At 72.6% G+C, this 55,514-nt stretch carries 56 protein-coding genes (2 of these 56 running past the window's edge); 22 read left to right on the plus strand and 34 right to left on the minus strand.

Annotated features, from left to right (window positions below):
* The 5 genes from QSK21_RS00520 to QSK21_RS00540 all read right to left on the minus strand — a co-directional run.
* Positions 1–225, minus strand: the beginning of a protein-coding gene (locus QSK21_RS00520; RefSeq protein WP_285692654.1) for an oxidoreductase. 900 nt of this gene lie to the left of the window's left edge; only the first 225 of its 1,125 coding nucleotides appear in the window; the start codon lies at positions 223–225; its stop codon lies beyond the left edge, outside the window.
* A gap of 1 nt (position 226) precedes the next feature.
* Positions 227–820: a DUF1989 domain-containing protein gene (locus tag QSK21_RS00525; protein WP_285692655.1), complete on the minus strand. Its 594-nt coding sequence runs from the start codon at positions 818–820 to the stop codon at positions 227–229.
* A gap of 331 nt (positions 821–1,151) precedes the next feature.
* Positions 1,152–2,363 carry a DUF6745 domain-containing protein gene (locus QSK21_RS00530; RefSeq protein WP_285692656.1) on the minus strand — a complete coding sequence of 404 codons (1,212 nt, stop codon included), beginning with the start codon at positions 2,361–2,363 and terminating at the stop codon, positions 1,152–1,154.
* A 16-nt stretch (positions 2,364–2,379) separates the two neighbouring features.
* The gene (locus QSK21_RS00535; protein ID WP_285692658.1) at positions 2,380–2,943 is read right to left on the minus strand and encodes a DUF8820 family protein; all 564 of its coding nucleotides are present in this window, start codon (positions 2,941–2,943) and stop codon (positions 2,380–2,382) included.
* Positions 2,944–3,030: 87 nt separating this feature from the next.
* The gene (locus QSK21_RS00540) at positions 3,031–3,861 is read right to left on the minus strand and encodes a mycofactocin-coupled SDR family oxidoreductase (protein WP_285692659.1); all 831 of its coding nucleotides are present in this window, start codon (positions 3,859–3,861) and stop codon (positions 3,031–3,033) included.
* A 297-nt stretch (positions 3,862–4,158) separates the two neighbouring features.
* Between QSK21_RS00540 and QSK21_RS00545 the strand changes: the two genes are divergently transcribed.
* From QSK21_RS00545 to QSK21_RS00555, 3 genes are read left to right on the plus strand one after another with little or no spacing between them, the layout of a single operon-like run.
* Positions 4,159–4,959, plus strand: a complete 801-nt coding sequence (locus QSK21_RS00545) for a hypothetical protein (protein WP_285692661.1) — start codon at positions 4,159–4,161, stop codon at positions 4,957–4,959.
* Between the two features lie 56 nt (positions 4,960–5,015).
* Positions 5,016–5,147 carry a hypothetical protein gene (locus QSK21_RS00550; RefSeq protein WP_285692662.1) on the plus strand — a complete coding sequence of 44 codons (132 nt, stop codon included), beginning with the start codon at positions 5,016–5,018 and terminating at the stop codon, positions 5,145–5,147.
* A complete protein-coding gene (locus QSK21_RS00555; RefSeq protein ID WP_285692664.1) occupies positions 5,144–5,764 on the plus strand; it encodes a hypothetical protein in 621 nt (206 codons plus the stop codon). Before QSK21_RS00550 ends, QSK21_RS00555 begins: the two co-directional genes overlap by 4 nt.
* A 12-nt stretch (positions 5,765–5,776) precedes the next feature.
* On the opposite strand, the gene QSK21_RS00560 is transcribed toward QSK21_RS00555, so the two are convergent.
* Entirely contained in the window at positions 5,777–6,844 is a 1,068-nt protein-coding gene (locus tag QSK21_RS00560) for a S1C family serine protease (RefSeq protein ID WP_285692665.1), read from the minus strand.
* Between the two features lie 111 nt (positions 6,845–6,955).
* On the opposite strand from QSK21_RS00560, the gene QSK21_RS00565 reads away from it, so the two are divergent.
* Positions 6,956–7,279: a hypothetical protein gene (locus QSK21_RS00565; protein ID WP_285692667.1), complete on the plus strand. Its 324-nt coding sequence runs from the start codon at positions 6,956–6,958 to the stop codon at positions 7,277–7,279.
* A gap of 315 nt (positions 7,280–7,594) precedes the next feature.
* Here the strand turns inward: QSK21_RS00565 and ligM are convergent, their stop codons facing one another.
* On the minus strand, positions 7,595–8,998 hold the full coding sequence (gene ligM / locus QSK21_RS00570; protein WP_285692668.1) for a vanillate/3-O-methylgallate O-demethylase: 1,404 nt from the start codon (positions 8,996–8,998) through the stop codon (positions 7,595–7,597).
* Between the two features lie 193 nt (positions 8,999–9,191).
* A complete protein-coding gene (locus QSK21_RS00575; RefSeq protein ID WP_285692669.1) occupies positions 9,192–10,073 on the minus strand; it encodes a methylenetetrahydrofolate reductase in 882 nt (293 codons plus the stop codon).
* Positions 10,074–10,389: 316 nt separating this feature from the next.
* Between QSK21_RS00575 and QSK21_RS00580 the strand changes: the two genes are divergently transcribed.
* Positions 10,390–11,937, plus strand: a complete 1,548-nt coding sequence (locus tag QSK21_RS00580) for a serine/threonine-protein kinase (RefSeq protein WP_285692670.1) — start codon at positions 10,390–10,392, stop codon at positions 11,935–11,937.
* Between the two features lie 8 nt (positions 11,938–11,945).
* Here the strand turns inward: QSK21_RS00580 and QSK21_RS00585 are convergent, their stop codons facing one another.
* Positions 11,946–12,653: a helix-turn-helix transcriptional regulator gene (locus QSK21_RS00585; RefSeq protein ID WP_285692672.1), complete on the minus strand. Its 708-nt coding sequence runs from the start codon at positions 12,651–12,653 to the stop codon at positions 11,946–11,948.
* 121 nt (positions 12,654–12,774) lie between these two features.
* Here QSK21_RS00585 and QSK21_RS00590 point away from each other — a divergent pair, with 121 nt between their 5' ends.
* Both QSK21_RS00590 and QSK21_RS00595 read left to right on the plus strand, forming a co-directional pair.
* A complete protein-coding gene (locus QSK21_RS00590; RefSeq protein ID WP_285692674.1) occupies positions 12,775–13,293 on the plus strand; it encodes a DUF2231 domain-containing protein in 519 nt (172 codons plus the stop codon).
* 45 nt (positions 13,294–13,338) lie between these two features.
* Entirely contained in the window at positions 13,339–13,782 is a 444-nt protein-coding gene (locus QSK21_RS00595) for a hypothetical protein (protein ID WP_285692676.1), read from the plus strand.
* 20 nt (positions 13,783–13,802) lie between these two features.
* On the opposite strand, the gene QSK21_RS00600 is transcribed toward QSK21_RS00595, so the two are convergent.
* Complete coding sequence (locus QSK21_RS00600) at positions 13,803–14,687, minus strand: glucodextranase DOMON-like domain-containing protein (RefSeq protein WP_352231239.1); 885 nt, start codon at positions 14,685–14,687, stop codon at positions 13,803–13,805.
* A gap of 218 nt (positions 14,688–14,905) precedes the next feature.
* Between QSK21_RS00600 and QSK21_RS00605 the strand changes: the two genes are divergently transcribed.
* The 5 genes from QSK21_RS00605 to QSK21_RS00625 all read left to right on the plus strand — a co-directional run bounded on the left by QSK21_RS00605 (position 14,906) and on the right by QSK21_RS00625 (position 20,810).
* Positions 14,906–16,177, plus strand: coding sequence for a hydroxyacid-oxoacid transhydrogenase (locus tag QSK21_RS00605; protein ID WP_285692680.1), 1,272 nt, complete (start codon positions 14,906–14,908; stop codon positions 16,175–16,177).
* Between the two features lie 174 nt (positions 16,178–16,351).
* Positions 16,352–17,197: an SAM-dependent methyltransferase gene (locus QSK21_RS00610; RefSeq protein WP_285692682.1), complete on the plus strand. Its 846-nt coding sequence runs from the start codon at positions 16,352–16,354 to the stop codon at positions 17,195–17,197.
* A 563-nt stretch (positions 17,198–17,760) separates the two neighbouring features.
* A complete protein-coding gene (locus QSK21_RS00615) occupies positions 17,761–18,387 on the plus strand; it encodes a hypothetical protein (RefSeq protein ID WP_285692683.1) in 627 nt (208 codons plus the stop codon).
* A 164-nt stretch (positions 18,388–18,551) separates the two neighbouring features.
* Positions 18,552–20,267, plus strand: coding sequence for an amino acid adenylation domain-containing protein (locus QSK21_RS00620; protein WP_285692684.1), 1,716 nt, complete (start codon positions 18,552–18,554; stop codon positions 20,265–20,267).
* A gap of 123 nt (positions 20,268–20,390) precedes the next feature.
* Positions 20,391–20,810, plus strand: coding sequence for a hypothetical protein (locus QSK21_RS00625; RefSeq protein WP_285692685.1), 420 nt, complete (start codon positions 20,391–20,393; stop codon positions 20,808–20,810).
* Here the strand turns inward: QSK21_RS00625 and QSK21_RS00630 are convergent, their stop codons facing one another.
* Positions 20,811–23,411, minus strand: a complete 2,601-nt coding sequence (locus QSK21_RS00630; RefSeq protein WP_285692687.1) for an FtsX-like permease family protein — start codon at positions 23,409–23,411, stop codon at positions 20,811–20,813.
* Position 23,412: 1 nt separating this feature from the next.
* Entirely contained in the window at positions 23,413–24,177 is a 765-nt protein-coding gene (locus QSK21_RS00635; protein WP_285692689.1) for an ABC transporter ATP-binding protein, read from the minus strand.
* Between the two features lie 101 nt (positions 24,178–24,278).
* Here QSK21_RS00635 and QSK21_RS00640 point away from each other — a divergent pair, with 101 nt between their 5' ends.
* Positions 24,279–24,893 carry a hypothetical protein gene (locus QSK21_RS00640; RefSeq protein WP_285692690.1) on the plus strand — a complete coding sequence of 205 codons (615 nt, stop codon included), beginning with the start codon at positions 24,279–24,281 and terminating at the stop codon, positions 24,891–24,893.
* Between the two features lie 36 nt (positions 24,894–24,929).
* Here QSK21_RS00640 and QSK21_RS00645 read toward each other — a convergent pair whose 3' ends face one another.
* Positions 24,930–27,284, minus strand: coding sequence for a penicillin acylase family protein (locus QSK21_RS00645; protein ID WP_285692692.1), 2,355 nt, complete (start codon positions 27,282–27,284; stop codon positions 24,930–24,932).
* A 163-nt stretch (positions 27,285–27,447) separates the two neighbouring features.
* Here QSK21_RS00645 and QSK21_RS00650 point away from each other — a divergent pair, with 163 nt between their 5' ends.
* Positions 27,448–27,909, plus strand: coding sequence for a helix-turn-helix domain-containing protein (locus tag QSK21_RS00650; protein ID WP_285692694.1), 462 nt, complete (start codon positions 27,448–27,450; stop codon positions 27,907–27,909).
* On the plus strand, positions 27,899–28,264 hold the full coding sequence (locus QSK21_RS00655) for a DUF4180 domain-containing protein (RefSeq protein WP_285692696.1): 366 nt from the start codon (positions 27,899–27,901) through the stop codon (positions 28,262–28,264). The genes QSK21_RS00650 and QSK21_RS00655 overlap by 11 nt, the downstream gene beginning before the upstream one ends.
* 183 nt (positions 28,265–28,447) lie before the next feature.
* On the opposite strand, the gene QSK21_RS00660 is transcribed toward QSK21_RS00655, so the two are convergent.
* A complete protein-coding gene (locus tag QSK21_RS00660; RefSeq protein ID WP_285692698.1) occupies positions 28,448–28,744 on the minus strand; it encodes a helix-turn-helix transcriptional regulator in 297 nt (98 codons plus the stop codon).
* 87 nt (positions 28,745–28,831) lie between these two features.
* Between QSK21_RS00660 and map the strand changes: the two genes are divergently transcribed.
* Positions 28,832–29,638: a type I methionyl aminopeptidase gene (map, locus tag QSK21_RS00665; protein WP_285692699.1), complete on the plus strand. Its 807-nt coding sequence runs from the start codon at positions 28,832–28,834 to the stop codon at positions 29,636–29,638.
* 49 nt (positions 29,639–29,687) lie between these two features.
* On the plus strand, positions 29,688–30,443 hold the full coding sequence (locus QSK21_RS00670; protein ID WP_285692701.1) for an SDR family oxidoreductase: 756 nt from the start codon (positions 29,688–29,690) through the stop codon (positions 30,441–30,443).
* 13 nt (positions 30,444–30,456) lie between these two features.
* Here QSK21_RS00670 and QSK21_RS00675 read toward each other — a convergent pair whose 3' ends face one another.
* The 5 genes from QSK21_RS00675 to QSK21_RS00695 form a co-directional block, all read right to left on the minus strand.
* The gene (locus tag QSK21_RS00675) at positions 30,457–32,019 is read right to left on the minus strand and encodes a serine/threonine-protein kinase (protein WP_285692703.1); all 1,563 of its coding nucleotides are present in this window, start codon (positions 32,017–32,019) and stop codon (positions 30,457–30,459) included.
* Complete coding sequence (locus QSK21_RS00680) at positions 32,012–32,578, minus strand: hypothetical protein (protein ID WP_285692704.1); 567 nt, start codon at positions 32,576–32,578, stop codon at positions 32,012–32,014. Before QSK21_RS00680 ends, QSK21_RS00675 begins: the two co-directional genes overlap by 8 nt.
* A 131-nt stretch (positions 32,579–32,709) precedes the next feature.
* Complete coding sequence (locus tag QSK21_RS00685) at positions 32,710–33,123, minus strand: VOC family protein (protein ID WP_285692706.1); 414 nt, start codon at positions 33,121–33,123, stop codon at positions 32,710–32,712.
* A 5-nt stretch (positions 33,124–33,128) separates the two neighbouring features.
* Positions 33,129–33,578: a helix-turn-helix transcriptional regulator gene (locus tag QSK21_RS00690; protein ID WP_285692709.1), complete on the minus strand. Its 450-nt coding sequence runs from the start codon at positions 33,576–33,578 to the stop codon at positions 33,129–33,131.
* Between the two features lie 65 nt (positions 33,579–33,643).
* Entirely contained in the window at positions 33,644–34,057 is a 414-nt protein-coding gene (locus tag QSK21_RS00695) for a nuclear transport factor 2 family protein (protein ID WP_285692712.1), read from the minus strand.
* Between the two features lie 51 nt (positions 34,058–34,108).
* On the opposite strand from QSK21_RS00695, the gene QSK21_RS00700 reads away from it, so the two are divergent.
* Both QSK21_RS00700 and QSK21_RS00705 read left to right on the plus strand, forming a co-directional pair.
* A complete protein-coding gene (locus QSK21_RS00700; RefSeq protein ID WP_285692713.1) occupies positions 34,109–34,585 on the plus strand; it encodes a MarR family winged helix-turn-helix transcriptional regulator in 477 nt (158 codons plus the stop codon).
* 66 nt (positions 34,586–34,651) lie between these two features.
* A complete protein-coding gene (locus QSK21_RS00705) occupies positions 34,652–35,524 on the plus strand; it encodes an NAD(P)-dependent oxidoreductase (RefSeq protein ID WP_285692715.1) in 873 nt (290 codons plus the stop codon).
* A gap of 40 nt (positions 35,525–35,564) precedes the next feature.
* Here QSK21_RS00705 and QSK21_RS00710 read toward each other — a convergent pair whose 3' ends face one another.
* Positions 35,565–36,134 carry a hypothetical protein gene (locus QSK21_RS00710; protein WP_285692717.1) on the minus strand — a complete coding sequence of 190 codons (570 nt, stop codon included), beginning with the start codon at positions 36,132–36,134 and terminating at the stop codon, positions 35,565–35,567.
* 108 nt (positions 36,135–36,242) lie between these two features.
* On the minus strand, positions 36,243–37,241 hold the full coding sequence (locus QSK21_RS00715; RefSeq protein WP_285692718.1) for a GlxA family transcriptional regulator: 999 nt from the start codon (positions 37,239–37,241) through the stop codon (positions 36,243–36,245).
* Between the two features lie 105 nt (positions 37,242–37,346).
* Between QSK21_RS00715 and QSK21_RS00720 the strand changes: the two genes are divergently transcribed.
* Positions 37,347–37,820, plus strand: a complete 474-nt coding sequence (locus tag QSK21_RS00720; protein WP_285692719.1) for a hypothetical protein — start codon at positions 37,347–37,349, stop codon at positions 37,818–37,820.
* Here the strand turns inward: QSK21_RS00720 and QSK21_RS00725 are convergent.
* Genes QSK21_RS00725 through QSK21_RS00775 form a run of 11 tightly spaced genes read right to left on the minus strand, consistent with a single transcriptional unit; the run spans position 37,786 to position 45,924 of the window.
* Positions 37,786–38,154: a carboxymuconolactone decarboxylase family protein gene (locus QSK21_RS00725; RefSeq protein ID WP_285692722.1), complete on the minus strand. Its 369-nt coding sequence runs from the start codon at positions 38,152–38,154 to the stop codon at positions 37,786–37,788. The genes QSK21_RS00720 and QSK21_RS00725 overlap by 35 nt on opposite strands.
* Positions 38,151–38,993: an NAD(P)-dependent oxidoreductase gene (locus QSK21_RS00730; RefSeq protein WP_285692724.1), complete on the minus strand. Its 843-nt coding sequence runs from the start codon at positions 38,991–38,993 to the stop codon at positions 38,151–38,153. The genes QSK21_RS00725 and QSK21_RS00730 overlap by 4 nt, the downstream gene beginning before the upstream one ends.
* Positions 38,990–39,727, minus strand: a complete 738-nt coding sequence (locus QSK21_RS00735; RefSeq protein WP_285692726.1) for an SDR family oxidoreductase — start codon at positions 39,725–39,727, stop codon at positions 38,990–38,992. Before QSK21_RS00735 ends, QSK21_RS00730 begins: the two co-directional genes overlap by 4 nt.
* Entirely contained in the window at positions 39,724–41,202 is a 1,479-nt protein-coding gene (locus QSK21_RS00740) for an aldehyde dehydrogenase (protein ID WP_285692728.1), read from the minus strand. The genes QSK21_RS00735 and QSK21_RS00740 overlap by 4 nt, the downstream gene beginning before the upstream one ends.
* Entirely contained in the window at positions 41,199–41,750 is a 552-nt protein-coding gene (locus QSK21_RS00745; RefSeq protein WP_285692730.1) for a nuclear transport factor 2 family protein, read from the minus strand. The genes QSK21_RS00740 and QSK21_RS00745 overlap by 4 nt, the downstream gene beginning before the upstream one ends.
* A 24-nt stretch (positions 41,751–41,774) precedes the next feature.
* The gene (locus QSK21_RS00750; protein WP_285692732.1) at positions 41,775–41,966 is read right to left on the minus strand and encodes a ferredoxin; all 192 of its coding nucleotides are present in this window, start codon (positions 41,964–41,966) and stop codon (positions 41,775–41,777) included.
* On the minus strand, positions 41,963–43,294 hold the full coding sequence (gene cyp51, locus QSK21_RS00755; RefSeq protein WP_285692734.1) for a lanosterol 14-alpha demethylase: 1,332 nt from the start codon (positions 43,292–43,294) through the stop codon (positions 41,963–41,965). The genes QSK21_RS00750 and cyp51 overlap by 4 nt, the downstream gene beginning before the upstream one ends.
* Entirely contained in the window at positions 43,291–44,085 is a 795-nt protein-coding gene (locus QSK21_RS00760; protein ID WP_285692736.1) for an SDR family oxidoreductase, read from the minus strand. Before QSK21_RS00760 ends, cyp51 begins: the two co-directional genes overlap by 4 nt.
* A 21-nt stretch (positions 44,086–44,106) precedes the next feature.
* A complete protein-coding gene (locus QSK21_RS00765; RefSeq protein ID WP_285692738.1) occupies positions 44,107–45,048 on the minus strand; it encodes a cytochrome P450 in 942 nt (313 codons plus the stop codon).
* Complete coding sequence (locus QSK21_RS00770) at positions 44,978–45,319, minus strand: hypothetical protein (protein WP_285692740.1); 342 nt, start codon at positions 45,317–45,319, stop codon at positions 44,978–44,980. The genes QSK21_RS00765 and QSK21_RS00770 overlap by 71 nt, the downstream gene beginning before the upstream one ends.
* Positions 45,320–45,330: 11 nt before the next feature.
* The gene (locus QSK21_RS00775) at positions 45,331–45,924 is read right to left on the minus strand and encodes a TetR/AcrR family transcriptional regulator (RefSeq protein ID WP_285692743.1); all 594 of its coding nucleotides are present in this window, start codon (positions 45,922–45,924) and stop codon (positions 45,331–45,333) included.
* A gap of 67 nt (positions 45,925–45,991) precedes the next feature.
* Here QSK21_RS00775 and QSK21_RS00780 point away from each other — a divergent pair, with 67 nt between their 5' ends.
* Complete coding sequence (locus QSK21_RS00780) at positions 45,992–47,308, plus strand: hypothetical protein (protein ID WP_285692745.1); 1,317 nt, start codon at positions 45,992–45,994, stop codon at positions 47,306–47,308.
* A gap of 236 nt (positions 47,309–47,544) precedes the next feature.
* Here the strand turns inward: QSK21_RS00780 and QSK21_RS00785 are convergent, their stop codons facing one another.
* Positions 47,545–49,086 (minus strand): M28 family metallopeptidase, encoded by a 1,542-nt coding sequence (locus QSK21_RS00785; protein WP_285692747.1) that lies wholly within the window; start codon positions 49,084–49,086, stop codon positions 47,545–47,547.
* 190 nt (positions 49,087–49,276) lie between these two features.
* Positions 49,277–50,854, minus strand: a complete 1,578-nt coding sequence (locus QSK21_RS00790; RefSeq protein ID WP_285692749.1) for a phytoene desaturase family protein — start codon at positions 50,852–50,854, stop codon at positions 49,277–49,279.
* Between the two features lie 297 nt (positions 50,855–51,151).
* Between QSK21_RS00790 and QSK21_RS00795 the strand changes: the two genes are divergently transcribed.
* Positions 51,152–55,514, plus strand: partial view of an ATP-binding protein gene (locus QSK21_RS00795; protein WP_285692751.1) — the 5' portion only. 1,124 nt of this gene lie beyond the right edge of the window; 4,363 of the gene's 5,487 nt are visible here — the first part of the coding sequence; its start codon is at positions 51,152–51,154; its stop codon lies beyond the right edge, outside the window.

The raw sequence follows: 55,514 nt of genomic DNA on the forward strand, positions 1-55,514 counted from the left end.
CTGGTTGTGGTAGCCCTGCGAATAGAGGGTGTCGGTATAGATGCCCTCGGTGATGATCAGGCCCCAGCCGCCGGCGGCGTACTCCGCGTAGTAGTCGACCATGTCCTGGGTGGGGACTCCGTCCTCCTGCGCCGACACCCGCGTCATCGGGGCGACGACGAGCTGGTTCGGCAGTTCGAGGTCGGCCAGGCGCGTCGGAGACAAGGCCGGGTGCGTGGTGGTCATGTCAGCTCCTGGGGTGAGTGGCGGGCAGGTCGATGGCCAGCGGCGTCGGACGGCTGGCGTTGATGCCGACAAGGTCCTGGGGGCACGCCGAGAGCACGATCACGCAGTCCATCTCGGCGCGGAACGTGATCTTGTCTCCGGGGCGGGTCTCGGCGGGGAGCCAGCTGAGGCTCCCGTCCGGCGCGACGGGGATCCGCATGAACACGTTGATCGGCTGGGGGACCGCCCCGGCGGGGGCGGGCAGGCCCAGCTCGTCCAGCGCCGCGCGCAGGTTCGCCGCGCACGACGCGTGACCCGCGGCGCCGAGACCGGCGTACCGGGCCGGGTCGCACGCGGCGATGAGCATGTCGTGCCAGCCCGGTGAGGTGTCGGCGAGCAGTGTCAGGATCGGACGGCGCCGATCGGTCACGAACTGCTCGCCGACCTTCGGAAACAACCTGTCCGTGGCGGCCCGTGTATGGGAGGCGGAGTGCTGCTCGGCCGGGTCGTGGGCGTTGAACGCCCACAGGTCCCCCACCTGCCGGTCCTCCAGGCTCACCACGCTGAACAGCCCCCCGGCGGCCACCCGCACGGCGCGTCCCTCACGCGCGGGCACCACCAGACGCTTCGCTGAGGATGTCTGCGGTGTCGTCGTCACACCAGCAGGAAATCGATCGGCACACCCTCAACGCGATGGCTGCATTCACATCGTTGACTGCGAGGGCTGGCGGATCAGCCAGTGTGACGGCCGGCCCGGCACGGGCAGCATGGTGAAGATCCTGCCGTGGTACCACCCGTGAACGCACTTCCCTGCCGCGAAGAGCGCGATGCCGACGACGGCGCACAGCTCTTGCAGACACTGGGCGCCGAGCCGATCGACGAGCTGTATCGCTGATCGGCACGGACGCCCAGCCGATGCGGGGCCGGGCCGTCCCGGTGCGCCCGGCTCAGGTGCGCCGGACGGTCTCGCGGTACTGCGCGGCGGTGAGCCCGATCTGCCAGGCGGCGGCCTCCAGCGGGTCCCGGATCCAGCCGGGGACCAGCTCGCCGAACTCCCGCCGGGTGCCGTCGCGTTCCACCGTGCCGTTGACCATCACGAGCAGGTGCAGGTGGTCCTCGTACAGCTCCTCGACGCACCAGAGGCTGAGGACCTGCCCGGGGTTGCCCGGGTCCGGCGTCTCCCGGCCGACCCGTGGCCAGCCCGCGCGGCGGGCCACCTGACGCCAGCCGGCCCGTCCCGCCAGGATCTCCACGGCGCAGCGCCGCTGCTCGGAGTTGCGCAGCGACACCGCCCGGTCGATTGGGACGTCCTCCTCGATGATCTCGCGTGGCACGGTGACGCCGTGCCACGCCCACAGGCACCAACCGTCGGGGTACCGCACCGCCGGTCCGCCCGGATGGTGAAGCCGCCCCTCGGCGTCGCGGTGGAGCTCGGCGGGACGCTCGGTGAGGATCACGCTGTCGCGCATCGGCCACCACTCCCCGGCCGCCCGTGCCACCTGCAGCAGGCCCCGGCTGTGGCGGTCGGGCTCCCAGACGCCGCACCGTGCGAGGAAGTCGAGCTGGGCGAGCCGCGGCGCCAGCCTCGGAGGCAGCGCCCCGAGCCGGGGCAGCGCCCCCGCCTCGGGATGCCGCCACGCGTCCTGCCAGTTGGCGGCCACCTGGTCGACGGCCGCGCCGACGGCCTTGTCCAGCCCCGTCTCGACCGCGGCGGCCACCTCCCGGCCGAGCCGGGTCAGCAGCGCGCCCCATCGCGGGTCCCGCTCCAGGCCGGCCAGGCCGGCCGGCAACGGGTCCAGCATGATCAGGTCGGTCTCGGGAGGGTCCGGGGGCACGCGCTCGACGATGTCCTCGGCGGTCCGCTCGGGCAGCGTCCGCCACGCCCGCCTGGTGATCACCGGCAGCCGGCCCGCGCGGATGTCGGCGCCGATGCTGCCCGCCATCGGCGAGCCCAGCCAGATCACGTTCTCCGGCGGCGTCCGGCCGGCGCCGAGGTAGACGTCCTGGACGCCTTCCTCGGCCGCCGCCCGGTCCGCCGGGCGCGCCGCCAGGGCGTGGCCCACCCACTCGTCCCGCACCGACGGCAACAGCGCCTGTTGCTCCGCCGTCGGCGCCGGTGGAGGCGGGCCGTGGCCGTGCGCGTCCCGCAGGTCCGCCATCGTCAGTCCGCCATCGTCAGTCCGCGACGAAGCGGACGGCCGAGTTCCATGCCCGCTCGCGCGCCTCGCGTGCGAGTTCGGCGCGCTCGCGGGCGGCCCGCTCACGAGCCGCCTGCTCGCGTGCCGCCTGCTTACGGGCCAGCTTGCGGGCCTGTTCGCGCTTGCGGCGGGCCCCCGGGTCGAGGAGACGCGGCGCCACCTCACGCTTGCGGCGCAGGACGTACCGGCCGGGCGCGATCCCGGTGTTGCCGTGCTCGGGGTGGTCCAGCCACGCGGTCGCGCCCTCGCCGACCTCCAGCGACCCCAGGACGATGTCGTCCGAGGCGCCGCGGGCGTCGTAGCGGACGTCGCCGGAGGCGAGCAGCAGGTGCGTGTGACCGCCCGCCTCTCCGCGGACCACGGCGACCCCGGCGGCCGGAACCCGCGTGGTCGGGCGCACGTGGTCCCCGGGCGCCATCGCGGCCGGGATCACCGACACGTCGCCCTGGTGCTGCAATCCGGCGATCGTGGGAATGTCGAGTTCGGCGGCCAGGTGAGCCAGGTCGGCTCCGTCCGACCGCACCGTGCTGAGAAGTTTCACTACCGCCTCCCGCGAAGTTCCTTAGCCGGACGGTAGCGAGGTCCATCCGCAGGGGAAACGGATTTTCTGGCCGTACCACCCGACGGATCAGCGTTCGGTCGTGCCGGCGTCGACGTACAACTGGCTGCCGGTGACGTACCGGGACTCGTCCGAGGCCAGGTAGACCACGGCATGGCTGACGTCCATCGGGTCGATGTACGGCACGGGCAGAAGGTTGAGGGATTGGAAGCCCTCGTCGATCTGCCGCTTGCTCGGAGCCTCGACCCCGGGGAAGAAGACGCTGTAGGTGGCGTCGTTGAGCGCCATGCGGGTGCCGACGGTCGTCGGATGGACGGTGTTCGCGCGGATGCCGTACTCGGCCCCCTCCACGGCGAGCGTCTTGCACAGCCCGACCACGCCGTGCTTCGCGGCGCTGTAGTGGGGCAGGTTCGCCAGGCCGCGCTTTCCCGCGTTCGAGCTGGTCACGATGACCGATCCGCCGTGACCGGCCTCGATCATCGCGGGCACGGCCGCCCGGATGGTCTTCCACACGCCGTCCAGGTTGACGCCGATCATTTCCGACCAGGTCTCCTCCGGGAGCTCCCAGGTGCGCCCGAACGAGAGGATCCCGGCGTTGGCGACCAGGACGTCGAGCCTGCCGAACCGGTCCATCGCCGCTCGCACGGCCTCGCGCAGCGCCGCCAGGTCCCTGACGTCCGCGCGCGCCGTGAGGCAGGCGCGGCCCTCCTTCTCGACGAGCTCGGCGGTCCTGGCCAGGTCCTCGTCCCGCCCGAGGTCGTAGGGGACGGTGGGCAGGTCGGCGCACACGTCGACCGCGACGATATCGGCCCCCTCGGCGGCCAGGCGCACCGCGTGGGAACGCCCCTGCCCCCGCGCGGCGCCGGTGATGAACGCGACCTTGCCCTGCACCCTGCCCATGGCCCCTCCTCGGCCCAGACAACATAAAACCACCCGATAGCCACCAAAACACCCGGGCGCCCGCGCGGCAAAGCACCGGGTGCTGTTCCGGGGGCCGCTGGTCAGCCGCGACCCCGTCTTCTCCTTCACCGGCCAGGTCGTGGTCGGATGCCGGGTCGGCGAGCCCGCTGTGGTCGTCGCCCGGGGGATACGCGATCTGGGCGCGACCCTGTACGACCCGATCAGGCGGATGCTGCGGCCGGTCGCCAAGCGCTTCGACATCAAGGAGTTCCACGAGGCCGAGGAGGCGCTCTCCGGTTGCGCAACGCCTCGGTCGAGCTGCTCCTGGACGAGGACGAGGTCGCCAAGGCGGCGGGGGAGTACCGCGATGTGCGCAGGGAGACCAGGCTGAACGCGATGCGCCGCGACCGTCATCTGGAGATGATGCGGCGGGAAGGCGCCGAAGGTCTGCTCGCCGAGATCGTGGAGAGCGAGGGCCCGCGCGCCGCCCTGGAGTGGATCGCGGCGGCCGAGGCGGACGAGCGCAAGGAGCTGCGTGAGACCTTGGACCGGCTTCTCGCCGGCACCGGCGCCGATCGCGAGCCGTTCGACCACCTGGAGGCCGAGCGCGACCTGGTGAACCGGATCACCGGCAGGTCGAGCGTGCCCTTCGGCGGGACGCGGTCCAGCCGCGTCCAGGGGCTTCCGGCGGCGGAGCCGCCCCGGCCCACGCCACCGGACGACGACCACCCGCCGCCCCAGTACGGCTACCCGGCGGGTCCCACGCAGCCTCCCACCGGGCCACCGCCGGACGAGCCTCCAGGCGGCCCAACAGGCGGCACGGCACCACGGCACGGGCCGCGCGCCGCCCACACCTACCCCGCCGGGATACCGGCGAGCATGGACGAGCTCTTCGAGCAGTGGGGGTACGCGAGCAGCAGGACCGCCCTGATGGAGAACTCCGCCAAGCGCCTGGTGCTCTTCGCCCCCGACACCGAGCCCTGGTCGGATCTCGTCGAGGACTGGAACCAGACGCTCCTGTTCCCGTCCGCGGCGGGCGAGGGCCTGGAGGAGTTCGAGATGGACGAGATCATCAACACGATCGTGAACAGCCTGTGATCGGGTGGCGACGACGGGTTCCGGCGGCGGCGCGGCCGGTGGCAGGCTGCGAGCCCGTGCCCGACACGGCCGACTGGATCAGTTTCCACCCTGGACCCGAGACCGAGGCCCTTCTCGACGTCCTGCGGGCGCGGCTGCGCGCCGCCGCCGCGGAATGCGAGGGCGTCATGGAGGTGAAGGCCCCATGACCGCCGCCGAGGACGCCCTGCCCGTGCGGTCCTGGCGCTGCCTGCTCTGCGATGTCCGGAACGCCCCGGAGGACGACGCCTGCCTGGTGTGCGAGACCGACCGCGGCACAGCCACGGACGCCGGCACGCTCATCCCCTCGCCACCACGCCCGCGTGGGGACGCCACACCCCGCGCGCCCGGTCCGCAGCGCCGACCGCATCCCGTCACCGGGCCACGCTCCACCGTCCCGGGTCCCGCGGTCCTGCCGCGGGCGCTCGCCGCGGGACCGGCGGCGCCTCGTGTCGCCCCGCCGACGGGCGAGGTGTTCTTCCCGGTCGCGGGAGGCCATCCGCCTGTCCCTCCTCACACCGGACGACCGCCGATGCCGCCGCTCCACGTCCGTCCCCACTACCCGCCTCGCGCCTACCCGCCTCCTCCCGGACCGCCTCGTCCCGGACCGCCGTTCCCGGCCCCGCGTCCTCCATGGCCGCCTCCGTTCGGACCCGGCCGTCCATGGTGGAACGACAGGGCCAAGGCCCACGCGGTGGGCCTCGGCTGCGCCGGCCTCCTCATCGCGTATTTCCTGCTGGTGGCCTGTGTCTCGGCGATCGGATCGTCCTCGGGCGGCGGCTACTGACATGCGCCGCCGTCAGCCGGCCAGCCGCTGGGCGCCCAGCCTGGCCTGGTCCGCGGGGATCGCGAACCCGATGCCGATCGAGCCGCCCTCGCCGTTCCGCGACAGGGTCGCGATGGCCGTGTTCACCCCGATGACCTCGCCCCGGGCGTTGACCAGCGGGCCGCCGGAGTTGCCCGGGTTGATCGACGCGTCGGTCTGCAGGGCCGTGCTCCAGATCCCTCCCTCGCCCATGCGCACCCTGCGGTTCAACGCGCTGACGATGCCGCTGGTGACCGTCCCCTCAAGGCCCAGCGGCGAGCCGAGGGCGAGCACCGGCTCGCCGACGCGCACCGCCGAGGACCGCCCGAACACCAGCGGGGCGGGACTCTGAGCCTCGGGGATCGCCAGCAGGGCCAGGTCGTTGGCCCGGTCGGAGCCCACCACACGCGCGGGCACGCGGCGCCGGTCGCCGAGCACCACGACGACCTCGCCGCCCTCCCCGACGACGTGCGCGTTGGTCAGCACGCGCCCCGGACGGTCGATCACGAACCCCGACCCGGTGCCCCGGGCGTTCCCCGACCGCACCTCGATGGACGCCACGCTCGCCCGCACCCGCGCGGCCACCGCGCTCAGGTCACCGGACGCGCGCTCCTCCGCCCCGGCGCCGGGACGCGAGGCCGCCGGGGACGCCTGGGTCCCGGCGGTCATCCGTCCGGCGACGGCCCCCGCCGCTCCCCCGGTCACCAGCGTCGCCAGCACGGCCACGACGACCACCAGGACGGGCACCCCCCTGCCGCGGCGGGGTTCGTCGTCGTCGGGGAAGGTCCACGTGTCGGCCGGTGGCGGCCGCCTGAACGGGTCCCGCGGCGGCGGGCGCCTGAACGGATCGTCCTGCGGCCACGTACGAGGGGGCGGAGGAGCCATGACCTCGGGACGCCGTGGCCCGCCCGTGCCGTACCCGGAGCCGTCGCCGCCGTTCCCGTACGTGGCGGCCGGGGCGGCGCTCGGGCCAGGTCCGTACCGGGGGGATGCGCCGCGGTCGTACCGGGCGGTGTCACGGGGCACGCCGTACCGGGGATCCGCGTGCGGTGGATAACTCATGGGGCTCCTCACGCTCATCTCTCAATAGGGAGTACTCCGATCCCGCCGCATTTCGTTCACACGAGGCGTGAGAGAAGCCGGGCACATGAGGCGGCCTCTAGGATCGCGGCCATGAGACGTCTGCCGGGTTCGCCGTTCTTCGCCGGGATGCTGGTCGCCAACAGCGCACCTCACCTCGCCACGGCCGTCACCGGTCGCCGCCACATGACGCCGCTGGCCGGCCGCCGCTCCGGTCCCGTCGTGAACGGCGTGTGGGCGGGGCTCAACCTCGCCGCCGGGCTTCTCCTGCTGCGCAGGGCGCGGCGGGGAGACCGGGAACGCTGGGACCGGGACCTGGTGTCCTTCGAGGCCGGCTACCTCACCTTCGCCCTGTGGATGGCGGGAACGGAACGCCTCGTCCGCATGAACTGGGACCGCGCGGCCACCGACGAATGACGACCGGCGCGGCGGCGGCCGGCCGGGGCACGGCGGTTCGTACTTCCGGGCGGATACGTACTGGTCCCCTTCGTCGCGCGTGATGGGCTGGCCGGCGGTGGCGCACACGAAGCCGGCGGCGTCGGCGGGATCGGTGTTCCACAGCCAGACGGCATGGTCGCGGCGCGGGCGGCGGCCAGGCCGAGTTCGTGAACCTCCCGCCGGCCTCCGATCCGCTACCGGACGACTCCGACAAGCGACGGCCGTTCCACCGCGTGAAAACGGGGCCGGCCACGTCGGCATGACGTGGCCGGCCCCGGAGCGGGACGACGCGGACTACCCGGCCGCGGCCGTGCGCCAGCCCGGCTTGTAGCTGGTGCGGGCCATCTCCGCGTACGGGGCGGGGCTGACGATGGCGCGGACCTCGAACTGCTCGTGCGGCTCCACCGTGGTCTTCCGGGAGCCGCCGCCGGGCTCGCCCCAGATCACGCGGACCTCGGCGCCGAGCGGCACGTCCGGGGCGATCGTGGCGAGGGACAGCGCCTTGCGTTCGTTGGCGCTGTACCCGGTGAACATCGACAGGCCCACGACCGTGCCGTCACCGTCGACCACCGAGTCGAAGTTGGACGAGCCGTAGTTGGCGTTCGGCAGGTCGAAGAACTGGTAGCCGGGGCCGTCGGGGTCGACCGGCGAGGCCAGCAGCCTGGCGACGTCCTCGGCGTTCCACGCCAGGGTGACCTTGCGCCGCTGGACCTCCGGGTCGATCCTCTCCAGGGCGTCGCGTCCGACGAAGTCGTGATCGAACTTCACGAACGACCCGTAGCCCAACTCCCACGGGTTGGTGTAGTAGTCCTGGATGTCGGACGACACGAAGCTGCCCGCGATCGCGTTGACCGCCTCGTAGCTGTTCGCGGGGAGCCATTCCCGGTAGGGGCGCAGTTCCTCGTCGGTGTAGATGGCGGGCAGGGGCGAGGGGATCCAGCCCGACTCCAGGGTGTTGCAGGAGTAGGCGCGGGCACCGGCCGGTTCCAGCCCGAACTCCTCCCCGGCCGCGAGGATCGCCTCCCGCACCTTGTCGTAGGTCTCGTACGGTCCCCAGATCTCCAGGCCCGGCGCGCCCGCCATCCCGTGCCGCAGCGTGCGGACCCGCTCGCCCGCCACGTTCATGTAGCCCATGCGAAAGAACGGCACCCGCTCAAGGGGCCCGCCGTTGACCTTCTCGATGACCTGCCACGCGTTCGGCCCCTGGATCTGGAACCGCCACACATCGCGCGTGACCGGCTTGCCGTAGGGGCGTGACGGGGAGCGGTCGTCCATGCGGACGTCCACGTTGTACCCCTTGCCGGCGTTGAAGGTCAGCCAGTTGGCCACCGGCGCCCGCCCCACGAAGACGAACTCCTCCTCGGCGAGGCGGAAGAGGATGCCGTCCCCGATGACCCCGCCGCCGGGGGCCACGGGCACGAACTGCTTGGCCGAGTTCACGGGGAACTTCGCGGTGCTGTTGATGCCGGTGTCGGTGAACAGCTTGAGCGCGTCCGGACCGGAGACCCACAGGTTCGTCATGTGGTGCGACTGGTCGAACAGGACCGCGGTGTTCTGCCACGCCTTGACCTCGCGGCGGAAGTTGGTGAACTCGGAGGGGACCACCGGGTAGATCCAGGCGCCCAGTTGCGAGTTCCGCAGCAACTCCACGGTGTCGCCGGCCTGGTCCAGCACCTCTTGCAGGTTCTTCGCGCTCATGTGGGCCCCACCTGTCCGGTCGTGCTCTCCGCGATCTCGTGCCGGTCGGTCTCGTGTGACCGGCGTCCTCACCGTAAGAACCACCGCGCGTGCCCGGACACCGGTAAATGGCCGGAAGCCGCCTTCCGGATCCGGCCGGGGCGCGTGGGTCATTTGTCGTAGTCGGCTGCCGTGGTCGGCGGCGCGCGGCCGCTCAGTCGATCCCGAGCCGGGCGCGCAGGCCGCGCCGCCACTTCTCGGTGCCCTCAAGCTCGTTGAACGTGAAGATGTGCAGGCCGCCAATGGCGCCGGTGGACGTGTGCGAGGCGGCGGCCAGGCGGCGCACCAGCCTCGTGGGGTCGTAGGTCCTGGGGAGCAGGAACCGCCACAGTCCTCGCTGCTTCCGCAGGAACCTGGCGGACTGCCCCAGCCCGATCCCGGCGCTGATCCGGACGAGCTTCTGGCGGTTGACCGGGCCCGGCATGCCCACGTACACGGGAAGGCCCACTCCGCGTGCGGTCAGTTCCGCCGCCCAATCCACGATGGTCTCCGCCTTGAAGCAGATCTGCGTCACCACGCGGGTGGCGTGGGCGGCCTTGTCCTGGATGGCCCGTTCCATGAGCTCGGGATCGATGCTTCCGTGGCCTTCGGGGTAGCCGCCGATGCCCACGTCAGAGAAGGGGTGACCGACCCGGTCGAGCGCTTCGAGCAGGCTGAGCGCGTCCGGGAACGGCCCGGCGGGGCGAGGGGCGTCACCGCCGATGACGAACACCCGCCCGATCCCGGCGGCGCGCAGGCGCTCGACGACCGCCGCAACCTCGTCCTCCCCGGTGAACTGGCGCGCGGCCAGGTGAGGGGCGACGTCATAGCCTCGCCCGCGCAGCCGTACGGCGAGGTCGACGGTCGCGCCGATCCCCCTGGCCTCGGTGGTGGTGACGGTCAGAGGGACGTCGGTGGGGACGTGCGCGGCGACGGACTCCTCCGTCGAGCGGAACGGCATCACCTCGTACCCCATGGTGCGGACGAGGTCCGCCAGTTCGATCCGGCCCCGGCCCGGCCGCTCGCCGGGCAGTCCTGTGGACAGCGCGGAACTCATGAACCCGCTACCTCCCGATCGCTCGACGACGGGGACGGCGGGCACCGTGACGCCGTACCGTGCCGGTACCGTGACCAGCGTCGTGCCAGTACCGTGACCGGTGCCGTGACCCGCCGCCGTCAGTCAAGCGGGCGAAGCGACCGGCCGGCGACGGGCATCACGCCGATGGCGTCCGAGACAATTGACTCAGTCGGCGCCTTCTCACACCCCGTTCACACCCCGGACATTCGCGGTTGCGGACTCGGCGCGGGCGGGTCATCCTCGCGGGCGAGGCGGTAGCGAGAAGGTAGGCGAGAGGGTGGGGAGGGGTGCGGACGTGGCCACGCGACCCCTTCAGCCCGGCGATCCGCGGGAGGCGGGACCCTACCGGCTGCTGGCCAGGCTGGGTTCGGGCGGCATGGGGGTCGTCTTCCTGGGCCGCTCGGCGGGCGGCCGGACCGTCGCGATCAAGCTGGTGCGCGAGGACCTGGCGCGTGACCCCGAGTTCCGCCGCCGGTTCCGGAACGAGGTGCGGGCGGCACGCGAGGTCGCCGGAAGGTTCACGGCGGCGGTCCTGGACGCCGACACCGAGGCCGCGACCCCGTGGCTGGCCACCGCGTACATCGCCGGTCCCACCCTTCAGGAGGTGGTGGACGGGGACGACGGCCCGTTGCCGGAGCGGTCGCTGCTCCCCCTGGCCGCCGGGCTGGGCGGGGCGCTGCGGGCGATCCACGAACGGGGAGTGGTGCACCGCGACCTCAAGCCGTCCAACGTGCTGCTGACCCTGGACGGCCCGCGCGTGATCGACTTCGGGATCGCGCGCGCGGTGAACCACAGCGTCGTCACCCGCACGGGATCGCTGATCGGGACGCCCGCGTTCATGTCGCCCGAGCAGATCCGGGGCGAGCGGGTCACCCCCGCCAGCGACGTGTTCGCGCTGGGATCCGTCCTGGCGTACGCGGCGACGGGACGCATGCCGTTCGCGACGACCGAGGACGGCGTGCACGCGCTGATGATGCGGATCACCATGGCCGAACCCGACCTGGACGGCCTGCCCGGGACGTTGCGCGGGCTGGTCGGGTCGTGCCTTGCCAAGGACCCCTCGGCACGTCCGCTCCCGCAGGAGATCATCGAGCGGGCGGCGGCCTCCGGCGCCACCGAACCCTGGCTGCCACCGAAGGTCATGGACAGGCTGGGCCGCCGCGCCGTCGCGCTGCTGGACCTGGAGGCCCCCGTCTCCCGCCCGCCCCCGGCCGACCGGCCGACGAGCACCCCTCCTGCGAGCACCCCTCCCCCGAGCGTCACCCCTGCGAGCGCCCCTCCTACGGGCGTCCCGTCGGTGCCTCCTCCCCGCCGGTTCCGGGCGCCCGCGATCGCGGGAGCGGCACTCGCGCCGCTGGCCCTGATCGGCGTGGTCCTGTACGTGGCGAACCTCGGCGACGACGGCGCGCCCGCCTCCGGGACGGCCGCGACGGCGAGTTCGGCCCGAGCGACGCCCGCCGCCTCGCCCTCGACCCCGCGGCCTTCACCCACCGCCCCGACACCCTCGCCGCGAAGGAGCGCCGTCCCTTCGGCGCTGGTCGGCACCTGGGAGGGTCCCAGCAGCGACGACGAGACCCTGCGTTTCACCATCCGGCGGGGGAGGACCGGGAGCGACGTGGTCACCGAGCGGTTCACCGACAGAAGGCTCACCTGCCACCTGGTGGGCAGGCTCGAATGGGCGGGCGCCCGTGGCATCACGGTCACCGCCCGGATCAGCCAGGAGACGCATCTGTCCTGCAAGTTCGACACCGGGACGCAGACGCTCACGCTGACCGACGAGGGCATCCTCGTCTTCCGGGCGGAGAACGGCTCCGTCAGCGGTTCCCTCCGCCGGGCCGGCTAAGGCCGCGGTCACGTACCGGCTTGGCGGAGCTCGACGCAGCATTCGCCTGGACGGGGCGCCAGGACGGCCTGGACGGCGGTGGCGCCCAGCCCCTGGAGATAGCCGGTGACGAAGGCGTGGTTCATCCCGCAGACCAGGTCGGGGGCTTTGGCGGCCTGCGGCTGGAACGGGCAGTTGTGCAGTGTGAGCCGTGTCGGGCTCTCCCGCACCGGCTCGAAGCCGTGCTCTTCGAGCATCCGCTCGCACAGGGTCACGCCGCGTTCGGCGCCGAGGCGGCGTGGACGGAGCGTGGACTGCTGGTGCTCACCCAGATCCCGGCCGCGCTCGTGTGCCGCGCGCAGTGCCGCCTGGACGGCGGTCTCCTCGTCCCGCTGGCTGACGACGGCGGTGAGGAGCAGGTCGGCCAGCAGTTCGTGGCGGCTGTCGGGGATGCTGAGCCGGATCCGGGTGTCGGTGGGCTCGTAGACCTTGGGCTGCCGTCCGACCTTGCGGAGGCCGCCGGGCGCCCCGTAGTGGGCGCGCAGGAGGCCGGCGTCGACGAGCTTGTCCAGGTGGAAGGCGGCGAGCTTGCGTGAGATGCCGACGCTGGCGGCCGCCTCGTCGCGGGTCACCGGGCGGCGCGCGCGCCGGATGAACGCGAACATCCGGCGCCGCAGGTCCTCGGCGAGGGCGCCGATGGACTCGATCGGATCGGACGGGCTGTCGTGATCGGCCACCTTGCCACGATAACTCCTATTTAAGTGGTCGGTAGGCGACTCCGCCCGATTCTTGCTGTGGTTCTTGACCTTGGTGGAGGATAAGACCAATACTTGTTAGCGAAATAGGGAGGCGGTCGCCGTGACGGTGCAGCGGCAGTCCAAGCAACCCGTCAGCCCGGCGCTCGCCGGGCCGTACGGGCATCCGTTCCATCCGATCCTGGTCACGGTGCCGATCGGCGCGTGGGTGGGAAGCCTGGTCTTCGACGTCGCCTCCCACCTCGTGGACGACCCCACGTTCCTGTCCCGCGGCTCGCTGTGGCTGATCGCGATCGGGGTGCTCGGGGCCGTGGCGGCGGCGCTGGTCGGCGCCCTGGACCTGCTGGCCATCCCGGCGGGGACGCGGGCGTTCGGTGTCGCGCTCGTCCACATGACGCTGAACCTGCTGGTGACCGCCGCCTACGTCGCGGGATTCCTCTGGCGCAACGCCGGGGAGGGGCCGTCCGGCAGCGTTCCCGCGGGGCAACTCGCGCTCAGCGCCGCGAGCCTGGCGGTCCTGGGCGTTTCCGGATATCTAGGCGGGATGCTCGCCTACCGCTACGGCGTGCGCGTCGCGGACGAGGGGACGCAGGCGGACGGGTTCGCCGACCGTCGTGGCTGAGTCACCACTCCGGCGCCACCACTTCGCACACCATCGGAGTTTGTCATGGACCTCACCGCATTGGCCCTCTGGCTGGTCACCGCCCTGGGCGGCTTCCTCATGATGGGCATCTGGATCGCCCGTGGCGGTCCCCGCGCCGGCACCACCCGGCTGCCCGTCCCGGTCCTGTTCGGCCATTTCGCGCTCGCCGCCACGGGACTGGTGGTCTGGATCATCTACGTGGTCACCGACGCCAAGGCGCTGGCCTGGACGGCGTTCGCCCTGCTCGTGCCGGTCGCGCTGCTCGGTTTCGCCATGCTCGCCCGCTGGATCCCGGTGTACCGCGCCCGCGCCACCGCTCCGGCGGGCGCCGGCGCGGGCGGGTCGGGTGGCGGCCCGGCCGAGCAGGGCGAACCGCCGGAGCGCGGTTTCCCGGTGCCCGTCGTGGCCGGTCACGGGCTGTTCGCGGTCGCCACGGTGATCCTGGTCCTGCTGGCGGCGCTCAGCTAGGACACGCTGCTGGGGCACCCCTAGGGCACGGTGACCGAGGCGATGGCGACCGGGCCGCGGGTCGGGTCGAGCTCGACCTCCTGGGAGGTGCCGGGCGGTGTGATGACGTCGATCGCCTTGGGCACCGTGCCCGGATCCGCCGCGCAGATCGGCGCGGTGCCGCCCGCCGCGCAGACGCCGAACAGGAACGGCTGCGGCGCAGGCGCGAAGCCGCGGGCCTGGTCGGGGCTGAACCCGTCCTGGCCGTGCAGGACGACCGCGAACCGCCAGCCCGACCCCGGCGTGCCGAAGGCGGCGCGGGGCAGGGCGATCGTGATCGTCCTGGTGGACCGCGAGGCACGTACGGCGGCGTCGCCGCGGGACGCCCCGGACGCGTCGAGCCACACCGGGGCGGCGAACCCCTGAACCCCGACGCGCTGCGTCCAGCCGTCCGCCAGGGTGTGGTTGCGCTGCGGGAAGGCGGGCCGGTCCGAAACGGGGGCGGCGCCCGGCTCCCTGACGTAGACGTCGAGGAGCTGGGCGCCCATCGCGTTGCCGAACGTCGGCGTCAGGTCGCGGAGCAAGGCCCTCAGGTACACGGTCGTGTCGTCCGTGATGACCTGGAAGCGCTGAAGGTCGAGCGCGCCCGGCCGGAAGTCGGCCGCGGTCGGATAGGCGTAGGTGCCCGGCCCGTGGTCGTCGCCGTCGGGGTCGGTCACGTCGAGCACGGTCGTCCCGCCGGTCAGCTCGCCGACCACCGTGCGCTGCGCGTACGCCGTGGCGCCCGCCTTCGTCGCGGACACCGTGAGCACCACGGCGCCGAAGCTCACCGGCGCGCTCGCCGTGAACGACCCGTCCGCCCCGGCGGTCACCGAGACGAAGGCCGTCGCGCCACCGAGGTCCGTGGGGGTCGCGGCGACGTCCACCCGCGCGCCCGGCGCCGTCGTGCCACGGACGGTGACGGCCGAGCCGGAGACGGAGGCGCCCTCGGAGGGTTCGGTGACCGTCAGCGGGAGGGGTCCGCATCCGGACGCCCCGCCCCCGGACGCAGGCCGGCGGGGGCGGGACTTTAAGGTTGGGACGCCCGCGCCCCGGCTACTTAGAGGGCACCGGAGGGTCCCCACTCCTGAGGAGGGTCGGCGTCATGACGAGCGAATCGGTCTTCACCTACGGGTCGCCACAGTTGAAGTTCGGGGCGGGCGCGTCCGGCGAGATCGGCTTCGACCTGGCCCAGCTCGGCGCGCGCCGCGCGCTGGTGGTCACCGATCCGGGCGTCGCCGCGACGGGCGCGGCACAGCGGATCGCGGACTCGATGAAGGAGTACGGCGTCCACGCCGAGGTCTTCGACGGCGTCCACGTCGAGCCCACCGACGAGAGCCTGCGGCGCGCCGTGGACCATGCGCGCGAGAACGGGCCCTACGACGCCTACGTCGCGGTCGGCGGCGGTTCGAGCATCGACACCGCGAAGGCCGTCAACCTGCTGACCACCAACGAGGGCGACCTGACCGACTACCTCAACCCGCCGGTCGGCGCGGGACGGGCGCCCGCCAGGCCGCTGCTGCCCCTGGTCGCGGTGCCGACGACGACGGGAACCGGGGCCGAGAGCACGACGGTCTGCGTCCTGGACGTCCTGGCGCTGAAGGTCAAGACGGGCATCAGCCACCCCAGGCTGCGCCCGACGCTGGCGGTGGTGGACCCGGACCTGACCGTCACCCAGCCGCCAGGGGTGACCGCGTCGTCCGGCATGGACATCGTGTGCCACGCGCTGGAGAGCTACACGGCCCGCCCGTTCGACTCCTACGACCGGAAGAGGCCCGAGGAGCGCGTCCCGTACTGCGGCGCCAACCCGGTGTCGGACATGTGGGTGGAACGGTCGCTCACCCTGCTGTCCCGGTCGTTCCGCACCGCCGTGCGCGACGGCGAGAACAGGCAGGCCCGTGCCGACATGGCGCTGGCGGCCACGTTCGCGGGCCTGGGCTTCGGGAACGCGGGCGTGCACATTCCGCACGCCAACGCGTACCCCATCGCCGGACGCGTGCGCGACTTCCGTCCCGAGGGCTACCCCGACGCCGAGCCGCTGGTGCCGCACGGCATGTCGGTGTCGCTCACCGCGCCCGAGGCGTTCCGCTACACCTTCGAGGCCCGGCCCGACCGGCACGTCCGCGCCGCCGAACTGCTCGACCCGGGTCTCGACCGCCCGGACGACCCGGCCGAGTACCTGCCGCGCGCCCTGCTGAACCTGATGCGCGACATCGGCATCCCCGACGGCATCGGCGACGTCGGCTACACCGAGGCCGACGTCCCCGCCCTGGTGGAGGGGACGCTCAAGCAACAGCGGCTGCTCGCCACCGCGCCCCGCCAGGCGGGCCCGGACGAGCTCGCCGGGATCTTCACCCGCTCGCTGCGGCTGTGGTGAGGCGGTGATACCGACACCGTGGTGGGGCACTGCGGCAAGGTTGCGCCGCAAGCGGGGCAAAGCGGTTGTATCGTGATCGTGAACGATCACGGCGCGGGCGCCGGACGGCAGAGCACCGGACGGAACCAGCGCCACCGACCACACTCGTCCCCTCGCGACCTGCCAGGAGCAGAAGTGGCCGACCAGACCTGGACGCCGACCGGCATCGACACCTCGACGCCCACTCCGGCGCGGATGTACGACTACTGCCTTGGCGGCAAGGACAACTTCGCGGTCGACCGTGAGGCCGTGCTGGGCTTCGTCACCCAGTTCCGCGAAGGGCTGGACGTGACCCGGGAGAACAGGCTGTTCCTGTACCGGGTGGTGCGGTACCTGGCCAGGGACGCGGGGATCCGGCAGTTCCTCGACATGGGCAGCGGCCTGCCGACACAGGCGAACGTCCATGAGGTGGCGCAGCAGTTCCAGCCTGAGGCGCATGTGGTCTATGTGGACAATGATCCGATCGTCCTGGCGCATGGCCGGGCGCTGCTGTCCGCGGACGCCACGACGGTGATCCAGGCGGACATGACCGATCCCCGGGACGTCCTGGCGCACCCGGACGTGAACCGCCTGATCGACTTCGACCAGCCCGTGGCGGCGCTCTTCCTGTCGGTGGCCCACTCCATCCCGGACGACGAGCAGGTCCGGGGGATGTTCGCCGCCACGGTCGACGCGCTGGCCCCGGGCAGTTTCCTGGCGATGTCCCAGTTCGTCGGCGTGGACAGGGAGACGGCGGACGCCCACACCCGGAAGGCCACCGAGATGGGGCTGGTGTGGAAGACCCGGACGGTGGAGGATTTCGAGCCCCTCGTTCCCGACCTGGAGCGGGTGCCGCCCGGCCTGGTGGACGTGGCCGACTGGCGTCCGGACCCGGATCAGCCCCCGCTGAGCTCCGTCGACGCGCCCCTGCAGCCGTTCCTGGGAGCGTCGGGCGACGACAAGCAGGTCAAGGAGTACGGCGGGGTTTTGCGCAAGAACTGATGTCACTCATGTGACCAACGGGGCTCACGAGAAGAATGTGAGCGGCTGCCCCTCGGTAAAGCCCGTCCCGCCCACCGCGATCCGAGCGGTCGAGATCCCTGGATCCCCCTGGCCCAGGGGGTTTCGGCATGTGCCCTGGCCTGGGAATGTCCGAGTACGGTGCCCTGTTGAAACCTGGTACGACCCCCGGACACCAAGGGAACGTCATAACGACGGCAAGCTTCCCGGGAATGATTCAGGTCCGGGAAACGTCTAATACTCCTAACGACAGGTCGTGGCCAACAGGCCGTTGACCATCTTTCAGTGCCGACGAGCGGCCTCCCCTAGGTAGAACGGCCGCCGGCCGGACGGCATCCGAGCCTCCGGTATCGGCCCCGAGCCAAGACACGGCTCACTCCCTCAGCTCTCCCGAGCTCGACGCTCGGAGCCGCTCTCCCCTGCCTCCGCGTACCCGCGTGTTCTGCAGGCATCTCCATGTGACCGATGGGACTCAAGTGGTTCTTGATGTTCCTGAGGGTTCGTGCGGGAGCGGCCTCCCAGACCGCCGAACAAAAGGACTTCTCATGAAGAAGCGTGCGACCAACCTCCTGATGACCGGTGTCATGGGCAGCGCCATGGCCGGGATGCTGGTGGCCGGTGTGGCCGCCGCCTCCCACGACGACGGCCTTGAGCAGACGCCGGCGAAGAAGCCGATCGCCGCGCAGGTCGGCGACGGCACCGCGAACGGCGCGCAGAAGGCCGGCGCGGCCCACAAGGCGCAGGACAAGCAGGACAAGAAGGACAAGAAGAAGGTGCTCTACAGCGGCACCACGACCGCGTCCTACTTCTGGGACGACGGGTCGGGCGTGAACGGTGACACGGGCATGCCCGCCAGTGGTAAGCCGATGCAGGAGGGCCTGTTCGCCAGCCCGAGCTGGCCCCTGAACACCAAGGTGAAGGTGACCTACGACGGCCGTAGCGCGGTCGGCTTCATCGGTGACCGTGGTCCCGGTGAGCCCTCGCACCACGGTGTGATGCTGGACCTGGACACCCACACCTTCCGCCACCTGGTCGACGGTGGTGAGCCGGAGAACGACTACAACACCGGCACCGACCAGGGCCACCTGAAGGGCGTCAAGTACGAGATCCTCAAGTGGGGTAAGGGCGACGGCGTCAAGGGCAAGCCCCAGCCGTTCGGCGACGGCTCCTGACGCCCCGCCCCCCAGGCGGACGACCCTCGAAAACGAACACAGCACGAACGAACACAGCGCGAACGCCCGGCCGGAGACCTCCGGCCGGGCGTTCTCGTTTGCCCGGCCGCCTTCTCAACCCGCCCGTTACCGACCGATGCGCACAATGCGGGCGGGAGGTGGCCATGGCGCGGACGGCGGACCGCGGGCACTACGCCTGCCTTCTGCGGCTCGCGTACCTGGTCTTGGACGACGGCGACGACCCGGTCCTGCGTGCCCGCCGCGCCGCCGCGCGTGCGGCCAGGGCGCGGCAGGGCGGCTACCCGGCCATGCGGTCGCGGCTCGTCACCATCCTGCTCACCGACCCGCCCGCCGTGCGCCACCGGCTGGACCGCCTGATCTTCGAGCCCGCGGGGACCCCGCCGGGACCGGTGCGGGCGGCGCTGCGGGAGCTGTCGCCGCACGAGCGGCTCGCCTACCTGCTGTGCCGCGACGGCCTCACCGCGCCCGAGGCCGCCGCCGAGCTGCGCGCCCACGTCCAGGCCGACTTCCGTGACGTGGACCAGGCCGTCACGGCCGTCGAGACCCTGACGGGGCTGGACGAGGACGCGCAACGGGCCGAGATCGAGACCTTCGAGCCCGACCTCGTCCGGCTCCGCCCGCCGCCCGCCGTCCCGCCCGCCTGGCGCGCCGCCGTGGCGGCCGTGGTCGCGGGGGCGCTACTGGCGGTCGCCGGGTTCGCCCTCACCCGGGGGACCGAGGTGACCGGCGACCCCGTCGTGATCGGCCCGCGCACATGGCAGGCGACCGGCACGCCGGGCATCGGCGAGTGGCCCACGCAGGGCGCGTCGCGGCACGACGCCGGGCTGCTGCGCCGGGCCGCCGGCGCCTGGCGGGCCGAGAGCCGCGAACCGCCCCTCGGCCGCGTCGTCGTCCTGTACGCGGGAATGGTGGACGGCGCGTCCCTCGTCGTGCTCCGCGACTCCCCCGGCCCGCGCGAGCCGCCCCGCGTGGCGCAGTACTTCGAGCGGCGCCTGTCGCGCGGCGTCGAGTCGATCCGCAGGCTCGGGACGGACGCGGGCCAGCTCATCATGGTGGGGATGACGTGGCGCTACCTCGTCCCGCCATGGATGCGGGACGTGCGGGCGGCGGTGCCGTCCCAGCGCTCCCCGCGCTGGGTGCCGGTGGCGGTGCGGGACGGGCTGAGCGATCCGCTGCCGTGGGACTGGTTCACGCCGCGCTGCCAGAACTACGTGGTGTTCCGGATGACGTTCCGCCCGGGGACCGGCGGGCGGGCGCGGACGGTCACGCAGCTCGCCTCGCACAGCCCGCAGTCCGCGTCGCCGCAGGTGCGGTTCCGTGACCCGCCCGGGACGCCCGAGCGGCAGGAGCGGTTCCGATGGGCGGCCCTGCACGCCGTCGCGTGCGAGGCGGCGACGACGCTGAGCGAGTCGGGCGACCTCATGCTGGGCCACCTGTGGAGCGGCGGCCTGCCCGACGACGGGGGCAGGGCGACGCTGCTGACGGTGGAGTCGTCCTCGCCGTGGAGCGGCCCCGGCACCTCGATCCTGATCACCGACGACGGCCGGGCGCTGTCGGAGCGGGGCGGCACGAACAGCGACACCATCTCCTCGGCCGGGACGCTGGCCGCCGCCCTGTGGTGGCGGTCGTCCCGGCGCTGGCATCTGGTGGCGGCGGCCGGTCCGGGCATCGCGCGCCTGAAGACGGTCGGCGAACTGGGCGCCCACGAGAAGGAAGCCCGCCGGCGGCACGGGCCGCCCCTGCTGGTCGTGCCCGGCCCGCGCACGGGCGGCACGCCCCCGGAGACGGCCCGCCTTCCGGTCGTCCACGTCGTCGCCTATGAGACGGACGGAGACCGCACGATCGTCAGCCCCCTCTGACCACCCTTCTGAGCTCCCTTCCCCATCCCCACCGGCTCCTTCGCAACTCGACGATTTATCCGGGATAGTCTCATATAAGACTTTCTCGTATAGTGCTTTGGGGCGGCTCGCACGATCGAACCCATGAGGAGAGGCATGCGTCTCCAGAAACCCCCTCGCGCCAAGGCGGAACCGACCACCCAGGCGCCCGCGACCGTCAACTGGGCACTGGCCGCGATCGTGGTGCTGCTCGCCGGGCACGTGTTCGCGTGGCTGTATCCGCCGCAGGGCCTCACCGATGTCTTCCACCTGGTCTGGGGCGTGGCGTACGCGTGGCTGGCCCTGCTCCTGAGGCGGCCGGGCCCGCGGCGCTGGGCGCGGGCCTGGCTCACGGGGCTCATGGCGGTCCAGCTCGCCGGCCGGTTCGTGGTCTTCGCGGTCGACGACCGGGTCCTCCTCCGCACGCTCGTCGTGATCGGCGTGGCGGTGACGCTCACCGTCGTCGTCCTGCTCTGGTATCCCTCGTCGAGCCGCGAGTACTTCGCGGCGCGGCGGCCGGGCTGATCATTCCGACCTGGTGGCCTCCAGGACGGGGACGGACGCGGCGCGGCGCGCGGGCAGAGCCGAGGTGACGAGGGTCACCGCCGCCGCGCCCGCGGCCACCATGGGGAACAGCCACCACGGCGGGGCGGGGCGCACGAACGAGCTGCCGGTCATCACGTGCAGGACCGTCAGCATCCCCATGGCGACCACGATGCCGAGCGTGGTGCCGAGGACGACCACGGTGGCCGCCTCCCAGCGGACGATCGAGCGGATCTGCCTCATGGTCGTGCCCACCGCGCCCAGCAGCCCGAACTCGCGGGTGCGTTCGGCGACGCTCATCGAGACCGTGGTCGCCATGCCGAACAGCGCCAGCAGCAGCGCCATGCCGACGAAACCGTAGGTGGCGCGCAGCGCCCGGGTGAGCGTGCGGGACGCCACGTCCACGTAGGCGTCACGGTCGACGACCCGCACGCCGGGAACCGTGGCCACGGCCCGTGCCAGGGCGTCCTGCGAGCCGCCCCGGATGAGGACCACCTGGGTCGCGGCGTTGGCGTCGAGCCGGTCCATCGTCGCGGGCGCCACGAGCGCCTGATCGGCGAACAGATGGGAGGGGTCGTGGTACGCGTCCGCCACGGTGAGCGAGGCCCGGCCCTGTGCACCCCGGACGACGATCCGCTGGCCGCGCCGCAGCCCCCGCTCCTCCATGATGGCCGACGACAGCGCGATCTCCCCGGGACGCAGCGCGGGCGGCCGGCCGCCCAGCCGCAGCACGTCGCTCAGCCCCGACTGCTCGGCGCCGGTGACCAGGAAGCTCAGCGGCTCGGGCTCCTCCTCCCCGGGGTCGGGACGTTCGGCGGGCGACACCAGCCTGACCTGGGTCCGGGTGAGGGCGGCCACCCGCGACACGCCGGGGGCGCCCGCGACCCGGTCCGCGACGTCCCTGGCCACCGGCGCGGGGGCGCCCTCGGAGGTCCTGGCGGTCGCGGTGATCGCGTGCTCGGCCGCCATGACCTGCCGTCCCGCGTCCCGGAACCGATCGTGCGCCGACAGGGTGACCATCGCCACGGCGGCGACCAGCGCGACGCCGAGCATCAGCGAGGAGGCGGCCGAGGAGACCCGGCGCGGGCTGCGGGTGATGGTGGCGTGCGCGAGCCGTCCCGTCTCGCCGCCGATCAGCCTTCCGGCGCGGCCGACCAGACCGCCGAGCGGGGCGACGAAGAACGGCCCGAGCACGGCCAGGCCGGTGACCCCCAGCATCGAGCCGAACAGGACCATGAGCGAGACGGCGAACGTGCGGTCCGTGCCGGGCGGGTCCCCGAGACGGACCGCGGTCCCCACCAGCAGCCAGAACCCCGCGCCCAGGAAGATGACGAGGGCGGCCAGCAGGCGCGGCCGGCGGCGTCCGGGGGTCTCGGTGACGGTGCTGCGCAGCGCCTGCAACGGAGAGATGCCCGCAGCCCGCCGCGCCGCACGCCAGGCCGCGAGCTGGGTCACCACGATCCCGGCGGCGGCCGGGAGCGCCAGCGCCGTCGGGCCGAACTGGGCGCCGGCGGCGGACACGTCGAAGCCGTCCCGCGCGAACAGCCGGGTGATCAGCGCGGACACCGGAAAGCCCGCGGCCACCCCGCCCACCGCGGCGATCGCACCCAGCACCAGCGCCTCCAGCCGGATCAGCCGCCCGATCTGCCGGGGGGTGGCGCCGATCGCGCCGAGCAGCGCCAGCCGCCTGGTCCGCTGCCGCACCAGCGTGCCGAAGGTGTTGGCCACCACGAACAGTCCGACGAAGATCGCCACCGAGGCGAGCATGCCGATGATGCTCGCGATCGAGGCGCCCTCCCCCGACGCGGCGGCGGACTGCGCGTCCCGCACGGACGCCGCGGTGCGCACGGTGGCCGCGCCGCCCAGCTCCCGCGCCAGGTCGCCGCGCAGCCGGTCGGCGGGGACGCCCGCGGCGGCCTTCACCCAGACGGCCTGCCAGGTCCCGGCGGGCAGCCCGGCGACCCCGCGCACGGTCTGCGGCGGGGCCAGGACCAGGTTCCCGGCGGCCACCGCGTCGCGCCCCTGGACGGTGACGATCCCGGAGATCCGCACCCGGCGCGTCTCGCGGGGCAGCGTCAGCGTCAGCGCGTCGCCCACGTCCACCTTCCCGGCGCGCGCCATGTACCGGACGACCGCCACCTCGCCGTCGCCGGTGGGGGCGCGTCCCGCCTCCAGCCGGTACGGGTTGAGCCGGGGTTCGGGCACCCAGGGGCGCAGCAGCGTGCGGCCCTCCGCCGACGCCGTGATCGCGCGTCCGTCCGGACGGGAGGCCGTCACCGCGACCGTGGCGTCCCCGGCGACCGCCGCCACCCCCGGCCGGGACGCGACCGCGTCCATGCGGATCCGCCCGTCGGGCGGCGCGTTCGGGTCGTCCGGGTCCACCGTCCCGCCGTGGACAAGCACGTCCGCACGGGCGTACTCGCTGGCGTCGCTGCCCGCCACGGCCTCCTGGGCGCGCAGCGCGAACTGTAGCGAGCCGGCGATGAGCGCGATCGAGCCGAGCGCCGCCAGCAGGGTGGCGATCAGCCGTGCCCAGCCGTCGGTGAACGAGCGGCGCGCGATGAGCCACATGGCGTTCCCCATGTCAGCCCTCCAGCCTACGCATGCGGGCGTGCACGGCGTCGGGGGTGGGCGCGGTCAGCTCGTCCGCGATCACCCCGTCCGCCAGGAACAGCACCCGGTCGGCGTGCGCGGCGGCTTTCGGGTCGTGCGTCACCATGATCACCGTCTGCCGGTAGGAGTCGACGGCCGAGCGCAGGAAGCCCAGCACCTCGGCGCCGGAGCGGGAGTCGAGGTTGCCGGTCGGCTCGTCGGCGAACAGCACCTCCGGCCTGGTCAGCAGGGCCCGCGCCACCGCGACCCGCTGCTGCTGACCGCCGGAGAGCTGGGCGGGACGGTGCCCGAGCCGCTCGCGCAGCCCGAGCGCGTCCACGATCGTGTTGAACCACCGCCGGTCCACGCCGCGGCCCGCCAGCCGCCCGGTGAGCAGGATGTTCTCTTCGGCGGTCAGCATAGGCAGCAGGTTGAACGACTGGAAGACGAAGCCCATCCGGTCGCGGCGCAGCTCGGTGCGCCGGGTGCGGGACAGGCCGGTGAGGTCGATGCCGCCGAGGACGACGCTGCCGGACGTCACCGTGTCGAGCCCGGCCAGGCAGTGCAGGAAGGTCGATTTCCCCGACCCGGACGGCCCCATGATCGCGGTGAACCGCCCCCGCGTGAACGCCGCCGAGACGCCGCGCAGCGCGGTCACCGCGCCGTCACCGGAACCGTAGACCTTGACCAGGGCGGTGGCGACCATGACCTCCTCGGTCGCGGCCTCCACCCCCTGGGCACGGGTCAGCTCAGGCATAAAAGTCTCCCTATTAGAGATAGTCTCAGATGAGACTATATCAGCCGATACCAGCGCCGGGGGCTCCTGACAGACGCCGTCGCCGGACCTACGGTCAGGGTGTGAGAGAGCCGATTCAGCAGCCGATCCAGCAGCCGGGTCCGCCGCGGAGCACGGACGCCGTGACCCTCGACCTGATCAAGTGGCATCTCGATCGGTACGACCGGCTCCGCGCCTCCACCGCCACGCGCGCGTCCGTGGTGCTGAGCGCCGGGGCCATCCTGTCCGCCGGCAACGCGGTGATCCTGTCGCAGATCCTCAACGTGCCCAGGGAACGGCTCGGCCCGGAGGCCGCCCCGGTGTTCGGCATCGGGCTGCTCGCCAGCGTGAGCCTGGTGGTGCTCTCGGTCGTCCACGCGTCCGGCGTGCTGGTGGCGCTGAAGGGCAGCCGCGACCTCTTCCCGGACGCGGGGACGATGCCCACCGGGCTGTTCTTCAACGGCAGCGACACCGTCGCCCGGCTGTCCACGTTCCAGCAGTTCCAGGCGGCCATGGCGGCGCAGGATCAGGCGGGCCGCGTGGAGGCCGCCCAGGTCGAGCTGTGGATCGTGATCCGGCAGCACCGGAGGCGGTACCGGCGCCTGCGGGCGTCCGTGCGCGCGCTCCGCTGGGCGGCGATCGTCTTCCTGGCCGCGCTGACCGGCCTGGTGATCACCGTCCTGCTGAACGCCCTCTGACCTCCGCCGCGACGCGCGGCACCGGCCTCACCTCGTTCACCTGACGCGAAGGTGGATCACCGTGAGGGCCGGGTCCCTCCTGATGTCGTCCTCGCAGAACGGTGCCCGCACCCATTGATTGCGGGAGAACAGGCGGGTCTGGTCGGCGTAGTGCGGCGAGGTGCTGTCGGCCGACTGCGAGTAGGTCAGCAGCGTGCGCGCGTCCGGGCAGGGACCGTGGCCGAACGTCACCACCTGGACGTAGCTGGAGCCGTGCTGCACCTCGGTGTACCCCGCGCCGGGCGTCCAGGGCGCCTCGATCTTGTTGAGGACGCCCTGCGACTCCGTACCGCCGCCGATCGGGATCCGCTCGCCGTTGCGGGTCACGTACTGGTACTGGCCCAACGGGGCGTCCAGCGGGATCCCCGACCCCCTCAGCTCCGCGATCGCGCCCGTGAGGGCCGCGCGCACGGTGGGCGAGTCGGTGTTCAGGCCGCGCGGCGTGCGCACCGGATCGGACACGTCGAACGGCACGCGCCACAGGTCGGGCGCCCGGGCCGCCGCGCGCCAGTAGCGGTCGAACAGCAGGGCGCCCTTGCTGCCGACATCGGCCGTACGGTCCCAGCGCGCCAGGATCTCGCAAGGCTCGCCGAGGTTCATCGCCCGGCACAGCGCGACGGTGTCCGCGGCGGCCAGCTCGCCCGCGTGGTTGCGGTTCGCGAACACCAGCTCCTGCATGGACGCGCGGGTGAAGCGGCCTTTCCTTAGCTGGTCCTCGACGGCGACGAGGCCGCTACGGGTACGCAGCGAACGGGCGGTGCGTTCCGTCCCGAGAATGCGGTCGAAGCCCTCCAGCGGCCGCCCGGGGTTGGTCAGCCAATGGCTGTCATTGGAATTGGTGACGTAGTCGGAGCGCTTCAGAACGGGGTAGCGGTCCGGCGCCAGGATGCCCGTCTGCAACGCACCGGGGGCCTTGCCCGGCGTGCAGGACGACTTGGAGCCGTCCAGGATCGCCACGCCGGCCGACGCGAACACGGCCTGGCCCAGTGGCGTGTTGCAGCGGGCCGCGAACTCGTTGGTGATGTTGGGCAGCACCTGGAACTGGGTGTAGAGGGCGTTGCCGCGCGAGTCCGCCGCGATGGTGTTGACCCACGGGAGGCCCTGGGTGCGCTTGAGCGCGCGCAGGGCGTCGTCGGTGGTACGGGACCTGCCCAGCTCGAACGAGGTGTTGGCGATGCGCAGGTTGGAGGCGTTCGGATCGTTGAACGCGAACGCGGTCGACGCCGTCCACGGGAGCTGGACCGAGCCGATGGCGGTGACGACCGGACCGTACCGGGTGCGCCACTGCGTCCCGGTGACGGGACGGACCGATCCGTCCGGCTGCCTGGCCTGGACGGTCACCCGGCGCTGCACCATCTTCTCCGCGCGGCCGTCCACCAGGTAGGCGGTCGGGTCACCGGGGACGAGCTGAAGCTGGGTGAGCGAGAACGGGGTGCCGGTGGCCACCGTGTGGCTCCACGCGAACGTGGCGTTGTGCCCGATCGACACCGACACCGAGCCCAGGAGGGCGCCGCCGCTCACGTTCAGCTTGCCGGGGATGGTCTGCTGCATCTGCCAGAAGCGGCGGCCGGTGTGCCAGGGATAGTGCGGGTTTCCGAGCAGGAGGCCGCGCCCGTTCGCGCTGGCGCCCTTCCCTACGGCGATGGCGTTGCTGCCCATGTCGGCACCGGCCTTGAGGCCGCGCACCGCCTCGGCGATCCTCCCCGGGTCGGGGGCGGCGGACCGGGCGGCGCCCGTGGGCGGCCTGGCCGCGGCCATCTGGTCGACCGCCAGGCCCGAGCCGCCGAGCATCGCCAGCGCGTACCCGCGTCTGTGCACGTCCAGCTCGGTGATGGGGCGCAGCCACGGGGCGCCCTTGCACGCCGGGTCGGTGATCTTCCCCTCGCGCAGGTACGTGTTGTAGCCCGCCGCCCAGCCCCGGCTCAGCTCCCGCACCTCGCGGCTCGGTCCGTACGGCGCGGGCCTGCTCAGCAGCCGCTCGACCGTCCGGCTCCGGTTGATCTCGGCGAAGAACAGGTCGCTGGCCAGGTTGGTGGTCGCGGAGGACAACGACTGGTCGGGCGCGGCCTCGGGCCCGAAGTAGCGGGAGCGCTCCCCGCGTAGCGTGACCACGCCCTGGGCGAGCAGGCACACGTTGTCCCTGGCCGCCGCGTACCCCGTACCGAAACCGAGGCCCGCATAGTCGCGGGCGACGATGTGCGGGATGCCGTACCGGGTGTAGCGGATCGTCGCCGACAGGCCCTTCCCGCCATACACGCCCCCGGCGTGCGCGGGCGGCGCGGTGACGGGCGCCAGACCGGCGGCCAGCAGGACGGCCACGACTCCCAGGCGGCGTACACGGGTACGGGGCATACCCCCTCCTTGATCACAGAAGCCCCGCAAAAGTGACACATAACCCGTCCCATGACAAGAGCCGCAGGCCACCCCTACGCCATATATCGGATGTATCCACCACCAACCTTCTCTGTCGTTCTCCTGTTGATACTCTCTAGGGATCCATAGGGAAGGATAGAGAGTGACGGGGAATCCACGGCTCTACAACGTGGAGGAAGTGGCCGAGCTGCTCGGGCTGCATGTGAAGACCGTCCGGGGTTACGTGCGGGACGGGAGGCTGAAGGCGACGCGGATCGGGAAGCGGTACCGGATCGCCGCCGACGACCTCGCGGCGTTCACCGGGCGTCCCGTGGGAGCCACCGCGCGAGAGAGCGCGCGCCGCGTCCGGCGGGCGGAGGCCACCGCGATCGTCCAGGTGGACGCGGCGTCCCCGGATCTGGTGCATCGCCTCAGCGTCGTGCTGGGTGCGGCGGTGACCGCGTCGGCGCGGGACGGCGAACGGCTGCACACCGAGTCGGTGTACGACGAGGAACGGGCCGCGCTGAAGATCATCGTGCTGGGCGGGCCCCGGCCGGTGGCGGAGGCGCTCCGGCTGCTCAGCGCCATGATCGAAGATCTGCGGGGGAACCGTCATGACCGGTGAGGTGCCCGTCCTCGTCTGCCCCGCCGAAGGACCCGCCGTCCGGAGCACCCAGGACGCGCTCGACCTGCTCGGCGAGGCGTTCGCGGCGGGGGCCGTCTGGGTGGCGCTCCCCGTCGAGCGGCTCGATCCGGACTTCTTCCGCCTCCGCACGCGGGTGGCCGGGGAGATCGCGCAGAAGTTCGTCCAGTACAAGGTCGGGCTGGCGATCGTGGGCGACATCTCCGAGCAGGTGGCGGAGAGCTCCGCGCTCGGCGACCTCGTCCGCGAGAGCAACCGCGGACGGGCCTTGTGGTTCGTCGACGACCTCGCACAGCTCAGGAAGCGGCTGGGCGGTGGCGATCACGCGCCGTCGTAGACCCAGTACCGGTCGCCGCGCACGGCCTCCAGCTCGCGCAGGCCCTCCAGGTGGATCTGCCGGACCTGCTGGCGGGCGGCGCAGGACCCCGTTCTGCGCTATTTCACCGGCCGCGAACTCTACGGCGAAACCGACTCCGCCGAGCTGCCGCGGCCCGACCGGCTCCACCCGGACGCCGCCGCGTCACGAGGCCAGCCGCTCACCCGCGCCGCGGTCCGCGTGCCCGGCCTCGCCGTCCGGCCGGCTGATCTCCGACCACACCGCGTCGAGGGAGAGGCCGAGGACGGCGGCGATCGCGGCGATGGTCGGAAAGGCGGGGGTGGCCACACGACCGGACTCGATCTTCCGAAGGGTCTCCGGCGAGACGCCGGCGTCCAGCGCGGTCGCGAGCATCGACCTCTCCCCCCTGGCCCGCCGCAGAAGCGCGCCCAGGCGCCGTCCACGTTCGATCTCTTCCGGGGTGAGCGGCAACCTGACCATGGGACCGATTCTAATACCGGGATAGTATGGCCGGGATAGTTATTGGCTCATAGTGGCTCGTCGTGACGTGTCCGAGGAAGGCGCCGGATGATCGAGATCCTCACCCCCACCGAAGTGGCCCGAGCGCGGGAGACCGGCGCCCTGGTCGCCGACATCCTGCACACCCTGAAGGACCGGAGCGTGCCCGGGACGAACCTCCTGGACATCGACCGGTGGGCCAAGTCCATGATCATCGAGGCCGGGGCGCAGTCCTCCTATGTCGACTACGAGCCGTCCTTCGGCCGCGGGCCCTTCGGCCACTACATCTGCACGTCGGTCAACGACGCCGTGCTGCACGGCAGGCCCCACGACTACACGCTCGCCGACGGCGACCTGCTGTCGCTCGACCTCGCCGTCTCCAAGGGCGGAGTCGTCGCCGACTCCGCCATCAGCTTCATCGTGGGCGACTCCAGACCCGAGGAGAGCATCGCGTTGATCGAGGCGACCGAGCGCGCGCTGAGCGCGGGCATCGCCGCGGCCGGGCCGGGGGCCCGCGTCGGCGACCTCTCCCATGCCATCGGCTCGGTGCTCAGCGAGGCTGGATACCCGGTCAGCACCGACTTCGGAGGTCACGGCGTCGGATCGACCATGCACCAGGACCCGCACGTCCCGAACGCGGGACGGCCCGGACGCGGATACAGGCTGCGTCCCGGGCTGCTGCTGGCCTTGGAGCCCTGGGTCATGGCGGACACCGCCGAGCTCGTCACCGACGCCGACGGCTGGACGCTGCGGAGCGCGACGGGCTGCCGCACCGCGCACAGCGAGCACACGATCGCCATCACCGACGACGGGGCCGAGATCCTCACCCTGCCGGACCGCCAAAGATCTCACCAAGCCGTGTCGCGGCTTCGGTAGGCCCGATCGCGCCACGTTAGCCGCCCGGGGCTCCGGGGACAGACCCACCATGAAGATCGTGATCATTGGTGGCAGCGGCCTGATCGGCTCCAAGCTCGTCGACCGGCTCGCCGAACGGGGCCACGAGGCGGTGCCGGCGTCGCCGAGCACCGGCGTCGACACCCTCACCGGCCGGGGACTCCCCGAGGTCATGGACGGCGCGTCCGTGGTGGTCGACGTGTCGAACGCCCCGTCCTTCGAGGCCGCCGCGGTCATGGAGTTCTTCCGGACCTCCACCCGGAACCTGCTGGAGGCCGAGGAGGCGGCGGGCGTCGGCCACCACGTCGCGCTGTCGGTGGTGGGGACCGGGCGGCGCCCCGACAACGACTACTTCCGGGCGAAGAAGGCGCAGGAACAGCTGATCGAGGACGGGCCGATCCCGTACTCGATCGTGCACGCCACCCAGTTCTTCGAGTTCACCGGCAGCATCGCCGACGTCGCCTCGCAGGACGGCACGGTGCGGATACCGCCCGTGCAATACCAGCCCATCGCGGCCGCCGACGTCGCCCAGCGGCTCGCCGAGGTGGCGGTGGGCCCGCCGCTGAACGGCAGGATCGAGATCGCCGGGCCCGAGCGGTTCCGGATGGACGAGTTCTTCCGGCACGCCCTGGCCGACCGGAACGACCGCCGCGAGGTGGTCGCCGACCCGCACGCGCCCTACTTCGGCTCGGAAGTGGGCGAACGGGACCTCGTACCCGTGGAGGGCGCGCTCACCGGCTCCATCAGGTACGACGACTGGCCGGGCCGCACCGGGACGGGCGGCTGAGGATCTCCGGCGGCTAGGGGATCTCCACCCTGAAGGCGTCGAAGTCGGCGGTCGCCTGGGGCACGTCCCGCGCGTACGCGACGACGCCCACGGCACCCGGCCCCAGTGGCGCGGAGGTGTCGGTGACCGTGGCCACGTGCCTGCCGTTGACGGTGAGGCTGAGGCGGACGCCGCCGCCCTCACTCCGGCAGCGGGCGCCGACGATAGTGACGGCGGTGGGAGCGAAGGCGCGGCGGAACGCCCACAGCTCAGTGCCCTGACCGGTCGCGTCCCTTTTCACGATGGCCGCCCGCCCCGTGTCCGTCGCGTAGAACTCGTACTTCGCGAGCGGCCGGTAGGCCGGCGTGCCACGGCACCAGACGCCGTACGCGCCCGTCCCGGCGACCTTCGCGGTCACGAGGAGGTCGGCATGGCGGGAGGTGTCGACATTGGCCGACGCGGGGATGCCGCCCTGGTCCGGCCGGCGCGACGGGTTGCTCACCGTCAGGCGGTAGCGTCCACCGGCCAGTTCGGCCGACGCGTCGACCGGCTGGGTGTACCGCCCCTCGGGCCACCAGTACCGGCCGCTGAAATCGTCGTCCCGTACGAGCCGGTCACCGGAGGACGGCATCAGCATGACGGTGGCGGCGACGGCGGCCACCGCCGCCGCTCCCAGAGCGGTCAGAACGGCCACCACACGGCCACGCCGACGACGACGCGGTTCCGGCCGCAACTTCGGCTCGGGTCCCGGTCCGGTCGGCGCCTCGTGCGGCTGAACGGCCCGTGCGAGATCGGGCACGGGGATGTGCCGGGTGAGCCGGAGGCCCGAGCCGGTCATCGCCTCCAGGAGCTCGGGCACCGTGGGACGCTCGTCCGGGTCCGCTGACAGGGCGCGCCGGACGAGAGGGGAGAGCCTCGCGTCCAGGCCGTCGAGCGCGGGCGGGGCGTCCAGGTTCCGGAACCGGTCCGCGTCGCGGCGCCCCGAGCCGAACGGCCAGCGTCCCGTGCCCGCGTACGCGACGACACAGCCCCAGGAGTAGACGTCCGAGGCCGGGGTCGCCCGCCGGCCCAGGTAGCGCTCCGGCGCGATGACGGTGGGCGTGCCGAACACGACCGGCCCCGTCCGGCCCTCGGTGTCCTCGATCTGCGCGATGCCGAAGTCGATGACCTTCGGGCCGTACGGCGACAGGATGATGTTGCCCGGCTTCAGGTCGCGGTGGACGATGCCGGCGTTGTGGATCGCGCCGAGCGCCACGGCGGTCCCGACCGCGACCGACTCCAGGCTGCCGCCCTCCAGGACGCCGTCCGCGGCGAGCACCGCCGCCAGCGTCCTGCCCTCGATGTACTCGGTGACCAGGTAGGACGGCTCGCCGAACGAGGCGTCCAGCACCGCGGCCGTGCAGAACCGCGCCACCCGCCGCGCCGCCTCGGCCTCGTCCCGGAACCGGGCCCGGAACTCCGGCAGCGCGCTCCACTGCGGGTGCATGACCTTCAGCGCGACCCGCCTGCCGCCGGGGTCGCGGGCGAGATGGACCACGCCCATGCCGCCGCTTCCCAGCACCCGTTCCAGCCGGTACGGCCCGATGTGCTCAGCCACCGGAGGACAACTGCTCGTCGCCCGCCTTGAGCGCTAGCCGTTCGCCCGCGACCGTCACCGTGTCCTTCCCGGGGTCGATGCGCGGCGCGGGCTGGTTGACGCCGTCGAGCGTCACGGCCCCGACCTGGTCGCCGTTCGGCAGGACCACCCAGCCGCCGACCAGGTTCCGGTTCGGCGACTGCGCCCGGTACAGCCCGGCGGGCTTGTCGACCGGGGCGGCCTTGAACGACCGCAGCCTGCCCCCGATCCAGAACGTGCCGACGCCCTGCTGGGTGTTGAAGAAGCCGACCCGCTTATTGCCCCCTGCCTTCAGCGTCACCATGCCGTCCTTGGCCGCCGAGCCTTCGAGCCACACCTCGTCCGCGTTGTCGCACACGAACATGCGGACCCGCTCGCCCAGCACCGCGATCGCGAGGTAGTTCCCGGTCTCCTCGACGACCCCCGCGAAACCCGTGAACCGCTCGGTGCCGCCTCCGTCCCGCCGCGGCTGCGGATCGGCGGCGCAGCCGGCACCCAGAAGCGCCGTCAGTGCCGCGCCGACCAGCAATGAGCGTCGCATAACACTCCCCCCGTAACGTGCCCGCCCACCGCTCGGGCGTGGCGGTCACGAGAGAAGATGCGGGGTGCCGCGACCGGGTTGTGCCCACAATCGGCCACGTTCCGTGGAGAACCAAACGGCCGCGCGGCGCCTCAGCGCTTCTCCTGGATGCGGATCAGGTTGCCCGCGGGGTCGCGGACGGCGCAGTCACGGACGCCGTAGGGCTGCTCGACCGGCTCCTGGACGATCTCGGCTCCCCCGGCCTCGATCCGTTCGAAGGTGCCGTCGAGGTCGGTGGTGGCCAGGTTGACACCGGCGTAGGTGCCCTTGGCCATCATCTCGGCGATGACGCGCTGCTCGTCCTCGGTGATGCCGCCGCCCGGGGGCGCCGGCGGCTGGAGCACGATGGCCGTGTCGGGCTGGCCCGGCGGTCCGACCGTGATCCAGCGGTAGCCGTCGTAGCCGACGTCGGCGCGCACCTCGAAGCCGAGGGTGTCGCGGTAGAAGGCCAGGGAGGCGTCCGGGTCGTCGTGCGGGAGGAAGCTGGAGTGGATCGTGATGTCCATGGCGGTCACGCTAGCCGCGGCCGCACCACCGGGGCTTCTCGATTCCTGACCGGCCGGGTCACCTGCTTCGCCACGCAGGAGGGCATCCCCTTCGTCGCGCCCGCCGCCCGGCGCCGGTAGACGCTGGGCGGGACGCCGACCAGCTCGGTGAAGCGGGTGCTGAACGTGCCGAGGGAAGAACAGCCGACCTCGAAGCAGACCTCGGTGACGCTGAGGTCGCCGCGGCGCAGCAGCGCCATCGCCCGCTCGATGCGCCGCGTCATCAGGTAGCCGTAGGGCGACTCCCCGTAGGCGCGGCGGAACTCGCGGCTGAGGTGCCCGGCCGACATGTGCACCCCGCGGGCGAGCGCCTCGACGTCCAGCGGCTGCGCGTACTCCCGGTCGATCCGGTCGCGGACGCGGCGCAGCCGCGCGAGGTCGCGCAGCCGCCGGGACGAAACGGGATCGCTGGACACCGGCCCATCGTAACAACGCGCTCAACCTGCGCTGACACGCCTCCGGTAGGCCGGGCGGCCCGGTGTCAGGCGGGGTCCGGAGGCTCGTAGCAGTCATAGTTGCGCTGTTCGACGATCTTGCCGTCACGGACGCGGAGGAAGGTCGCGATGTGGGCGCGGAGCGTGTGCCCGGCGGGCAGCGCGCCGTACGGCACGGCGAGGGTGCCCTCCCAGAGGACCTCAAGGGCCACCTGATCGCCGGCGGCGACCGCGTTGAGCACCTCGAAGCGCTGGCGGGCGAGGGCTTCGCGTCCACGGCGGCCCGCCTCCCGCATGGCGGCCAGGTCGCGTTCGGCGCCGTGAGGGAAGAGGGCGTTGGGCATCTCGCGGTGGACGACATCGGCGGCGAGGAACTCGGCCAGCTCGTCATCGCTGGGCCCCGCCGACACGGCCTCGTGGTAACGCCGGGCCAGGGTGATGTTGGGATGTTCCCGCGTCATATCCACAACCATAGTTGCACAACTATGGTTGTGCAATGCACCATGGCCGGCATGCCCGTCGACCCGCGGCACCTCGACCTCGGCAGCCTCGCGCTGTTCGTGGGCCAGGCGGCGGCGGCGCGCGTCCAGGCGGACCTGGACGCCGCCGGCCTCACCGGCCTCCGCTTCGCGCACGGCTACCTGTTCCAGCACCTGATCGAGGAGGAGCCGACCGTCGGGGAGCTGGCCGAACGGATGCGGCTCACCCAGCAGGCCGTCTCCAAGACCGTCGCCGAGCTGGAGGGTCTCGGTTATCTGGAGCGCGTGGCCGACGCCCGCGACGGCCGGATCCGCCGGGTTCGCCTGACCCGCAGGGGCGAGGAGGCGGACGCCGCCGCGCGCCGCTTCCGCGCCGGCCTGGACGACCTGGCCCGCGCCCGCCTCGGTGACGACCGCGTCGAGGTGACCCGGGCCGTCCTGATCGACCTGCTGGACGCGCTCGGCGGCACCGAGCCGATCCGGCTCCGCCGCGTCCGGCCCCCGCGCTGACCCCGTGACTAGACTGACCGGACAAGTGTCCATCCTGCGGACGGCTGGCACAGGGAGGGGACGCGGATGCGGCCTCGCGTCGGGATGATCGGCCTCGGGGTGATGGGCTCGGCGATGAGCTCCCATCTGCTGGCGGCGGGTTTCACCGTCACCGGGTACGACATCGACGAGGAGGCACTGCGGCGGCACGCCGAAAGCGGCGGGAGGGCCGCCGCGTCCGCCGCCGAGGTGGCCTCGGGCTCGGACGTGATCGTGACATCGCTCCCCGGCAAGGCCGCCCTGAAGGACGCGGTGCAGGGGATCGCGTCCACCGCCGAGCCCGGCCTGATCGTCGTCGAGACCAGCACGCTGCCGCTCGACACCAAGCTCAGGGCACGCGACGCGCTGGCCGGGTGCGGGGCCGTCCTGCTGGACTGCCCGCTGAGCGGCACCGGCGCGCAGGCGCGCGAGAAGGACCTGGTGGTCTATGTCAGCGGCGACGACGAGACGGCCAAGGAACGCGCCGCTCCCGTGCTGGACGCCTTCTCCCGCGGACGGCACGACGCAGGTCGGTTCGGCAACGGCACCCGGCTGAAGATCGTCGCGAACCTGCTGGTGGCCGTCCACAACGTCGCCACGGCCGAGGCGCTGCTGCTGGCCCGCGCCGCCGGGCTCGACCCCGACCTCACCCTGCGCGCGGTCGGCGACGGCGCGGGCTCCTCGCGGATGTTCCAGGTCCGAGGCCCGATGATGGCGTCGGGCGACTACGACGACGCCACCATGCGGCTCGACCTCTTCGCCAAGGACCTTGAGATCATCGCGGCCTATGCGGCCGGCCTCGGCTCCCCCACCCCGCTCTTCGACGCCAGCGCCGACATCTACAAGGCCGCCCTCGCCGAAGGCCGCGGCGCCCAGGACACCGCCTCCGTGTACGCCGTCCTGGAAGAGGGCACGACCTGAGCAGGCCAGGCACCGCCGTGGTCAGACGGACGCCCGACAATCAATCGAGGATCGCGAGAATGACGGCTCCGGCGCCCAGCGGGACGTCCAGGAGGACACAGAATTCCGCCAGGGAACGAGGCACCACCTGGTCACGCCGGTAGTGGATCACGTCCCACACGCTGTGGGACGCCAAGGCGACACCGGCCAGCGCCAAGCCGGCGCGGGGAGCCACGTACACGCCGACGACGGCGAGGGCGCCGAAGCCGATGAGAGCCAGCGTCTGGGCGGTGAGCGGTGGCCGGGAGACCTTGGTGAGGAGCCCGATCGCGATCAGGGCGAGCGCGGCGATCCCGATGCCCGCCCACCACACCAGGCCGATCACCTCGCTGACGACCACGACCAGGCTGCCGCCGGGGATTGCCGCCCACGCGACCCACGGCTTGTCCAACGCGGCGGCACCGAGGTAGCACAGGGCCGCCACGCATATCGTGACCGCGACGGCCTTGCGTTCCACCCCGGTCGCAAGGGACCCAACGGCCGCGGCCAGCCCGACCGCGCTCGGCCAGCGATGCAGGATCGCGGGCCGGCCGGACGCGTCGGCCGTCGCCTCGCCTCTAGCGGTGTTCATGCTCGCGAAGATGCTGGCCGCCGGGGTGGGTGTCCAGCCCGTCCCGAACAGGTGACCGAATTCGTCAGGAAACTGTCCGTTCCGGGCGCGGCGGCTCGATCGGCGCCCTCACGGACCGGCCGTTGCGGCACGCTCGGGTTCCCGCTGCGGCCTGAACCGGCCCGGGGTCGTCCCGACCGTGCGCTGGAACGTGCGATGCATCGTCTCGACGGTGCCGAACCCGCAGGTCCGGGCGATCTCCTCGAAAGTGGCGTCGCTTGTCTGGATCAGCCGCCGCGCGGCCTCGACCCGGCTCGCCCGGACGAACGCCCCGGGCGTGGTCCCGGTCTGCTGACGGAAGACCCGGCCGAACGTCCGCACGCTCATCGCGCAGCGGCGGGCCAGCGCCGGCACCGACAGATCGGCGTCGGGGCACCGGGCGATGAACGCCAGGATCTCGCGGAGACGCGCGCTCTCCGGCCGCCGCACTTCGAGCTGCACGCTGAGCTGCGGGAACCCGCCCGGCCTGTGGACGAACATGACCAGCTCACGAGCCACCGTCAAGGCCAGGTCGGCGCCGTGGTCGTGCTCGACGAGTGCCAGCGCGAGGTCCATGCCGGCGGTGACCCCCGCCGATGTCCACACCTTCCCGTCCCGGACATAGACGGGACCGGTCTCGACCTCGACCGACGGATAGTGCGTCGCGAGCTTGCCGCAGACCGACCAATGCGTCGTCGCGCGGCGTCCGTCCAGCAGGCCCGCTCGGGCGAGCAGCAACGCGCCGCTACAGACCGACGTGACACGTCGCGCGGATCCGGCGACGCGCCGCAACCAGCCGATGAAGTCACGGTCGGCGGCGGCCTGGCTTGAGCTGTAACCCCCGGCCACGACCAGGGTGTCGGGCGGAGCCGTGACACTCGTGGCAGGCTCGGTGCCTATGGCCAACCCGGACGAGGCGACGATCGTTCCGCCGGTCAGGGAGACGACGGACGTCGCGTACGCGGGAGCGGCCCCGAAGCGATTGGCCAACGCGAAGACCTCAAGGGGACCCACGACGTCCAGGCCCAGGACCCCGGGGAACACGGCGATGACCACGGCGCGGGAATCCATGTCTGTCGCTGACTTCATCTCGCCATCCTTGGTCGCGCCCGCACGCGCGGCAAGGGCACCGTCGGGCGCGTGTGCGGAGCGTCGGGGCCACCGGCTACGCTCGGGCGTCATTGGGGTGAAACGGTGGAGGACTGGAAGCTTTTCGAGCAGGTCGGTGAGGTCGTCCGTGGGACGGCACCGCCTGACTTGGGGCGGCTGCATGTGCAGGTACGCCGGAACGGGGTCAAGGCGTGGTTCGGGGATCCCGGGCCGCAGCGCGAGCACTACGAGGCGCAGATCATCGGCGCCGACATCGTCACCGCCGCGCGCGTGCGGGCGCTGGAGATCGGCTTCCATGCCGAGCACCGCGCCGAGCGCGACAACGACGCGGTCCTCGCCCGGCTGGCCAGGGCCGAGGAGGAGTGGCGCCCGCGGCTCGGAGACGAGGCCGTCGCCGGTGTGTTCCTCGGCCCCGCGTCCTGGCGACGGATCTCCGAGGTGTGGCTCGATCCCGAGCTGGAGGGCGATGTCGCGTTCGAGATCGGCGTGCGCCTGGTCGACTACGTGAACGCCCTGGAGCCGGTCAGGACGGCGGTCCCTTCTCCTGGCGGGCGATGAGGGTGTCGATCTGGACGCTGAGTTTGGCGCCCAGCGGCCAGCCGATGTAGTGGGTCAGGAAGATGCCGATCTCGCGGAGCTCGTCCGGGGACAGCTCGCCGTTGCCGAGGGCGGCCGGGATCTGGATGTCGAGGACGTCGTTCAGGCCCTGGGCGGCGAGCGCGCCGATGAGCAGCAGCCGCCGGTCGCGCATGGACAGGCCCGGCCGCGTCCAGATGTCGGCGAAGAGATGGTCGGCGGTGACGGCGAAGAAGTCGCCGGGGCCGTCCTCCACCTTCCAGCCGTAGACCTCGGCCATCTTCTCCAGGCCGCGCCGCCGCCGTTCGCTGGTCACGATGGTGCCTCCTCCGCCACTCCCAGGTCGGCGGCGAGCCGTTCGTACGCCAGGCGGGCCAGCGGGACCTCGACGCCCAGCTCGTCGGCGAGCGCGATGGCCAGGGACAGGTCCTTCTCGCCCAGCGCCAGCACACCGCGCATGATCTCGTGGAGCGGGTCGTCCGGTTCCAGCGGCGCCGTCGTGCGCCTGATCATGATCGCGCCGGGTCCGCCGGTGACGGCGTCGGAGTGGCGTACCACCCGGCCCAGCATGCTCAGCGGGACACCGGCGGCCTCGGCGAGCCGCTGCGCCTCGGCCGCCGCCGAGAAGGCCGCGAAGTGCAGCAGGTTCCGGGCGAGCTTGGTACGGGTGCCCGCGCCGACGGGGCCGACGTGCAGCACAAGGTCGGCCCACGCGCCGAACACCTCCTGCACCCGCGCGAACGCGGTCTCGGTGCCGCCGACCATGACCGCGAGCGTGCCTTCGGCCGCGCCCATGAACCCGCCGCTGACGGGCGCGTCGACGATCTCCACCCCGTGCGGCCGGGCCCGTTCCGCCAGGGCCGTCGCGGTATCGGCGTGGATCGTCGAGTGGACGGCGACGACGGTGCCGGGCGCCGCGGCCGAAAGGAGCTCGTCGGCGACCTGGCCGACCTGCGCGTCGTCGCGGACCATCACCGAGATGACGGACGCCGACGCCACGTCCGCGACCCTCGCCGCGGTCCGCGCGCCCTTGGCGGCCAGCTCCGCCATCGCCTCGGGACGGACGTCGTACACGATCAGCCCGCGCCCGGCGAGGTGCGCGGCCATCGGCGCGCCCATCTGCCCGAGCCCGATGAAGCCGTACTTGAAGGTCATGCGCGGAACACCTCGCCCCCGTCCACGTTGAAGATCTGGCCGGTGATCCAGGACGCCTCGTCCGACAGCAGGAACAGGCACAGGCCCACCAGGTCGTCGGGCGTGCCCATCCGCTTGAGCGCCATCCTGTCGCGGACGATCTTCTGCGACAGGTTCCCCGGGACGACCGTCCGGTTGGCCTCGGTGTCGATGGGGCCGGGCGCGATCGCGTTGACGCGGATGCCGAGCGAGCCCAGCTCGTGCGCGAGCTGCTGGGTGATGCCGTTGACGCCGACCTTCGCGAGCCCGTAGAAGCCGGAGTACTGCCAGGCGGCCGTGGAGGACTGGTTGACGATGGCGCCTCCGCCGCGTTCGGCCATGGCGGCGTGGCAGGCGCGGGCGCACAGCAGGGCGCCGTCCATGTTCACCGCCATGAACCGCTTGTAGTAGTCCCAGTCCACGGTGAAGAGGAAGTCCAGCTTCATCGTGCCGAAGATGGCGGCGTTGTTGACCAGGTAGTCGATCCCGCCGTAGGTCTCCACGGCCGCCGCCGCCATGGCCTCGGCGGACGCCGGGTCGGACACGTCGGTCCGCACGTACAGGCCCGCGATGGCGTCGGCGACCGCCGCGCCCTTCTCGCTGACGTCCGCGACCACCACGCTCGCGCCCTCGGCGGCCAAGGCGCGGGCGTACGCCTCACCGATGCCCTGCGCCGCGCCGGTGACGATCGCGACCTTCCCCTCGAAACGGCTCATGGCGCACCTTCGGCGATCGACTTGGTCTCCAGGTACTCCTCGAACCCGGCGACGCCCATCTCGCGGCCGATGCCGGACTGCTTGTAGCCGCCGAACGGCACGTCCGCGCCGTACCAGATCCCGCCGTTGACGCTGACCGTGCCGGTGCGCAGCCGCCGCGCCACCGCCCGCGCCCGCTCGCGGTCGCCGCCGTGCACGGCGCCGGACAGCCCGTACGGCGAGTCGTTGGCGATCCGCACGGCGTCGTCGTCGCCGTCGTGCGGGAGGATCACCAGCACCGGGCCGAAGATCTCCTCGCGGGCGGTGCGCGCGTCGTTGGTCAGCCCGTTGATCAGCGTCGGCTCGATCCAGTGGCCCCTGTCCCTGGCGGCGCGGCGGCCGCCGGTGGCGAACGCGCCGCCCTCCTTCACGGCGAGCGCCAGATACCCCTCGATCCGGTCGCGCTGCCGTGCCGAGATGACCGGCCCGCAGACCGTGCCGTCGTCGCCGGGGTCCCCGACGCCGATCCGCGCCAGGGCGCGGGCGGTGATCTCCACGGCCTCGTCGTGCCGGGCGCGCGGCACCAGCAGCCGGGTGGTGATCGCGCAGCCCTGCCCGGCGTGGGTGGCCGCGGTGAACGCGGCGTACGAGCACGCGGCGCGCAGATCGGCGTCGTCCAGGACGATGAACGCCGACTTGCCGCCCAGCTCCAGGAACACCCTGGTCAGGTTCTCGGCCGCCGCGCGCATGACGGCCTTTCCCGTGGCGGTGGAGCCGGTGAAGGAGATCAGGTCGATCCGCGGGTCGGCCACCAGGCGCGCGCCCAGGGCGTGGTCGGCACCGGTGACGATGTTGACGACACCGGGCGGGATGTCCGTCTCCTCCGCGATGATCCGTCCCAGCGCCGCGGCGCACCACGGGGTGTCCGGGGCGGGCTTGAGCACCACCGTGTTGCCCGCCGCCAGCGCGGGCCCCAGCTTCGCGAGCGTGATCTGGTGCGGGAAGTTCCACGGGGTGATCGCGGCGACCACCCCGGCCGGTTCGCGCGTCACCCGGCGGTCGCTGGGGATGCCCATCGGCTCGGCGCGGCCGAGGTCGCGGGTCCAGTCGTACCTCTCGGCGAGGTCGGCGAACCAGCCGAGGTCGCTCACGGGCGTGTCGAGCTGCGCCCCGAAGGTGAGGAAGCGCGGCACGCCGGCCTCCCGGATGGTCAGCTCGCGCAGCTCGCCGGCGTGCCGGGTCAGGGCGTCCCTGAGCTGCCGCAGGCAGTGGACGCGCCGCCGGTGGTCGGTGGCCCAGCCGGTCCGGTGGAAGGCGCGGTGGGCGGCGTCGATCGCGCGGTCGAGGTCGGCGGCGGTGCCGTCGGTGGCCTCCCCCAGGACGTCCTCGGTCGCCGGGTCGGCGGTCGGGAACCCCCGCCTCCCGGAGATCAGCTCCCCGTCGATCAGCATGGGGGACGGGCGGTCGCGCCACGCCCCGAGCAGCGGCCCGCTCACCACAGGGGCACCGGTGTCCGCGACCGCCGGTGGTAGCCGGGGACGGGCTCGCCGGACGCGGCCCGGTCCAGGCGGCGTCTCATGCCGTCCGACAGCGCGCCCGCCTTCATCATCTCGACGAACAGCGCGGTGACGTTGCCCAGGTCGAACCAGTCCCGCTGCCAGGACCAGCGGAAGTCCCCCGCGTACCGGAACCAGCTCCCGCCGATCCCGGCGACCTCGTACGCGGAGCCGTCCGGGCGCCGGGCGTCGGCGATCTGCCTCCAGAAGCCGACCACCTCGCCCTGCCGGTCGTCGACCAGGATGCGCTGGTACGGGTACGACCAGCCGTCCAGGCCGCCCATCTCCGACCCCAGGGCAAGGTCGCGGATCTGGTCCCTGCCGACCGCCATGAAGTCCTGATCCGGGCCGACGTTCCAGCCGTAGGTGGCGTCCTCGGTGTAGAACTCGGCCAGCGGGCGCCAGTCGCCGGCCTCTTCGCAGCGCCGGTTGGCCTCCTGCCAGCGGCGCACCATCTCGTCCAGTTCGTCGCGCGGGAAAGCGGGCATGCTCGCCTCTTCGGGTGAGGGGGTTCAGGGGGTGAGTTTCAGGGCTCGGGTCGGGCATTCGCGGACGGCCGCCTCCACTTCGGCGCGGGCCGACTCGTCCGGGTCGGGTTCGAGGACGCGGACCTTGCCCTTGCGGGGGACCTCGAAGACGCCGGGGGCCTCCAGCTCGCACATCGCGTGCCCCTGGCACAGGTCCAGGTCGGCCTCGATCCTCATGGACGCCTCCTGCGGTACCGGACCCGGCAGGGGCGGGCGAGCTGGACGACCATCGTGGAGTGGTCGTTACGGTAGGTCGAAGGATCCTGCGCCGGCTCGAACTCCCAGTCCCGCAGCAGCACCGAGAAGATCGCCTTGAGCTGGATCATGGCGAAGTTGGCGCCCACGCAGCGGTGCCGCCCGGCGCCGAACGGGATCCAGGTCCAGCGGTGCAGCAGATCCTCCTCGCGGCCCGCCGCGTACCGCTCGGGACGGTAGGCGTCGGGGTCGGGGAAGTCCTCCGCGATCCGGTTGGACACCGCGACGCTGCAGCCCACCATCGTCCCGGCGGGAATGGCGTGGCCGAGCACCTCCTGGTCGGACTTGGCGACGCGCAGCAGCAGGATCAGCGGCGGATGCAGCCGCAGCGCCTCCTTGATCGCAGCCTCCAGCCGCGGGATCTCGCGGAGCGCCTGGAAGCTGACCTCGGACCCGTCCGCGTAGAGGGCGTCCAGCTCGGCGACCACGCCCTCCAGCACCCGCGGGTGGCGCAGCAGCTCGATCAGCGTCCAGGCGGCCGTCCCCGAGCTGGTGTGGTGCCCGGCGAACATCATCGAGATGAACATGCCGGTGATCTGGTCGGCGGAGAACCTGGGCCCGCCGTCCTCGTCCCGGATCGACATCAGGACGTCCAGCAGGTCCCGCTCGTCCTTGGGCGGGTGCGGGTCGCGCGACTCCATGATCCCCCGCACCAGCTCGACCAGGCCCGCCCGCGCCCGGTCGCGGCGGCGGAAGCTCTCGATGTCGGCGTACGGGTCCACGTAGGCGATCGCGTCGGTGCCGCGCTCCAGGTCGTGGTACAGCTCGGCGAAGCGCCGGTCGAGCTGCTCGCGGAACTTGCGCCCGATCAGGCAGGCCGAGGAGGTGTAGATGGTCAGCTCGGCGAACCAGTCCAGCAGGTCGATCTCGCCCGACCCGCCCCATCCGGCGACCATCCGGTCCACCTCGGCGGCGATCGTGGCGGCGTGGCCCTTGAGGTAGGAACCCTTCAGCGCCTGGTTGTGCAGGGCCTCCCGGCGCTGCTCGGGGGTGGCGTCGAACACCACGCCCTCCCCGAAGATCGGCGTCATGAACGGGTACGCCTCGGCCTGGTCCAGCTCCTCGTCGGGCGCGCGGAAGAAGAACTCGTTGGCCTTCTCACCCGACAGCAGCACCACGGGCCGCCCGCCCAGCCGGAACTCCCCCACGTCCCCGCACTCCTCGCGGACCCGGCGCATCAGCCCGATCGGGTCGCGGCGCAGCTCGTCCAGGTGGTCGGGGCCACCGGAGACCAGGGCGGGGCGCTTCACCGGGCCTCCTCCCCTTCCGCGGCGTCGACCTTCTTCTCGGGCTCGACCTCGACGAGGGTGAGATGGGTGCCACGCGGGGTCCGCACGACCATGACGATCACCCGGGCGACGTCCTCCGGCCGCAGGAAGTACGGGTGCCGGGCGATGCCCCAGGTCACCCACTCCTCCAGGACGGCGCTGGTGGTCTCGGCGTCCCAGGTCATGCCCATCCCCGTCCAGGTCGGGCCGGGACGGACCACCGACGCGCGCACACCGGTGCCCTCCAGCTCCATCCACAGGGCGCGCGCCATGCCCTCCAGGCCGTTCTTCGCCGCCACGTACGCGCCCATCCGGGTGCGCGGCATCCGGACGACATCGGACGACACGAACACCACGTCCCCGCGCCGCCGTGCCACCATGCCGGGCACCACCTGGGACACCAGCCGGTGCGCGCCCACCAGATGGACCTGGACCTGCGCGGCGAACTCCTCGGGGTCCAGCTCGTGGACCCGGCTGGCGTCCAGGTCGCCCGCCCCGGAGACGACGATCTCCGGGGGGCCGAGCGCGTCGGCGGCGTCGGACACGAAGGAGGCGACCGAGCGGGAGTCGCCGACGTCCAGCGGGAGGGCGACGGCCTCGCCGCCGTCCTTGCGGATCTCGGCGGCGATCTCCTCGCAGCGCTCCACGCGGCGGGCGCCGAGCGCGACCGGGTGGCCCTCGGCGGCGAGCAGCCGTGCGGTGGCGGCGCCGATCCCGGAGGAGGCGCCGGTCACCAACGCGGGACGTCGTTCGGGGTGGGGTTCGAAGCGCATCGCGGCACCAGCTCCCGGGGGTCAGCGGGGAGAGACGGAGATGGGCAGGGCGGCGAAGCCGCGGACGTTGATGGAGTGGACGCGAACGGCGTTGTCCTCGTCCAGGTCGTACGCGCGCACGTTCCGGACGAACTCGGTCAGCGCGACGCGGGCCTCCAGCCGGGCCAGGTTGGCTCCGAGGCAGTAGTGCCGGCCGCCGCCGAAGCTGATGAGCGCGGAGGTGTCCCGTTCGAGGTCGTAGACGTCCGGTTCCGGGAAGACCCGTTCGTCGCGGTTGGCCGAGCCGACGAGCAGGAGCATCCGGTGCCCGGCGGGCACGACCCGCCCGTGCAGCTCGGTGTCCCTGGCGACGGTACGGACGATCATCTGGCTGGAGGTGTCGTACCGCAGCGTCTCCTCGATCCACGCGGGCACCCACGCGGGGTCGTTCAGCGGCCGGGCGGCCTGCTCCGGGTTGCGCCGGCCCCAGTAGAGCGCGTTGGCGATCAGCTTGGTGGTGGTCTCGTTGCCGGCCACGACCATCAGGAACAGGAACGCGACGATCTCCTGGTCGGTCAGCCTGTCGCCGCCGTCCCGCGCCGTCACCAGCGCCGAGGTCAGGTCGTCGCCCGGCCTGCGGCGGCGCTCGGCGACCAGGTCCTGGTAGTAGGCGGCCAGCGTCAGCGCCGCCTCCATGCCCGCCGGGGGGATGTCGTTCAGGCCCTCCTCGCGGTGCACCACGAGGTCGGCGAGCCTGCGCAGCTCGTCCCGGTCGGACTCGGGGACGCCCATCAGATCGGAGACGACGTCCATGGGAAGCCTGCCCGCGAAGTCGGAGACCACCTCGAACCCGTCCCCGTCCAGGGCGGGAAGGAGGTAGCGGCGCGTCAGCCGCAGGATCTCGCCCTCCAGCTCACGGACCCGCCGTGGCGTGAAGCCCTTCGAGACCAGGGCGCGCATGCGGGTGTGCTCGGGCGGGTCCATGGCCAGGAACGACATCGTGCGGTGCGCGGCCGGGCCCCCAGGCGCTGGGGTCGAGGGAGACGCCGTTGGCGCTGGAGTACCGCTCGTGATCCCGGAACGCGGCGGCCACGTCGGCGTGGCGGGAGATGGCCCAGAAGTCGAGCTCGTCGTTGCGGTAGAGCGGGGCCTCGGCGCGAAGCCGCCGGTACGTGGGATAGGGGTCCTCGTGGATCGCGTAGTCGTACGGGTCGTAGGAGACCTCGTCGTGGAAGGCGTCCGGCGGAGCTGCCACGGGTCACCACCTCAGAGGAAGAGCTCGGCCACGTTGGTGAGCCGGTCGGCGACCTGCGTGTAGGACGTGTGCCCCATGCCCGCGTGGACAAGGGCTCCGGCGTAGGCGAACATCAGCGCGTCCAGGACGCGGCCGGTGTCCGCTGGGACGCCGGCACCGTCCGCCCCGTCGCCCAGCGCCGCCTTGAAGCGACGGCGGATGGTCAGGCCGATCCGCGTCCGCAGCTCCCGGACGTCGGGGTCGCTGCCGAGCATCGCGAGCGTGCAGGCGGCGGCCAGCTCCGGCTCGTCCGCGACGAGCAGGGTGATCTCGCGCAGCACCGCGGCGACCCGCTCGCGCGGCCCGCCCGGTGCGGGCGCGACCTCGGGGAGCGCGGTGAGGCGCCGCCAGAACACCTCGGCGACGAGGTGGTTCTTGGACGAGAAGTAGGTGTAGGCGGTGGCCGGCGCGACCCCGGCGCGGCGCGCCACGTTGCGGACGGTCAGCCCGTCGAAGCCGGTCTCGCGCAGCTCCTCGACGGCGGCCTCGGTCAGCCGCCGCACGGTGTCGGCGCGGCGGCCGGTCAGCCGGCGCCGGGTGGACTCCGTCAGCACATCGCTGGACATGTGTCCAGACAGTAGTTCAGGATGGACGTATAGGCAAGCGCTAGCTTGGTCGCCGAGGGAGGGCTCGATGGACACCGGTGCCGCCGGCGGGTTCGACCCCACGTTCACGATCGACCGGCTCGGCCGGGAGGACCTGTGCGTCCTCGGCCGCGAGTGGCTGCTGCACGGGCACCTGCAAGACCGCGTCGGCATGCCGCTGCTGCTCGAACACTGCGACCGGGAGACGATGCAGCAGGTCGCCATCGACGAGTGGATGGCCGCGAGCCCGGTCTACTCGCTCCGCATGCAGCGCGCCCTCGGCTTCGGACCGGCCCGGCCCGGAGGACGGGACGGCGGGGTGGACGTGATCTTCAAGAACATGCAGCTCGACATCGGCGCCCCGCACCAGTTCCTCGACTTCCGCTACCGGCTGCACGGACCGTCCAAGGGCGAGTTCTTCCTCGCCTCGTGCGGGGCGCTGCTGGACGTCGAGCCGATGGGCGAGGAGTTCGTGCGCGGCATGTGCCACACCATCGAGGACCCCACGTTCGACGCGACCGCGGGTGCCACCAACCCGCACGCCAAGGTGCGTCCCGTCCACCGGCCGCCCCGCGTGCCGCCCGGGCGCCGGCCGCACTGCCGATGGACGGTGGAGATCGGCGACGGCCCGCCCGCCCGACAGCACGAGAACCTGCCTCTCGTCGCGGCCTCCCTCGCGGCCACCGTCACGCTCCCCCGGCCCGAGCCCGTCGCGGGCGCGGACACCGGAGGCCGACCCGACTACAGCGGGGACTTCGATCCCCTCTTCGAGTTCGAGGACCTGTCCCACACGGCGCTGCGGACGGCGCTGGGCGAGATCGCCCTCCAGAGCCACCTGCTGTTCCGCAGCTTCCTGATCGCCGTGGGCCGGCGGTTCGGCACCGAGCGCGTACGGGAGCTCAAGCCGCGGATGCTGGCCGGCCTCGGCGGGCTGACCTCACAGCGGCTGTGCCGCGCCCTGCGGATCGGCGGCGGGGCGGCGGGCGTCGGCCGGCTGCTCCAGGTCCACCCGATGGTGGCGCCGGCCGGGTACGTCGACGCCGTCTGCGAGCCGCTCTCCCCCGACCGGCTGCGGTTCGCCCTCCGCGACTGCCCGATGACCAGGGAGCCCGATGGGCTCACCTGGCTCGGCCACCTCGACGGCGCCCCCGCGGGCATGGACGCCTTCGGCGCCCTCGTCCAAGGCGCCGACCCGCGCGCCCGGGCACGGCGCGCCGAACCGCGGCCGGGCGAGCGCCTGGCCGTCGAGGTGACCGTCGACCCGGACACCGAGCCCGCGCCGGAGCCGCCCGAGGTACGGCTGGCCAAGCTCAGCGGCGGAGCGTCCTTCGTGTTCCGCCGCCGTCGGCCGCCGCGCGAGGACTGAGCCGCAGGGACCGATCACCCCCAGGGCCGGCCCGCGGGCGGTGCCCTTGCGGGACGCCGCCGTTGCCACGGCGTGGCCGGACGCCGCGCGGCGCCGGGGCGACAAGGCCGCCGAAGCGCTGGCACGGCTCGACCTGGCGTGGGTGTACTGGCGGCAGGGTCGCTCCAAGGAAGCGCCCACAAGCGACGCGGGGGTGAGCGGCCGCGTTCTCCGGCCGCTCACCCCCGCGCGGTGGATCAGCGTGCCGCGTCAGCCCCCGCGGCTCCGCCCGCGATCCGGGCGGCCAGGGGGCTCTTGCGGGAGGGGATGCCCTTGGTGCTGAACGCGTAGCGCGCGGTGGAGTCGGCGATCGCGTCGGAGTTGACGTCCAGCGCCGTCCGGTTGATGTTGGCGAGGCCGTCGCACGCCTGGTGGTAGCAGACGTCGTACGCGACGCCCGCGGTGCCGCCGAACAGCGCGGCCTCGGCCGGCGTCTTGAAGGTCTCGGCACCGGTGAAGATGCCGCCCGCCGGGATGCCGATCGCGATGAACGGGCCGTAGTCGGACCGGCCGTCGAAGTCGGTGCCCACGTGCCCGAGGCCGCGGCGGTCGAAGAACCTCTCCAGTTGCGCCTCGATCTGCGCCGATCCGGGCGGGCCCGCCGGGGAGCCGGTCGCGTCGGAGTCGTCGCCGTCGTACAGCTTGATGGCGTAGTTCGGCGAGGCGACCATGTCGAAGTTCAGGTACAGCCGGATGCGGTCCCGTTGCTCCTGGGACAGGGAGCCGACGTACTGGTCCGAGCCGAGCAGCCCGATCTCCTCGGCGGCCCAGAACGCGAACCGCACCTTGTTGCGCACCGGGAACCTGCTCATCTGGAGCGCGGTCTCAAGGATCGCCGCGCTGCCCGAGCCGTTGTCGTTGATCCCGGGTCCTTCGGGGACGCCGTCGAGGTGGGCGCCGACCATCACCACGTTGCGGGAGTCGCCGCCACGGGTCTCGGCGATGACGTTGTGGTTGGTCCCCAGCACCAGGTTGGAGTCCACCTTGAGCCGTACCGTGGCGCCCGGGGTGCTCGCCAGCTCGTTGCCGACCGCGAAGCTGGAGAAGACCATCGGGATCCCGGCCCGCCACTCGCCGATGTCCAGCGGGGACGGGTCGGTGCGGCCGGGCTGACCCTCGTTGAAGACGATGATGCCCGAGGCCCCGGCGGCCTTGGCGTTCTGCACCTTGTTGACGAACGGGCAGGTGCCGCGCTGGATCAGCGCGATGCGACCGGCCACGAACCCGTCGAAGTCCGCCGCCTCGCAGCCGCTGGTCGAGCTCGGCTCCGGCGTCGGCGGGAGCGTCAGGTCCACGCCCTGGACCTCGGCGGTGACGTCGCCGGGCGGCGAGGGCTCGAAGGTGACGAAGTCGGTGCCCGGCGTGTACGCCTTGGCGTTCGGCGAGCGCTGTTCGAGAACCGGCGGGGTGTTCTCGCTCCAGTCCCGCACGAAGTTGATCGGCTGCAACTGCACCTTGTACCCGGCGCGCCGCAGCTTGCTCGCCACGTAGTCGCGGGAGGCGTCGTAGCCCGGCGATCCGGCCGACCGGTTGCCGCCGTTGGCGTCGGCGATCGCCTGGAAGGCTTGCAGGTGCTTGTGGACGTTCTTGCCGGAGACCTTCTTGACCAGCAGCCGGGCGAAGACCTCGTCCGGCGAGTGGCCTCGGGCCTCCGCCGGACCGGCGACCGCCATCGGCGCGGCCAAGGCCACGGCCAGCGCGCCGGCGAGGGTGGCGCGCCTGCGACGGTGGATGCGCATACGACTCCTTCGTCAGTAGCGGAACGCGCACAACACGCCCCCGACGCGCGTCCAGGCGAACGTAACGCCCACAAACGGATCAATGCCGCACTCATGGCCACTCACGGCCAAATAGCAAATTTGGCATTTATTGCAATATGCCGGATGTGCTGGATTGAGTAGTGCCCGCACGGGACGAGCCGCGGCGCCGTCAGATCGGGCCCATCACCGTTTCCGGGTCGATCCCGAGGTCGGTGAGCACCGTCCGCGCGGTGTTGCGTCCGGGACGACCCGACACCGAGCCGCCCGGATGCGTGGTCGCGCCCGTCAGGAACAGCCCGGGAACGGAGGTCCGGTACGAGGTCCAGCCGGGGATCACCTCCCCGGCGGGGGTGAGGAACTCGCCGCCATGGCAAGAACCGCCGAGGTTGTGCGTGTTGTGGGCGGCGACGTCGACCGGTGACTCGGCCCTGAGCGCGAGGACGTCCCCCGGCTCCAGTCCGTCGCTGCGCGCGCGGACCAGACCGACCAGCGCCTCCGCGTGCTCGTCCTTGCTCTCCTCCCACGAGCGCCCGTCAGCGCGCTCGTACGGCGCGATGGTGAGGATCTTGAACGTGGCGGCGTCCCCGGGCGCCCTGTCGGGGTCGACCACGGTCTGGTCGACGACGAGCAACCACGGATCGGTCGCGTCGGGCTCACCGCGATGGAAGGCCGCCATCTGCCGCGCGATGCCCTCGGCGGTGCCGAACCCGGCCGCGACGCTCCGCATCGGCCCCTTGCGGGTGTGGAAGCCGAGGTCGCCTCGGAGCGCGGCGTGGACGGCGAAGACGCTGAGGCCGGGCCGCCAGGTGTCCCGGGCCTCGGCCAGGTCGGAGGGGACGTCGATGCCGCCGAGCATGTCCGCCAGCTTCGCCAGGTGCGCGCTGGACACCACCGCCCGGCGCGCTCTCACCCTCCGCCCGTCGCCGGTCCGGACCGCGACGGCCCTGCCGTTCACCACGTCGATGGCCGACACCGGGGCGGAGCACACGACCCGACCCCCGTGGGCCTCGATCTGCCGGATCAGCGCCTCCGGCAGCGCGGACGAGCCGCCGATCGGAGTCGTCCACCCGAAGGCGACGCGCCCCGCGGCGATCGACGAGGGGAGCACCCCCGTGCCGGGACGGCGCGGATCCTGGATGGTCGCCAGCGCCAGCCACAGCATGAACGAGCGGATCACCGGATGGGTGAAGCGCTCGTGCACCACGTCCCAGGCGCTCCTGGCACGCAGCTCCCGGTAGCGCCTGGAGGCGTCGTCGTCCCGCAGCGGCAGGTTGGAGTTCCACCGGGCATGGACGGCGGCCAGCCCGTGCGACCACTCGTCCAGAAGGGTCCTGAAGGACTCCGCGTCCGCCGTGGACCAGCGCGCGATCTCCTCCGCGGTCGCGCCCACATCGCGATGCATGACCAGCGCGTCCCCGTCGGCCTGCGGAAGGACCACCGCGGGGTCGGTCATCACGTACCGGAGCCCGTACGCCGACAGCAGCCCGAGCTCGTCGTCCCTGATCAGCGGGTTCGACTGGATCAGCACGTGCGCGCTGGAGCACGAGTCGTGGGCGAACCCCGGCAGCGTCAGCTCCTCGGTCACCGTGTCGCCGCCGGGAACGTCCCGCGCCTCCAGCACGAGCACTTCGAGCCCCGCCGCGGCCAGATAGCCGGCGCACACCAGACCGTTGTGCCCCGCACCGATAATGACGGCGTCCACCTCGTCGGGCACGCCGGTGTGTCGCCTGTCGTCAGCCGTGCTCATCGCCGTCTCCCTGGTCGTCCGTCCCGCGAGCGGGGGTGAGGTGGTCCGTGAGCCGTGTGCGTCCCCTATGGGAAGTTTGCGATAGATGCATGACGGTGGCCATGGACGGCGGCTTGGACCACCCGCCGGGCGCGGCGGAGGGGCTCGGGCTTTTGGACGTTTCCCACAAAGTGGGGGTGCCCAGCCTGCGCTGTCCCCGACATGGCGCGGACGGCCGGTCAGGCGGGAGGGTTGAGACCGCCGGGGTCGCCGTGTCGCGGCGCGCACCCATCGTTGATCTTGAGGAGGACTCGGCCGGTGTTCAGTCGTGTCGCCATCGTCAACCGCGGTGAGGCCGCCATGCGGCTGATCCACGCCGTACGGGACATCGCCGCGGAGACCGGGAACCGGATCGAGACCGTCGCCCTGCACACCGACGTCGACCGCTCGGCCGCCTTCGTGCGGGAGGCCGACCTCTCCTACGATCTCGGCCCGGCGGCGGCGCGCCCGTACCTGGACCTGAAGGTGCTGGAGCGCGCCCTGGTGGAGACCGGGGCGGACGCGGCATGGGTCGGCTGGGGGTTCGTCGCGGAGGACCCGGCCTTCGCCGAGCTGTGCGAGGAGATCGGGGTCACCTTCGTCGGCCCGGACGCGGACGCCATGCGCCGACTCGGCGACAAGATCGGCGCGAAGCTGCTCGCCGAGGAGGTGGGAGTGCCGGTCGCGCCGTGGAGCCGGGGCGCGGTCGAGAACCTGGACGCCGCGCTGGCGGCGGCGTCCCGGATCGGCTACCCGCTGATGCTGAAGGCGACCGCGGGCGGCGGCGGGCGCGGCATCCGGGTGATCAGGAGCGAGGCGGAGCTGGCCGACGCCTACGAGCGCACCAGCCAGGAGGCGGCGCGGGCGTTCGGCAGCGGCGTGGTGTTCCTGGAACGGCTGGTCACCGGCGCCCGGCATGTCGAGGTGCAGGTGATCGCGGACGGGCAGGGGACGGCGTGGGCGCTGGGCGTGCGCGACTGCTCGGTGCAGCGGCGCAACCAGAAGGTCATCGAGGAGTCGGCGTCGCCCGTGCTGAGCCCGGAGCAGGCGGCCGAGCTGAAGGCGTCCGCCGAGCGGCTGGCGGTGGCGGTCGGCTACCGGGGCGCGGCGACCGTCGAGTTCCTCTACCACCCGGGCGAGCGGCTGTTCGCGTTCCTGGAGGTCAACACCCGGCTCCAGGTCGAGCACCCGATCACCGAGGTCACCACGGGCTTCGACCTGGTCAAGGCGCAGCTACACGTGGCGGCCGGCGGGCGGCTCGAAGGGGAGCCGCCGGTGGAGCGCGGGCACGCCGTCGAGGCCCGGCTGAACGCCGAGGACCCCGACCGCGACTTCGCGCCCTCCCCCGGGCGGATCGCGCGGCTCGACCTGCCCGCCGGGCCCGGCATCCGGGTGGACACCGGCGTACGCGAGGGCGACACCATCCCCGCCGACTTCGACTCGATGATCGCGAAGATCATCGCCCATGGCCGCGACCGCGAGGAGGCGCTGGGCCGGCTGCGCCGGGCCATGGCGCAGACCACGGTGATCATCGAGGGCGGGGCCACCAACAAGAGCTTCGTGCTCGACCTGCTCGGCCGGCCCGAGGTGATCGACGCCTCCGCGGACACCGGCTGGATCGACCGCGTCCGCGACGAGGGCCGCCTGGTCTCCGACCGGCACTCCGGCGTGGCCCTGGCCGCCGCCGCCATCGCGGTGTACGAGGAGGAGGAGCGCGCCGAGCGGCAGCGGCTGCTGTCGACGGCGTTCGGCGGACGCCCGCAGGTCCAGCACGAGAGCGGTCGGCCGCTGGACCTCAAGCTGCGCGGCGCCGCCTACCGCGTGCGCGTGGCGCGGGTCGGCGCGCACCGGTTCCGCGTCGGCATCGAGACCGGGGACGGCGCCGACGGGGGCATGCGCACGGCGGATGTCGAGCTGGACCGTTTCGACCGGCACAGCGGGCAGATCGTCGTCAACGACAGCCGGCACCGCCTGCTCGCCGGCCGGCACGGGCCGATCCACCTGATCGAGGTGGACGGAGTGACGCACCAGGTCAGCCAGGACGAGGGCGGCGTCGTCCGGTCCCCCGCGCCGGCGCTGGTGGTCGCCACGCCGGTGGAGGTCGGCGCCGAGGTCGAGGCGGGCGCGCCGGTGCTGGTGCTGGAGAGCATGAAGATGGAGACGGTGCTGCGCGCGCCGTTCAAGGCCCGGCTCAAGGAATGCGCCGTGTCGGTGGGCAGCCAGGTGGAGACCGGCGCTCCACTGCTGCGGCTGGAGGCGGTCGCCGACGACGCGGGGGCCGAGGAGAGCGCGGCGGCCGGGGCGGTCGAGCTGGACCTGCCCGCGGCGCCCGCGGCGATCCCGGCGCGGGCGCGGGCCGCGCGCGGCCGGGAGGATCTGCGCAGCCTGCTGCTGGGCTTCGACGTCGATCCACACGACGAGCGCCGGGTGCTGGAGGAGTATCTGGACGCCCGCCGGGCGTCCGCCGACGAGGGCCACCGGCCGCTGGCCGACGAGCTGGCGCTGGTCGAGGCCTTCACCGACCTGGCCGAGCTGAGCCGCAACCGGCCCGCCGGGGAGGACGGCGGCGGCGACGGCCATGTGCACAGTGACCGCGAGCACTTCCACACCTACCTGCAAAGCCTGGACGTCGAGCGGGCCGGGCTGCCGGAGGCGTTCCAGGCCAGGCTCGCCAAGGCGCTCGCGCACTACGGCGTCACGGAGCTCGAACGCACCCCGGAGCTGGAGGCCGCGGTCTTCCGGATCTTCCTGGCCCTGCAGCGCGCGTCCACCGACGCCACGGTCGTCACGACGCTGCTGCGCGCGTGGCTGCGGGAGCCGCCACCGGACCACACGCTGCACGAGCCCGTGGGTCTGATGCTGGAACGGCTGGTGGCGGCGACGCAGGTCCGCTTCCCCGTGGTCTCCGACCTGGCGCGGGGCGTGGTGTTCGCCTGGTTCGCCCAGCCGCTGCTGCGCCGCAACCGCGCCCGCGTGTACGCCGACGTCCGCAAGCATCTGCGCCACCTGGACGCGCACCCGGACGCGCCGGACCGCGCCGAGCGCATCGCCGAGATGGTGCGCAGCACCGAGCCGCTGGTGCGGCTGCTGGGCCAGCGGCTGGTCCGCCACGACCGGGACAACTCGGTCATGCTGGAGGTGCTGACCCGCCGGTACTACGGCAACAAGGACCTCACGGGCGTCCGCACCAGCGAGGTCGCCGGATGCAGGTTCGTGGTCGCCGAACGCGCGGGGTCGTGCGTGGTGTCGGCCGCGGTCGGCTTCGAGTCGCTGGGACGGGCTTTGGACGGCCTGGCGGAACTCGCGGGCGGACAGGACGCCGTCGACGCCGACACGGACGCCGACATCTATCTCTCCTGGGAGCGGCAGCCGGAGGACTTCGACGCGATGGCCGCCGCGCTGCACGAGGTCATCAACGCGCATCCGCTGCCGGAGCGGGTCCGCAGGCTCACCGCCACCGTCGCGGGCCGGAGCGGCGCGGTGATGCACCACCACTTCACCTTCCGCCCGTCCCCCACCGGGATGGCGGAGGAACGGCTGATCCGCGGCCTGCACCCGTACATCGCGGAGCGGATGCGGATGCACCGGCTGAGCAAGTTCGACCTCACCCGGCTGCCGTCCTCCGACGAGGAGGTCTACCTGTTCCGGTGCGTGGCGCGGGAGAACCCGTCCGACGACCGTCTCGTGGCGTTCGCGCAGGTGCGGGACCTGACCGAGCTGCGCGAGCACGACGGCAGGCTGGTCGCGCTGCCGACCGCCGAGAACACCGTCGCCACCTGCCTCGACTCGATCCGCCGCGCGCAGTCGCGGCGGCCGTCCAAGGCCCGCTTCACCACCAACCGGATCGTGATCTACGTGTGGCCGCCGAGCCGCATCACCCGGGCCGAGCTGGACACGCTGGTCGAGCGGATCCTGCCGACGACCGCGGGCGCCGGCCTTGAGGAGATCGAGTTCATCGCCCGGCAGCGCGACGGCAGGACCGGCGAGCTGCACAAGATCGCCGTGCGGATCACCTTCGACGCCACCGGCGGAGCCGAGGTGATCGTCGGCGAGCCGTCGGACGCGCCGGTCGAGCCGGTGGACGGCTACCGGCAGAAGGTGCTGCGCGCGAGCGCCCGCAACACCGTGTACCCGTACGAGCTGACCGGCCTGCTCGGCGACTTCACCGAGCACGACCTGGACGACCGGAACGCGCTGGTCCCGGTCGACCGTCCCAAGGGGCGCAACACCGCGGGGATCGTCGCGGGCGTGGTCACCACCAGGACCCGGCGGCATCCGGACGGCGTCACCCGGGTCGTGCTGCTCGGCGACCCGACCAGGTCGCTCGGGGCACTGGCGGAGCCGGAGTGCCGTCGCGTGATCGCCGCGCTGGACCTGGCCGAGCGGATGCGGGTGCCGCTGGAGTGGTACGCGCTGTCGGCCGGCGCCCGGATCTCCATGGACTCCGGCACCGAGAACATGGACTGGGTGGCCGCGGCGCTCAAGCGGATCGTCGAGTTCACCCAGGCGGGCGGCGAGATCAACGTCGTCGTCGCGGGCATCAACGTCGGCGCGCAGCCGTACTGGAACGCCGAGGCGACGATGCTCATGCACACCAGGGGCATCCTGGTGATGACGCCGGACTCGGCGATGGTGCTCACCG

Origin of the sequence: Actinomadura sp. NBRC 104412 (assembly GCF_030269515.1) — a bacterium.
In the GTDB taxonomy this organism is placed as follows: domain Bacteria; phylum Actinomycetota; class Actinomycetes; order Streptosporangiales; family Streptosporangiaceae; genus Spirillospora.

Excerpts from the sequence above, each read along its gene's own strand:
- QSK21_RS00530 (WP_285692656.1), bottom strand. The coding sequence starts at position 2,363 with ATGGCGGACCTGCGGGACGCGCACGGCCACGGCCCGCCTCCACCGGCG.
- QSK21_RS00540 (WP_285692659.1), bottom strand. The coding sequence starts at position 3,861 with ATGGGCAGGGTGCAGGGCAAGGTCGCGTTCATCACCGGCGCCGCGCGG.
- QSK21_RS00555 (WP_285692664.1), top strand. The coding sequence starts at position 5,144 with ATGACCGCCGCCGAGGACGCCCTGCCCGTGCGGTCCTGGCGCTGCCTG.
- QSK21_RS00560 (WP_285692665.1), bottom strand. The coding sequence starts at position 6,844 with ATGAGTTATCCACCGCACGCGGATCCCCGGTACGGCGTGCCCCGTGAC.
- QSK21_RS00565 (WP_285692667.1), top strand. The coding sequence starts at position 6,956 with ATGAGACGTCTGCCGGGTTCGCCGTTCTTCGCCGGGATGCTGGTCGCC.
- ligM (WP_285692668.1), bottom strand. The coding sequence starts at position 8,998 with ATGAGCGCGAAGAACCTGCAAGAGGTGCTGGACCAGGCCGGCGACACC.
- QSK21_RS00575 (WP_285692669.1), bottom strand. The coding sequence starts at position 10,073 with ATGAGTTCCGCGCTGTCCACAGGACTGCCCGGCGAGCGGCCGGGCCGG.
- QSK21_RS00595 (WP_285692676.1), top strand. The coding sequence starts at position 13,339 with ATGGACCTCACCGCATTGGCCCTCTGGCTGGTCACCGCCCTGGGCGGC.
- QSK21_RS00605 (WP_285692680.1), top strand. The coding sequence starts at position 14,906 with ATGACGAGCGAATCGGTCTTCACCTACGGGTCGCCACAGTTGAAGTTC.
- QSK21_RS00615 (WP_285692683.1), top strand. The coding sequence starts at position 17,761 with ATGAAGAAGCGTGCGACCAACCTCCTGATGACCGGTGTCATGGGCAGC.
- QSK21_RS00620 (WP_285692684.1), top strand. The coding sequence starts at position 18,552 with ATGGCGCGGACGGCGGACCGCGGGCACTACGCCTGCCTTCTGCGGCTC.
- QSK21_RS00625 (WP_285692685.1), top strand. The coding sequence starts at position 20,391 with ATGAGGAGAGGCATGCGTCTCCAGAAACCCCCTCGCGCCAAGGCGGAA.
- QSK21_RS00630 (WP_285692687.1), bottom strand. The coding sequence starts at position 23,411 with ATGGGGAACGCCATGTGGCTCATCGCGCGCCGCTCGTTCACCGACGGC.
- QSK21_RS00635 (WP_285692689.1), bottom strand. The coding sequence starts at position 24,177 with ATGCCTGAGCTGACCCGTGCCCAGGGGGTGGAGGCCGCGACCGAGGAG.
- QSK21_RS00645 (WP_285692692.1), bottom strand. The coding sequence starts at position 27,284 with ATGCCCCGTACCCGTGTACGCCGCCTGGGAGTCGTGGCCGTCCTGCTG.
- QSK21_RS00655 (WP_285692696.1), top strand. The coding sequence starts at position 27,899 with ATGACCGGTGAGGTGCCCGTCCTCGTCTGCCCCGCCGAAGGACCCGCC.
- QSK21_RS00660 (WP_285692698.1), bottom strand. The coding sequence starts at position 28,744 with ATGGTCAGGTTGCCGCTCACCCCGGAAGAGATCGAACGTGGACGGCGC.
- map (WP_285692699.1), top strand. The coding sequence starts at position 28,832 with ATGATCGAGATCCTCACCCCCACCGAAGTGGCCCGAGCGCGGGAGACC.
- QSK21_RS00670 (WP_285692701.1), top strand. The coding sequence starts at position 29,688 with ATGAAGATCGTGATCATTGGTGGCAGCGGCCTGATCGGCTCCAAGCTC.
- QSK21_RS00680 (WP_285692704.1), bottom strand. The coding sequence starts at position 32,578 with ATGCGACGCTCATTGCTGGTCGGCGCGGCACTGACGGCGCTTCTGGGT.
- QSK21_RS00685 (WP_285692706.1), bottom strand. The coding sequence starts at position 33,123 with ATGGACATCACGATCCACTCCAGCTTCCTCCCGCACGACGACCCGGAC.
- QSK21_RS00695 (WP_285692712.1), bottom strand. The coding sequence starts at position 34,057 with ATGACGCGGGAACATCCCAACATCACCCTGGCCCGGCGTTACCACGAG.
- QSK21_RS00700 (WP_285692713.1), top strand. The coding sequence starts at position 34,109 with ATGCCCGTCGACCCGCGGCACCTCGACCTCGGCAGCCTCGCGCTGTTC.
- QSK21_RS00705 (WP_285692715.1), top strand. The coding sequence starts at position 34,652 with ATGCGGCCTCGCGTCGGGATGATCGGCCTCGGGGTGATGGGCTCGGCG.
- QSK21_RS00710 (WP_285692717.1), bottom strand. The coding sequence starts at position 36,134 with ATGAACACCGCTAGAGGCGAGGCGACGGCCGACGCGTCCGGCCGGCCC.
- QSK21_RS00715 (WP_285692718.1), bottom strand. The coding sequence starts at position 37,241 with ATGAAGTCAGCGACAGACATGGATTCCCGCGCCGTGGTCATCGCCGTG.
- QSK21_RS00730 (WP_285692724.1), bottom strand. The coding sequence starts at position 38,993 with ATGACCTTCAAGTACGGCTTCATCGGGCTCGGGCAGATGGGCGCGCCG.
- QSK21_RS00735 (WP_285692726.1), bottom strand. The coding sequence starts at position 39,727 with ATGAGCCGTTTCGAGGGGAAGGTCGCGATCGTCACCGGCGCGGCGCAG.
- QSK21_RS00745 (WP_285692730.1), bottom strand. The coding sequence starts at position 41,750 with ATGCCCGCTTTCCCGCGCGACGAACTGGACGAGATGGTGCGCCGCTGG.
- QSK21_RS00750 (WP_285692732.1), bottom strand. The coding sequence starts at position 41,966 with ATGAGGATCGAGGCCGACCTGGACCTGTGCCAGGGGCACGCGATGTGC.
- QSK21_RS00760 (WP_285692736.1), bottom strand. The coding sequence starts at position 44,085 with ATGCGCTTCGAACCCCACCCCGAACGACGTCCCGCGTTGGTGACCGGC.
- QSK21_RS00765 (WP_285692738.1), bottom strand. The coding sequence starts at position 45,048 with ATGGACCCGCCCGAGCACACCCGCATGCGCGCCCTGGTCTCGAAGGGC.
- QSK21_RS00775 (WP_285692743.1), bottom strand. The coding sequence starts at position 45,924 with ATGTCCAGCGATGTGCTGACGGAGTCCACCCGGCGCCGGCTGACCGGC.
- QSK21_RS00780 (WP_285692745.1), top strand. The coding sequence starts at position 45,992 with ATGGACACCGGTGCCGCCGGCGGGTTCGACCCCACGTTCACGATCGAC.
- QSK21_RS00785 (WP_285692747.1), bottom strand. The coding sequence starts at position 49,086 with ATGCGCATCCACCGTCGCAGGCGCGCCACCCTCGCCGGCGCGCTGGCC.
- QSK21_RS00790 (WP_285692749.1), bottom strand. The coding sequence starts at position 50,854 with ATGAGCACGGCTGACGACAGGCGACACACCGGCGTGCCCGACGAGGTG.